Origin of the sequence: Oculatella sp. FACHB-28, from assembly GCF_014696015.1 — a bacterium.
Taxonomy (GTDB): Bacteria; Cyanobacteriota; Cyanobacteriia; order Elainellales; family Elainellaceae; genus JAAUTN01.
The window spans coordinates 173,015-216,068 of sequence record NZ_JACJPJ010000043.1 but is presented as its reverse complement, the minus strand read 5'-3'; the positions used below and the strand labels follow the sequence as shown (position 1 = coordinate 216,068).

Genomic DNA, 43,054 nt, shown 5'->3' with positions numbered 1-43,054 from the left:
GCACAAGGTCATTCGTTGGGTCTTCGGGGTCTTGCATTCGCAGAAGCCCTTTGACCCCAAACTGACATAACTCCTCAACCTGCTTGACTTCAACCTACATGCACAGTATCTACCGATACCGCCACCTCAGAGACGAATTTGATATTAGAGGCTCTGGGGATGAGGAAATTCGATAATAGGAACTGCGATCGCCCTACCCAATTGGAGCAATTTGAGGGGAAACAAAGTCAAACACTGAGCTATTCAAGTTCAGTCCTACGGCATTCTGCACAAACCCAACTAGATCCGAAGAGTTGCCATTGACGCGGCGAATTCCTGTCCCTTGTACGTTCCCACCCAATTCTGGGAGGAAGATGAACTGGTTTTGTACGACATAATCTGATGCTGTACCATTCAGCACGATGTTGTCTCCCGCCGACAAGTCGGTGATGACAGCAAAATCTGTGCCGCCTCCCGTCGCGTAATAGACGTTGAAGGTATTACCTAAGCTGAACCTATCATTGCCACCACCGCCTGTGAGGATATCGATTTCACCTGCACCAGGATTGCCACCTATGAGCGGAGAGGTTCGGACTCCGGTTAAGAGATCGTTACCCCCACCTCCGTTTAAGCGATCGCGACCTCTACCGCCAATCAGATTATCGTTACCCCCATTTCCTGATAGCCGATCATTTCCGTCCATTCCAGAGAGAATATTGTTGGCGTTATTGCCCGTAATCACGTTATTCAACACATTGCCAAAGCCAAAGATTGGAGCGGCTCCTGTCAGAATCAGGTTTTCTACGTTATCCGGCAAAGTGGTGTTGATAGCAGATCGAATCGTATCAGTTCCCTGGTTAGCCCCTTCGATGACGCGATCGCCAGCGGTCACATAATAGTTGTCATTGCCCAGTCCACCTAACATGGTGTCTGCGCCTAATCCACCATTGAGGGTATCGTTGCCCAACCCACCGAACATTCTGTCGTTACCATTACCACCGTCTAAGTAATCGTTGCCGCGATCGCCATACATGCGGTCGTTGCCGTTTCCGCCAAACATTCGATCGTTGCCATTGCCGCCAAAGAGCAGATCATTGCCTTGCTCGCCAAAAATAGTGTCGTTTCCGTCACCGCCAAAAATGGTGTCGTTTCCGGGAACACCGACATTTACACCTCTAGGACTGCGATCGCCATAGATTACGTCATTGCCTCTCAACCCTGATAAGCGATCGTTTCCTCCAAAACCATAGATTGCATCGTCGTTAAGTGTACCGATGCGAACGTCTGCATTTGCGGTTCCAATAATGACTGCCATGATAGTTTCTCCAAAGTGATGATTGCAGGAACAGTAAATTTTCTGTTCGACTATCACTCCGGGAAACGGTGGCAAAATTATGCAAAGGAATCAAATTTTAAGTTTTGAAACAAATGGCATAATCTGAAGCAATTAGTATGGAGTAAAGGTAAATAGCTTTGACTCGTCAAACGAAACAGCGTTTCATAATATTGGTGAAATAGGATTGAACGCTGAGCGAGACAGTCTGAGCAAGACAGTTTTAGCAGGGTTTCCATTATGGATGACCGACTTACACAACTGGTGCAGGAAGCCCAACTGCTGGTGAGTAAGGGTGAGCAATCGCCTGTGCAGCTACCGATATTGACATTGGTGGATGAAATTTTGCGATCGCGTCCTGTCGGTCGAGCGCTACCCGGACAACCGCTATCCGAGGTTTATCAGAAGTTTTTTGAGCATACTCGTAACCACTTATTAGATGTAATTGTGGAGGCGTTAAGTCATTACAATTCTGCACGAGAATCTGCGCGAGATTGGGCGATCGCCCTACAAACGGCTGCATTAAAACAGGTGTTAGATGATGTCCAGCTAAAACAATTAGCAATGGAGGCACAGCGTCATCCTCGCCAAACGGCTGAACGGCAACATGCACTCACGCAGTTGGTTACTGCTATTAAGCTTTCAGGGCGTTTGGCTCGTCCCCACCGCACCACTTTTACGCCATCTTTCTACGAATTGCTGTATGACGAGGCGGTGAACCGCACGTTGACGTATATCTGCTGCGCGATCGACAACTACGACCCGGAGCGGGGAGATAAGAAGTTTATGAACTGGGTTAACTTTCGGTTAGAGCGGGTGATGATTGATTGTCGCCACGAGTTTAGCGATCGCGAAACCACTGAATTACCCAACCTGAACGACTTGGAACATCTCGCCCAACCTGAGGAGTCCGATTCACCTGTTCAACTGTTGCGAGACTACATTGAGCAGGATGCTGAGCAGGTGTTTCAACAAACTCACATTCGCGATCGCCCCGATGCTAACTTTCGTAATATTGCCCTCGATCGGTTTGATGATAAAAGCTGGGAAGACATTTCCGTGCGTCTGGGTATCAAAATTCCCACTTTGAGCAGTTTCTTTCAACGGTGTTGTCAAAAATTTGCCCCCAAATTCCAGGAGCATCTGTTCAGTTAATCGCTATTCTTTCCGGGGGAACCTATGATTCATCTCGAACCACCTTTCACGGTTACGTTAGCACTGGCGGCACATCGACAGGCGGAGCGGTTGCGACAGCAGCACACCGCTTCGCCCAAAGCAAAGCAGGTTTACTTGAATGCACTGGCTGTTTACGCAGTGAGTTTCTATTTGGAATGTTTGGAATTTCAAACGGATTCCTCTAATTTTAATGACCACTGGCTAATGGACAGTGCAAGTTTAAAGGTGCAAACCTGTGGCACATTAGAGTGTCGTCCAGTGTTGCCCAATGAAACCGAGATACGAATTCCACCGGATGTGTGGAGCGATCGCATTGGTTATGTGGCGGTGCAGCTTGATGAATCATTACGAAAAGCCTCGATCCTTGGCTTTGTTCCGACGACAACAGCGGAACGGGTTGCCCTGAGCGAGTTGCGATCGCTCACCGAACTGTTGACCCATTTGCGCCAGCTTCAGCAAACGGCTTCTGCACCTGTAAATTTAGGTGAATGGTTGCGAAATGTAGCAGATGCCAGTTGGCAAGCGATTGGTGAGTTTTTTGACCCCATTCTCAATCCGGCTCAGCCTGCCTTTGATTTTCGGGGCGCTCTATCTGTTTATGCGGGGGAATCTAATACACCCATCATTCGACGGGGAAAAGTGTTAACCCTGAAAACCGAGTCCAGCACAATTCCCGTTTCGCTCTTGGTGGGGCTGCTGCCCGTATCAGATCAGGAGATAGAAATTTGGGTGCAGGTAAAAGCGGCAGAACATCCCCACCTGCCACCAGCGCTGAAACTGTTGGTGTTGGATGAAGCAGGAGCCGAAGTGATGTACGCTCAAGCAAGAAGTACAGAAGCGATGCAGCTTCAGTTCACGGCTGAAGCGGGTGAACAGTTTGAGGTGCAGCTTGTGTTAGATGATTGCTCGATTACAGAGACTTTTATTGTTAGTAGATGGGTGTAATGTGTGTACTACCACGCTGAGAAGGCGTTGGGTTTCGCGTTGCTTCACCCAACCTACTTGGATAATTATTAACTGGAAACGCTATGGCTCCGATCGCCAAATTAGTCACCTTTAAATTCGATGGCGATTTTCAACGTCAGGGATTTCGGGTGACTTTGGAGATCGGCACCGATGGCGATCTCCCTGACTTGGAACTGAGTGGCGCCCTTCCCCCAAGCCCAGAACTGGTGCAACAGTTACACCGCTGGCAGCAGCACTATCACAGCCTGGAAGGAGCTACCCGAATCAAACCAAAAGCGATTGTTTATCAAGGCTCAATTCATTTGGTAGAAGCCTGTCGGCAGGCAGGTGTAGAACTGGGCGATCGCCTGCAACAGTGGCTCACTGCCGACTCATTTCGAGTATTGGATCTGCGACTGCGGGAATCTTTAAATCGGGATGACTCAGTTCGGATTGTGATTCGCAGTGCTGACCCTCACATTCCTCATCTGCCCTGGCATTTGTGGGATTTGATAGAGCGCTATCCTCAGGCTGAGGTGACGTTAGGCGCACCCACGCTAGAGCGAATAGCGCAACCCTGCACATCCCCTTCAAAGCCTCCTATAGTTAGAATTCTGGCGATTCTAGGAGATAGCAACGGTATTGACGTAGAAGTCGATCGCCATTTACTGCAAGCTTTACCTGATGCAGAAGTAACCTTTTTGGTGGAACCACTCCGTTCCCTGATCAACGACCACCTCTGGGATCAACCCTGGCATATCCTATTCTTTGCTGGACATAGCCACACGCAAGCAGAACAGGGCTGTATTGCGATCAATCCTCATGACAGTTTGACATTGGCAGAGCTGAAATATGGATTGCGACGGGCGATCGCTCAGGGACTTCAGCTTGCTATCTTCAACTCGTGTGATGGCATGGGGTTAGCTCACGAGCTAGAGCCACTGCGCCTGCCGCAACTGATTCTAATGCGAGAACCTGTGCCCGACCGGATTGCTCAAGCATTTCTCACACAGTTTCTCAGAGCCTTCTCTCAGGGGGATTCCCTTTATCTTGCGGTGCGGCAGGCGCGAGAACGGTTACAGGGGTTAGAGCGAGAGTTTCCTTGTGCCAGTTGGCTGCCCTGCCTCTATCACATTTCCGCAGAACCTCCTCTGGATTGGCAAGCCTTGCGGCACAATTCTACGTTAGAATCCCCAGGCGTTGTTAGACACAAGGATGATTCACAGGTATCTAGCCCCCCTGTAGGGGCGTTTCGCGAAACGCCCCTACGCGATTCATGCCTCCAACCAGCAACACCTCAATCACCATCACAGTCTCCCTCATCCACTACATTTCCCCAACCGATCGCCCGTCAACTGCCGCTCTGGATGGCTCTTGTCACTAGTGTGGTAGTCGCAGCAGGAATGATGGGAGTGCGATCGCTAGGATTATTGCAGCGCTGGGAATTGGCTGCTTTTGACCAGTTGATGCGATCGCGCCCAACAGAAACTTTACCCAAACGTCTCCTGATCATTGAGGCAACGGAATCCGATGTAAATACCTACGGCTATCCCTTGCCAGATGAAGTGTTGAGTGAGGCGATCGCCCGGCTACAGTCCCAAAAACCCCGTGTGATTGGATTGGATATTTTTCGCAGTCAAGCGATTACATCCCTACATCAAACGTTACAGCAGCCAAATGTAGTGTCTCTGTGCAGTGTTCGGCGTAGCGACAATCCTGACCGACCGGGCATCAGTCCTCCACCCGACTTACCAGAAACGCAACTGGGCTTCAGTAATGTGGTGCCTGATCCCGACAGAGTGTTGCGACGACAGCTAATGTTTATGCAGCCTGACCCGGCTGACCCGTGTGCTACACGCTTTTCGCTCAACACGATAGTTGCACTTCACTATCTGGATCAGGACGGCATTAAGCCTCAAACGTTAGATAATCACCAGATGCAGTTAGGGAATGCCCGATTTACCCCCCTGGAAACGAAAGGGGGAGTTTATCACGGAATCGATCGCTGGGGATTTCAGGTATTGCTTAATTATGCAGAATTGGAGCAATTTGCCGATCGCCTAAGTTTATCCCAACTGCTGAACAATGCTCCATTACCGAATTTGAGCGATCGCGCCGTTCTGATTGGCATGACTGCTCCTGTAACGAATCCTACAGATTATTTTTTTACTCCTGATAGCGGCACCTGGGCAGCGAAACCTATTGCAGGCGTTCACATCCAGGCACAAATGGTGAATCATTTGCTGGCAGCCGCATTGGATGGACGGAGAATTCTTAACCCGCTACCAGAGTGGGGCGATCGCGCCTGGATTGCTCTGTGGTCAGCGATCGGCGCTGGGCTGGCCTGGAAAATTCGTCGCAACGAAATAATATTAGGAATTGCCCTGAGTACAGCGGTAGCTATGCTCTACGGCATCGCATGGGTTGCATTGATTGCAGGCTGGTGGTTGCCGTTGGTGCCCGCTGGACTGGCGCTAATAAGCAGCACTGCACCACTGCTGCTGGGTAGACGTTACATTGCCCAATCTACCCGACCGAACCCCGACTGAATTGAACTTCCACTCCGCCCCATCAGGAGGAATCATGCATCTCAATTGGATAAGCTTTACCACGCAACTGATCACAACAGGAATACTGGTTGCGCTAATCTCTCCCGCGTTAAATGCAGGAACTCACTTCGCTCAACCCAAAAACGTTACTTACAATCCACCCAATCGGGGTGCGCCCGGAGAAACTCAGGATGCAGGGAGTCGTCCGGCTTGCCCCACTTCTGAAATTCCCTTTACTGCACTTGCTCCTTCCACCAACTGGGGGGAAACGCTCGCCCCTCATCCGACTTTCTGGCTTTATTTACCCTACGCAGCAAGTGCGGTAGAACTGACGCTGTCTGATGAGGGACACCAGGAGGCGGTTTATCGCACTACATTTCAGACCGCAGCAGCGGGAATTGGGCAATTCTCGTTACCCGAAGAGGCCCCCGCGTTGGAACCCGATCGCCTTTATCGCTGGCAGTTTACTTTTGTATGTGATGCTGAAACCCAGTCCCATTTTCAGGTGACGGGTGTGATCGTGAGGCGATCGCCCACCGTTCAACTCACTCAACAGTTACAAACTGCTTCTCCCAAAGAGCAGGTCTCTTTGCTTGCGGCTCATGGCTTTTGGTATGACGCACTGGATCAGTTAAACCAACTGCGACGGCTCAACCCCACTGATGAAGCCCTTGAGTCGGATTGGGAAAGCCTGTTGCAGCATCCCGTAGTCGGTCTGGAAGATTTATTGCCCGTTCCACTGACTGAGTGTTGTTCTTAATGTTTGCAGTTCACAACGTCACTTCTGATTTCTAATTCTCAATTTGCCCCATCTAGTTGAGAGGTTAACCTCACTATGCTAGCGATCGCCCTTTCCCCCGAAATTCCTGTACCTCCTATTCTGCCGGCTTCAGAAACAATCGATTCCTCTAGCCTCACTACTGCTGTAGGTTCGGTGAGTTCGACTGAATCGATCACCCATTCACCAGAATCCTTTGCGGTGGAGTTCTCAAATTCTGCGAATGGTGCGATCGCACCTTCCGAATGGCTCGTCGCGCAAAATGTGCGTCCGGCAGGGGATGGAGTGGGGACAACGGTGGGTCAAGTGGGTGATCAGTTTAATATTCAAGACGGTCGGCGATCGGGTAATAACCTGTTTCACAGCTTTGAAGCATTTGGGCTGGATGCCGATCAAACTGCCAATTTTATCTCTGAAGTAGGCATCGAGAATATCCTAGGACGAGTCACAGGAGGCGATCCTTCTGTGATTAATGGCATAATTCGAGTGTCTGAGGGTAACTCAAATTTGTATTTGATTAATCCAGCCGGAATCCTCTTCGGAGCGGATGCTAGCTTGAATCTAGCAGGTTCTTTTACTGCTACGACTGCCAACGGCATTGGCTTTGATGAAGGTTGGTTTAGCGCTACCGGAGAAAACAATTTTGCCAGCTTAATTGGAGAACCAGAGCGGTTTGCCTTCACCACCAGTGAACCGGGGGCGATCGTCAATTCAGGCAATTTAAGCGTCCTTGCTGGTAACTCACTGTCACTCATTGGCGGCACAGTCATTAGCACCGGAACATTGACCGCTCCGGGAGGAGACACGGCCGCTATCGAACCGAGAGGAGTCACGATCGCTACCGTCCCAGGGGAAAATTTAGTACGAATCAGCCAGGAAGGTTCGCTCCTGAGCCTGGATGTACAACCTTTGGGAAGCGATCGCCCAAACGCGCTACCTTTTACCCCTGCATCACTTCCAGAACTCTTAACCGGAGGCGAAATCGATCACGCAACCGATTTAATCGCTAATCCTGACGGCTCTGTGCAACTGACGACGGGAAGAACAGTGGAGACAGGAGATATTATCGCAAGTCGAATCAGCACCGCAACAGATGTTTCTGTGAATCTAGGCAACGTGGTCGCAGAGAGTGGTGATGTGTTACTTCAATCTACGAATGCGATTGCCGCAGGAACGATTGATACCTCTGCTGAAGCTACCGCTTTACTCGATACCAGCAATGCCACTGCGACAGCAGGAGAGATCCGGCTACTCGCAAACGCTGGTATCACCGTAGGAGCCTTTGACACATCTGCTCTTGCTCAGGTCAGCGGGTCGGTTACAGTTGCCACTGCAATAGGTGGGGATATTTGGTTAGAGAGCAGTGTGAATGGCAGTAACATTAGATTCACTCGAATTGACACCACTGCACAAGCAAACTCAAGGTTTCGTGCAACTGGAATAGGCGGAAATGTAGAAATTTTCGCCAACGGAACGGTACGTGGAACGGGTACTGGAACCACTATCAACACTCAAGGCACAATCACTGAGGGACGCGTCACCAACATAGCCGATGGGGGCAGCGTCACCGTTCAACATGACGGAGGACCTAATAATGTTCCGTTTATTGTCGGTGATGCTAGCGAAAATGGTACAGCCGGAGCAATCAATACAGGTGAAGTAACCCTCACCAATGAAACCTTTGCAACCGTCGGAACAGAAACTCGCGGAGCAAGAAACGAAGTTTCTGTCACCTTTGCAAACACGGCTCCTACACTCCCGCAGGCATCGCAAATTCCTCAGATTGAACTTGGTCAGCCTATTTCATTTACATTGGCAGAGCTAAATCTGATTGCGAGTGACGCGAATGCAGACAATACAGCAATACAGATTGTGGCAATCGCCTCCGGCAGACTCACTCGCAATGGAGTTGTGCTGCGTCCAGGAGATACCGTTAGCTCCAATGACGTTTTAGTTTACACCCCGCCTGCTGAAACCTTGGGAGACTTAGATGCGTTTAGTGTGAGGGCAAGCGATCGCCTTTCTTTCTCAACGCCAGTAGTCGTTAACTTCAATGTGGTTGAGTCAGTTCATCTTCCTCCAATCGTTGAACCATCTTCCCCTAGAACCGATCTGCCTGCTCCTCCAGACGCATTCCCACTAGAACAACTTCCGCTCAACTTACAGGTTGCTACAGATCGGTTAGTGGGCGAACCCTTAGCGCAATCCCCACAGCTAACGCCACTCATCATTCTGGATGTGGTTCTGCCTGAGCCGCCACTCCTCTTTCTACCACCCAGATCATTCTTGCAAGGCATCCTCTTGAATGGAACTTCAGGAAGTGGCAGTAGCGCAGGAGTACATTCAGGGATATCAAATAACTTTACCTCTGAAGTTCCTCCTCCTTCCTTTGTAACGTCAGGTGGACCAGATCCAACCAATCCTGCACAGCCGATTGAACCTAGAATACCTAACACTCCGAATCTGGCTAATCCTGAAGAATCAGTTGATCTTGATACATCTAATCCTGATCTTTCACCCGACTTTGAGCCATCAGTAGATGAGTCTATTGCTGTTGCTCCTACTGGTGGGGAGCCGTCCACATCTACACTATCTGCTAATGGAGATTCGATTAGCTCATTGTCTAATCCAAACTCTAATCAAAGTCCTGATCAAGTTGTTACATCATCCGATCGCTCAATTGAGCAACGGATGCAGAATTGTCAATCGCAAGCAGAACGAATCCAAGCAACGGGTGCAGCCGATCGCACAGAAGGACTGTACGAACTCTTGATTGACTGCTACGAGCAAAATTTAGCGATCGCCCAAGCTGCTGAGAACTTTGAGTGGCAAGCCTACTCGCTGAACAATCTAGCCATTTCTCACTTTGTGATTGGCAATTATCAGCAGGCAATTGACTACCACCAACAGCAGTTACAGCTTGCTCAGGAGGCAGGCGATCAAACTCAAGTTGGCATTGCCCTATCTGGTATTGGTGCAGCTTATGGAGCATTAGGGGACTACCCAACTGCGATTGATTACTACACGCAAGGACTGGAAAAAATCTCGGTTACAGTTGCACCCCAATGGCGATCGCTCACTTTGCGAAACCTGGGAAATGCTTACCTCATGCAAAAGGACTATGAACAGGCGATCGAGTATCAGAACGCGAGTTTAACCCTCTCTCAGTCGGTTGGCGATCGCTATGGTGAGATGCAAACATTAGGAAATTTGGGCAATGCTTACACCGGCACAAGGGAATTTGATCGGGCCATTACCTACCACCAACAGAGCATTGCTTTAGCGCGAGAATTAACCAATCGCTTGCAGGAAGCCCAAGCCTTATTGAATTTGGGAACGACTCACTCCTATCGCCACGACTACATCCAGGCAGTCACTCACCATGAACAAAGCCTAATCATCATGCGCGAACTGAGAGCACGACTGGGAGAAGGTATTGCCCTGACTAACTTGGGGGATGCTTTGTTTAATCTCGATCGCTTACCTGAAGCAGAACAAGCCCTATTTGCAGGGATAGAAGTGTGGGAGTCGTTGCGGGCAGGGTTAGGCAACAATGATGCATTGAAAGTGTCAATCTTTGAGACGCAATCAGCAACCTACCGCAACCTCCAGGAAGTGTTAGCCGATCAGGATAAAGCTGCGATCGCCCTGGAAGTCTCAGAACGAGGACGGGCAAGGGCATTTGTGGAACTCATTGCTAGAGATGCAGCAGGTGTTGATCAGGAGCAATTCGCTGTAGAACCTCCTAACTTAAGCCAGTTGCGTCAAACCGCAATCGACCAAAACGCCACGCTAGTCGAATACAGCATTATCCGAGAACAGGCAGTAGATACCCCTCATGGCGCATCTGAGCAATCCCTGAACGAACCCCAGGAGTCGGAGTTATTCATCTGGGTAATTGCGCCAACGGGAGAGGTGACGTTTCGACGGGTTGATTTGCGATCGCTACCCAGTTTATCCAATGCTTCTCTCGCAGAATTGGCAAACGTGGCCCGACAAGGCATTCGAGGTGAAGGAGTCGCCCGTGATTCCAGCACCCATGAATCTAGAACAGGAGACAATGCTGCGCTCACCCCCGGAGACTTGGTGCGACGGTTGGGCGAACCGTCTAGTTGGCAACCTTATCAAGTTACAGCAGTTGACTTAGATGCAGGTACCGTCACCCTCAGCCATCCTGAAATCACCTTGCCTGCCCCCGTTGCTCTGGCAGAAGTGTATCCCGTCGAATCGCAGCGTCCTCAGGTTCGTCGCTCTCAATATCGTCGCTTACAGCAGCTTCATCAAATTCTGATTGAGCCAATTGCTGACTTGTTGCCTAACGACCCCAACGAACGAGTGATTTTTGTGCCACAAGAGTACCTGTTTTTGGTTCCCTTCGCCGCACTACAAGCCCCAGATGGACAATATTTGATTGAACAACACACCTTGCTTACGACATCAGCCGTTCAGGTACTAGAGTTGAGTCAACAGCGTCCTGCCAGTGCAGCCCAAACAGCCGTTGTGGTTGGCAATCCTGCTCCCATGCCCGGTTCCCTGGCCCCTTTGCCCTATGCTGAAGCTGAAGCTGAGGCGATCGCCCACTTACTAAACACCACTGCAATCACGGGCACCGATGCAACTGAAACTGCAATCAGACAACGCTTATCAGATGCTCAAATCATTCACTTTGCTACTCACGGATTGTTCAACGAAACTCATCCTTTGCAGGGGGCGATCGCCCTTGCTCCCTCCACCGCTGACGAAGACGGATTTCTCACCGCTGGCGAAATTCTAGATCTGTCGCTGAATGCAGAATTGGTCGTTCTAAGTGCTTGTGATACAGGAAGAGGAAAGATTACCGGAGATGGAGTTGTTGGACTGTCGCGATCGCTGATTGCCGCAGGTGCCCCCAGCGTCATGGTTTCCCTGTGGCAAGTCCCCGATGATACCACATCGCAACTGATGGTTGATTTCTACCGCTATCGACAACAGTTCGATGATGCCCAAGCATTACGACAATCCATGCTCAGCGCAATGCAGACCTATCCTAATCCCCGCGATTGGGCTGCGTTTACTCTGGTTGGTTCTACACCCCAACGCTAGAAGAACCTGTCAGTTTAGACAGGGGGAAATGATGAAGAGGGCTAGCTTTGATCAAAAGAATTGTCTTCCCTGACCTTATGTTTAGACTTAAAACTTCCGTAGCTAGAGATACAAAACACCTCGTTTGTCAACCTCTACTCTGAATGTGTTATCTAAACCAGTAAGAAGCAAGCCAATGAACAATCACTACTCTGTCATCATTGTAGGAGGTGGTCAGGCAGGTTTATCCATGAGCTATTGCCTGAAAGAGAGAGGCATCGATCACATTGTTTTTGAGAAGAATCAGATTGGTTACTCATGGCGTTCAAAGCGCTGGGATTCTTTCTGTTTAGTGACTCCTAATTGGCAGTGCAAGCTACCTGGATATTCTTATCCTGGTGCAGATCTAAATGGTTTCATGAAGAAGGATGAGATCGTTCAATATATTGAGGAATATGCTGCATCATTTAATCCGCCCGTGAAAGAAGGCGTTGAGGTATTAAAAGTAAGAAAAGATACTCAAGGAAAATTTGAGGTAGTAACTTCGATTGGAGAATTTACAGCCGATCAAGTTGTGATTGCGTCCGGCAGCTATCATTCTCCCAAAATACCGCGAATTGCTGAACGGTTTCCCCGACACATTGTGCAGTTGCATTCATCTGAATATAAGAATCCTCAATCTCTGTTTGACAAAGCAGTGTTAGTTGTGGGAACAGGACAGTCGGGCTGCCAGATTGCAGAAGATCTACACCTTGCTGGGAAAAAGGTACATTTGTGTGTGGGCAGTGCGCCGCGATCGCCCCGTCGATATCGAGGAAAGGATGTGGTAGATTGGCTCGACCAGATGGGCTACTATGACCTGTCTATCAGCGAACATCCGCAAAAAGATAAAGTGAGAGCCAAAGCCAATCACTATGTCACCGGACGTGATGGTGGGCGAGAGATTGACTTGCGTCAATTTGCCGTTGAGGGAATGCAGCTTCATGGCAGACTGAAAGAGATCAGCGACAGTAAGCTCAAATTTGACTCTGATCTAAAGCAAAACCTGGATCAAGCGGATGCGGTTGCCGAGAGTATCAAGAAAACCATTGATAACTTTATCCAAAAGAATCACATTCAAGCGCCTACAGAGCCCGCTTACAAACCAGTTTGGGAGCCAGAAGAGGAAGCTGCAATTCTAGACTGTGAGCAAGCGGATATTGGTACGGTGATCTGGAGTACTGGATATCAGTCAGATTTTGGCTGGGTAGAGATTCCGGTATTTGACGGAAAGGGCTATCCGGGACACGATCGAGGTGTAACCGATGTGTGGGGTTTATACTTCCTGGGGCTTCCCTGGCTATACACTTGGGGGTCAGGAAGATTTTCGGGAATTGCACGAGATGCCGTTTACCTGGCTGATTACATCACAGCAAAGAAGAAAGTTTCCTACTCTAATGCCTGGAGTGTCGTCAATGAGTTTCTAATTGGTTCTTAGCTAGAGATTCTGCTTTACCCGCCAACGTGAATTGAGGGACGTAGCTCAGGATCTCTCTCCGCCTTACGCAGCACTTCGCGGGTCACAACCGCAATGTCACCCTCCCCAAACAGAATGAAGCGCAATAGGTATTGAATGGGGTTTCCCTCTACCCAGCCAAAATAGGCATGAGGAAGTTCGCCAGTTTGGTCACGGGTATAGAGTAAGATGGCAGCGATCGCATTCGGCACAGCAGCACTTTCAGCCCTCAGAATGCGGTAATTTCCGACGGTAGTGCCTTTCACTCGAACAATATCGGCAAACTCCGATGCATCAACAATTTGAACCTCTAGAAAGAGGACAGGATCTTCTAACGGAATATGATTATCCTCTCGGACTTCCTTTTCTTTCTGGTGGTATTCTTCGACATCTCCAACATTAAACCGATTCGCGATCAGCCGTATTGTCTGTTGGCTTGCGTCAGCGATAAAACGACGAGCCGTTTCATCCATCTCAACTTGTTCTACCCGTAGCTCAGTCGATCGCCATACCCGCGAAACCAGAGAGGTCAGCACGATCGCTCCAATGAAAAAGCCAGCAATTCTGATCCCTTCAGGTCTTTCAATAATATTGACAATAGTGGTGTAGATAAATACTAAAGTGATGGCACCAAAAGCGAATCTTGCTCGTTGGGTTCCGTGGCGACGAGAGGATAGCGTAACTGCGACTGCCGCAGAAGTCATTAACACCAACACGCCTGTAGCATAAGCTCCTCCCTGGGCTTCTACATTCGCTTTAAAGAGAATAGTTACAGCAAAGGCAATAATGGTATAGACCAGAACGAGCGGGCGAGTGACTCGCGTCCAGTTCGGTGCCATGCCATAGCGCGGTAAGTAGCGCGGCACGATGTTTAACAATCCTGCCATTGCAGATGCACCTGCAAACCACAAGATGGCGATCGTACTCAAATCATAGATCGTGCCAAAGCCATTGCCCAAATAACGGTGAGCAATGTAAGCCAGAGCGCGACCGCTAGCATCGCCTCCCGGTTCAAACTCTGCTGCTGGAATTAGCAGTGTCGTCACCAAGCTACTGCTCAGCAAGAAGAAACTCATAATTAATGCTGCTGTGGTCAGCAACTTCCGCGTATTGCGAATGCGCCCAATTGGATAGTCCTCCCTATCGCTGCTATTTCCCTTAACTAGAGGCATTACAACGACTCCCGTTTCAAACCCTGACAAACCCAGTGCCAGTTTTGGGAAAAGCAGAACTGCCACACCTAACATTGCTAAAGGATTGCTATGACTGGCAAACAAAGCTCGTTGCCAATCCCCAATGACCGTAGGTTGTTGAACAATTTGAGACACCCCAACCCCAATGGTGATCAGGTTTAAAAGCAGGTAAGCACCCACCAAAAAAACCGCCAGACCGATCGCCTCCTGAAATCCCCTGAGAAATACGCCTCCCAGTAGGGTAATAAGTACGAGGGTGATGGCGATCGCCTGCCCGTGCAAAAAGTGTGGGGCTAGAGGATTCTCAATAATATGAGCTGTAGCGTCCGCTGCTGAAAGCGTAATAGTAATAATGAAATCAGTTGCCACAAAACCCAGCAGGCAAAGCACAAAAAACTTACCCTGCCACCAGGGAAGCAGATGCTCTAGCATTGCAATTGAACCCTCGCCATGAGGACTTTTGGCCGCAATCCGTCGATAGATAGGTAAGGCTCCAAACAGCGTTAGCAGCACCAGGATTAAGGTTGCCAATGGGGAAAGAGCGCCTGCCGCTAAAGCCGCAATTCCAGGTTGGTAGCCTAGAGTTGAGAAGTAATCAACTCCCGTAAGGCACATGACCTGCCACCAAACATGTTTCTGATGGGTTTGCTCTTTGGGATAAGGGCCCTCTATAGTTTGCTTATCTTCCTCAAGCAACCAGCACATCATTCTGCGGTAGTACTTATTTGAGCTAACTGCGCGAACCATAACCCCTGCACCTCGCTGGATTAAACCTGTATTCAGAACAAGCTTTATCACTGTAAATGGTCTAATCCACGTTTTTACAACTCAGTTAGCAGCGGAACCTGATCTGCACAACTCGCGGACATTAGAACGGTTAGTAGCGCGTTAAGCTAGAAAGTTGGGTTCCGCTGCACTTCACCCAACCTACCCAACCTGCACAAATTGTGGATATTAGAACGGTAGGTTGGGTAGAGCAGAGCGGAACCCAAAGCTTCAGACTTGCCATATTACGAGTCCCACAATTAGAAAAAAGCCGCGACTTTCCTCCAATCGTTCCCAAATTTTGGCTTGAGCATCCAACATCAGACCTTGATCATGACGAAAAGGGGTTCTGTCGTGCCAAAAAGGGGTTCTGTCGTGCCAAAAAGAGGTTCTGTCATCCCCAAAAGAGGTTCTGTCGCACCGAAAAGAGGTTTTGTCGTGCTGGAGAAGAGTTTTGTCACCCTGGAAAAAGATTTCGTCGTGTTTTTTGAATTAAACCTTCTGTGCTAGGGCAATAACTCAACTGTTGACGTGAAGCCCTTCTATTTCCAGCCTGGATCTTTCTCTTTCACAAAGAGGCGGTTAGGGTTAATTGGCTGACACATCTTTTGATGTAGATGAGGTGGAATGACGTGAAGCTCAATGCTTATGTGGATTCTGTTGGGTTGCGCTTTGCTTCACCCAACCTACGGGGTGTTATTAGGTTTCAGAGTTTCATAAGACAAAGAGGTTAGGGATATCCCTAACCTCTTTGTTCCATAAATCAAGTTTTGAGCGGATGAGGTTCTAAACAGAACGCTGTTTCACCTCAGCGTTTTGAGAAGCTGTTTGATTTTGATTCCCTGTTGGCGATCGAGATTCTTAGGAAACCGTAACTCGATCACCGTGGGGCTAGTTGTAGAGGCTGCACTGTAAGGCGTATCTACCATCCGTCCTGGCAACTCAATCGTCTCAACTTGAGCAATCAGCCGTTTAGGGAGTGGGTCAGTGGAATATTGGCTGACTAACAGTCCTATTGCTGGCTTGTTGTGCCTCATCTCATCCAGGTTGTGAATTGTCTTTTCAGTCAACTCCAGACGCAGCGTGCGGGTATTGATCTCGGTTGCTGTGGCAGGGTGAAATTGCCCTTCCCAATAGATTTGCACAGCTGCGCTCACCTGTTTTCGCACCGTCACTCTGGGGTCTGGTTTGGGATCTTGGAATACCCGGAAGAGTCCCGTGATCAAAAACCTGAGCGAGCCCAACGGGTTGTCCAAGTTCTGGCGTTCTTGGGAGTACCACTGGTTAACGTCCGAGTAGAGAACCAACACCAGTGCGTCAAACTGGATTGGAGTCGGATTAACAAAGTCTACCGCTACGATGATCTGATTATCATTTTGCGGCGTTACCCGAATGATTTGCCCGTTTAGAAATGCTCGTGCGCCAAAGTCGCCCACCAGTTCTAGCTCAATCTGATCGGGCAGGTTGGGCCAATTTTCTAGCAGAATGCGGCAACCCGTCTCACTCGCATCCAGGGTTTTACCTGTCCAGGTCTGGTCTTGACTATAGATGATGGCTGTAAGCTGGCGATCGAGACGGTGAGCGCGGCGCAACTGAGGCTGCTCAAAGGCAACGAGAATTGCGGCAATCAACAGCAGCAGGTTAAACACACTCCAGGCGGCATTGATGATTACAGCTTCCTGGTTTTCGGGTCGCAAGATTAACCAGAAGGGCACCGTCATCAGGGAAACCAGCAGCAGAATGGAAACAATCACAGGCACCTGGGCAGAACTCCAGTCAAAGCTGCGTTTGTTGACCATCGTACCTTTGGCGGTCACGTTGAATTTGCCCAACTTGGGGTTGAGCAACGCCATGAAGGTAACCAGACCATCTTGAAATGCCATTGCATATTCAAAGATCTCGTTCCAGAAGGAAAAGCGTACAGTTTTGTAGGTGATGTAGTTGGCGTTCATCGCCAACACGATATGCGGCAGGGCGTAGGCTAGTGTTTCTGTACCTAAACCGCGAATCAGGTCAACGCCCAGCAGCAGGTAGAGGATGGGGGCGATCGCATACATCAACCGAGGAAACCCGAAGAAGAAGTGAGAAGTCGCCGAGAAGTAGCACAATCGCTGCGCCAAACTGAGTTTGAGTTTGGGGTTAAACAGCGGGTTTTCTAGCCGCAAAATCTGTGCCATGCCTCGCGCCCAGCGGACCTGCTGCCCCACGTAAGCAGAAAACCGCTCTGGAGCCAGACCTGCCACCATGATCTTGTCGTAGTAAACCGACTTGTAGCCTTTGGAGTGCAATCGCAGGGAAGTATGGCAGTCTTCAGTCACGGTCTCCACGGCAATGCCGCCAACTTCCTGCACATAATCTTTGCGGAAAACGGCTGCGGAACCGCAGAAAAAGGCAGCATTCCAGAAGTCATTTCCCTTTTGCAGGACTTTGTAGAACAGCTCATTGTTAACTGGGACTCTGCCCTGCGTCAGCAGGTTGCGCTCAAACGGGTCAGGATTATAAAACCAGTGAGGGGTTTGCACCAGCGCCACTTTGGCGTCATAAAAGAAGCCAACAGTGTGCAGCAAAAACTGACGAGTGGGAATGTGATCGCAATCCAGGATCAGAACTAGTTCACCCGTCGTGTGCTGCATTGCCGTGTTGATGTTTCCGGCTTTGGCGTGATCGTTGTTGTCACGTATCAGCATCATGCAGCCCAGTTCGTTGCAGATCTGACGAAGCTGTTCTCGCCGCTCAGGAAATTTGCGCCCGTCATCTAGCACATACACCCGCTTCTTTTCGGGTGGATAGTCGATCGCCATTGCTGCCAGGGCAGTTTTTCGCACAATTTCTACATCCTCGTTGTAAGTGGGAATGTAGATATCAACGCTAAACCACTGATCTTTAGGATAAGCAGAGAGGTCTACGGGCTGGCGGTCTTTGAGTTTGAGCGTTTGAAAGTAGGCGAGCAGGAGAGTGGCGATCGCATACAGTTCTGCCCCAAACAGCAGAATACTCAGCGTCCCATTCACCCAGCTATCCAGATTCAGCGTGTAGCTGGTGCGGTAATAGAGATAGCGAAAGGTGGTGACAATGCTCAGCCAGACCAAAAATAAGTGTAAGTATTCACTCGTCTGCTGCTGGGTTTGCCGCTGCTCTAGCCGCACCATAAACCAGCCAATCAGCATCAGCAAGATCGCCACGATGGTTTGTTGCCAGATCGTGAGTGGCGCAATAATCAGTGGCACCGACAGCACCAGCACCAAAAACACCAGCACCATCAGCAGAGAGCGACCCAACCCACCAAAGAGAACCCCAAGCCAATCTGGTAAGCAGCTGAGCAACCACAAGATTCCGGTCGGGCGCGGGTTGCCCTGATGCTCATGAGAAGAACTGGTCATCTTGCACCTCCACTGGCAATGCGGTTGATATAAAGTTGAGAAATGCCGTACAGCATCAGCGCAGCCACGACGATGCCAGTGGGCAGAAGAAACCAGTTGTCTTGCAAGAAGCGAGTAGCCCGACCCAGCAGGTTAGTTTGCTCGATTCGCCGCTGGTTGGTCTGCTGAAGAAACTCCAAGTTATAGCCTGTCGCATCGTAGGGAGAAGGATTTGGTTGATTAGCTGCCACTAGCACCGTGTCTCCCTGGAATTGGAAGAACAGCGGATCGTTAGCAAACATTTCCTGAACTCGATCCAAGCCTTGATTTGACTGGGCGGTGAGAGCCAATAAGATACGCTCGGCATTCCAGGGAGAAATCACGGACTTGATTACGCCTTCCTCATCAGATAAAGTTTGCAACTGGTTGTTGTTGCGCTGACGAGAAAAGAATTCACCTAACCTCAGCCCCCCAGAATTTGCCGCAAAGGCTTCGGGAATGGGGAAGCGATCGCGGATGCCAATTCCCACCAAGTTCTTTTGTTCTCGTACCTCTGCTGGAACGCTGTTTGCCTGATAAACGTTTAGCTTTACCGAGTCAGCGCGGCTGACTCGTCCCAGGCGTTCGCTCAGCTTCAGCAGCGTCATCACTTCGTAATCGTTGGGTGCGTCGGGCAGCACGACTGCCGTGCTGGAGAGATCTTGAGGTGCAGCGAGCGGAAAGCCCGTTTGCAACAGCCGCAGGTCGGGCAACTGCACCGCATTCTGCCGATTCAGGTCAAAGCTAGTATCACCATGAACGGTACCCCAAAGCTGCTGATCCTGACTTTGACCACATTCCTCTGTGACCCGTGGTCGCAGAACGAATAGCACCTCAATTTGAGAGTTGGGCTGAATCAGGCTCTCTGGCAAATTCACATTGAGCGATTCGCGCCCCCCTTCTTCTGAAGCGAGTCGCTTGCCGCCGACCGTCACGCCATCAATCCGAACTTCGATCGCTGAAGTGCGAGGATTGACCTGAGGACTGTAGCTGTAGCGCAGCGTCATCGTGTTGCCGCGCATAAACTGGTCATCAGGCAACGCCCAAAAGTTAAACCGAATCGGTGGCGCATTAGAGCCATGCACAGTCGTGTCTTTGAACGGTTCGCCATCCGTACCGCGCAAACTGCTAAGGGTAAAGGTGTCTTCGGTGGGCAGGTAGCGATCCCACTGACGCGGAGGGGGAGATGAAACTTCGTCGATATTAGTAACGATTAGCGCCTGACCTGAGCCTAGCGGCTGTCCGTCAGACTGCACAAGAAACTGCACGGCTTTGGCAACCCCGGCAGCATCGTTGCCTGTAGCCACTAAAGCTGGAACGCCGTTGTCTTCCAGCGTGGTCATCATCAGCACACCTACATCTCCCGGCAGGGTGCTGCGGTTGCCGTCTAAAAGCTGGTTGCCCTGAAATTGGAAGGGCAGCGATAGGTTTTTGAGCACAGGCTGTTCGGTGGGAGTGCCGATGAGAATCAGGCGATCGCCCCCCTGCACCTGATCCAAATCAGCCACCATGCGCGTGTCAACTGGGCGAAAGTCGGCATAGCGTCCAGCAGAAGCCTGAAACCGAGCGGCAGAGGTAAGCCAGGATTCACTTAATTCTTTAGGACGCAGGTAAACCAGGCGATCGCGATCGAGTCCTAAATCATCAATAAAAGGATAAGGGTAGCGGTTAAAGTCGAGGGCGACTGCCTGCGGTTCAAACTCAAACAGCAATTTCGAGTCGGGCAGCACCTCCGTCCACAGCATCGGGTCAGTTGGGTCGGTGCATTCCTCTGAATTCTGTTGCTGAGTGGCGATCGAAATCTCATTCCTGTCCTGCAACAGCGACGTGGGAATGTTAAACAAAACCTGTCCGACCTGAGAGTTGGGTCGATTCAGCGCAACACTGCCAATGCTCGTATCATTCACCCGCACCGTCATGCTCGACTGGGTGGGCAACAGCGCCGGGGAATGCTGAAACCGAATCAGTGCCTTAGCTGACTTCACCCCCCAACCCCTCGGACGAGTAAAGCCCAGCCGCGTTTCTGGATAAATTCCTTCTAGCCGCAAGCGATTTCCCACCACCGGGCTGCGGTTAAAGGACAGCATGTATTCATAGGTGGTTGCAGGCGTGGCTGGCTCCTCAGGGGATGTGGCTGGCTCCTCAGGAGATTCTGCTACAGGCGCAGCGGGTGCAGGCTGACGAGCAGCAGGCGCAGGGCGAGGGGAGGTGTTGGAGGGTTGCGATCGCCCTCCACTACTAGCAGGTGGCGCACTCGGCGGGGCAGGGCGAGGACGATAAACCGGAGCCTGACGCGGCGCTTCGGGCAAGACAAACTCCCGAATTACCTGCTCTTCCTGTTGCTGAATTGGGCGCTCGGTCTGAGCTTGAGCCAGAGTGGTTAGTCCCAACAGAGTACTCAAACAACTCAAACAGAAAAGCAAAATGAGGGAACGCCGCCACAGGCGAAATCGGCTAGAAACGCGGCGAAGTGGAAAGGAGGGAGGAGAGTGACGAGATGGACGCATAGGAAGTAGGGGTGGGGGTTAGGAGTTAGGAATTAGGGGTTAGAGAGTGTAGGAGGGTTAGAGAGTGGGGAGTGTAGGGAACTGAGGAGGGTTAGAATCTTTATCCCTAGCCCTTAGCCCCCAGCCACCTAGCCCCTAATACCGCTCCCAAGGGGGCTGAAATCCTCGCTGTTGGAGGAAGCCTTCCTCTAAAAGCTGCATTTGCTGATTCAGGTTTTCGTCTGTAATCCCTTGAGCAAGTTGTTGAACCTGAATTTGTTCGAGCCGCTGGAGCGCTTCCAGTCGTCTGCCCTGCACAGCGGTTAGGGCAATTAAGGAAGTTTGGGCGACCGGATCGTCAGGGCGGATGCTCAACACCTGGTTGTAAAGCTGGGCGGCGGAGTCGTACTGCCGCTGCTGGAACCGAATGCCTCCCAAGGCAGAAAGCGCATCGGTGTTGTTGGGTTCCTGGCTGAGAATGGTTTCGTAGGATTCGCTAGCCAGATCCAGATCGCCTAGCTGTTGCGCCAGTTCTCCCTGAACAAAGTAGGCGCTGAGGTTGGTGCGATCGCGGGCAATCAGTTCTGCGACTCTTGCCCGTGCCAGAACAGGGTCACGCTGAGCTATCACCTGCGCCAATCGGAGCTGAATTGGAATGTTATTGGGATCAGCCTCTAGCAGCGTCAGGTAAAGCGCCTCTCGCTGAGCGTTGGCGGGCAACACGCTGACCAGGTTATACAGTTCTGGTGGTGTGTCGGTAGCGGGACGCTCTTGCAGCCAGCGACTCAGCACCGCCTGTGCTTCCGCTTCAGAGATCAGCCGTCCCTGATAGGCAAGGCTGGCGCGTCCAAGTTGGAGGGTGAGATTTTGTGGATCGCGCGCGATCAGCTGGTCGTAGAAAGCGATCGCCTCATTCACTCGTCCCTGCGCTTGCCGAATGCCTGCCAGACCTTGCAGTGCGCCATTCAACACGCCCTCATCTGCCGGATTGCTGGCAACGATTGATTCATAGCGCTGTGCGGCCGAATCCAGGTTGCCTTCACGTCGATCGATTTCTGCTAAAAGCAGGTTCGGAGACTGGTCTGCGGAACCGACGGCTGCACTGTAAGCATTTAGCGCCGTTCTTGCCCCAGCGTAATCATTCCGCTGAATCAAGATTTGGGCGACGCGGAAGTTAAGCAGCGGTTCATTCACACCTGCCGACAGCAGCGATTGATAAATCGGCAACAGTTCAGGATCGGGGGAATCGATTCTCAGCAGCGATCGCGCAATCACTTGTTGCTGGAAGCGATCGCTGGGCAGGGGTTGCAATTCTGCCTGAAGTCGCTGCCGTAGATCGGCTCTAGAAATTTGCCCAAGCTGGCTCTGCAACACCAACTGCTGCGTCAGCAACCCCTTGTCATCAGGGAACTGCGGAGTCAACTGCTGGTAAAGCTGAAGCGCGTATGCCTGTTCACTCGACACGCCGCTCAGCACGTCTGCCGCCTCACGTACCAGAGCCGGAGAAGCACTGGTCGTGGTGAGAACCTGACGATATAGCGAGGCAGCTTCAGTGTGATAGGCAGTGTTGCCGCTGTACCGCCCCATCACACTGAGGGCACGAGCTAGCGTCAGGCGTGAATCACCCCGTCCGCGCAAGGGATCGATCGCTGCCTCTGCCTCGGTAAACTGCCGATTTGCTGCATACGCCGAAGCCAACGCTGCCCGAAGCTGGATCGTATCTCGGTTAATTTGGGGCGACTGCCGCAGTTGCGGTTCCAGTACTTGAATTGCCTCTGCTGGATTGCCTGTTTCCTGGAGAGCCAACGCATAGGCGATCGCCGAATTCCCAGAAATCGACTGCCCACTAGCTCGGTAGCGGTTAAATAGCTCCAGACCACGCCGATAGTCGCCTGTGTAGGTGTAAACCTGCGCTGCGCCCAGGACGGCATCCGGCGTGGGATTGTTTTGCAGCACAACTTCGTAGTCGGCGATCGCATCGGCAAATCTGCCCTGGTAGCTATACAGCAGCGCCCGCTGTGCTCTTGCCTGGTTATCGTTCGGGTCAACGGTCAGCAGCGTATTCAGCGCTTCAATGCCCTGGTTTTGCCACTCCGAACGATAGCCACCCAGCAAGCCAATGGTATTGAGTGCCAATCGATTATTGGGGTCGATGGTCAACACTTGCTCGTAGGCTTGAAATGCCTCTGCATCCCGTCCGGCTCGACGGTAGGCGATCGCCAAACCCAACTGCGCCTCGACCGATTGGGGATTTTGCCGCACCGCCTGCTGAAAAGCCGTAATCGCCTGATCGACCAACCCCTGGCTCAGCAGCGTGTAGGCTCTACGAATGGCAGAACTGACCGCCTGAGCTTGAGCATCGGAAGGGGCGATCGCCAGCGCTAACAGCGGGGTCGCACTCAGACATGCCAGCAGTAGCAGACTAACCAGCCGATGACAGGATTTAGATAAAGCAAACTTTTTCATGGCTACAAGCTGCCCCTGGGTGTAACGTCAAATTCAGTCCGAATGCGGAATCCGGCGATCGTTTCCGAAAAACCATCGATCTGCTGGAGAGTGAAACTCAGCCGCAGATTAGGCAGCACACTGAAGTCATAAAACAGCTCTGCCACATCAGGAATGTCGCGATCAGAACGGCTCCGCAGTGACTCGTTAGACAAACCGCGACCGTAGGCTAGCCCCAGGCGATCGTTTGGCATAAACAAGTCCAGAAATGTCACGCCACCGCTGTAGGTATCGCCACTCGCATCCAGGTCACGGTTCTCGTAACGTCCGTAACGAGCAAAAATTCCCATATTTAGCTCAGGGACAAAGATTTCAGCGTTGACTCCGTAAGACTCCTCGCGGTCAGACTCGCGCAGCCCAAACTCGCCATCGCCCCGGTCAACGTCAAAAATCTCGTTAAATCCGCTGTCATTCCCAGCATCGCTGCCTGTGGCATAGGTGCCTCGGATAATCGCATTTCCTAACCAGAAGGCAACTTCTCCAGCAAATCCGTCCAGGTCAAAGTCACCCATGTTGCGAGACGACGAAAACACAGCAGCTCTAGCTTCGATGTTGTCGGTCAGGCTCCAGTTGACGAGTGCCGCAGGGCGAGAACCAATGCCCGTCGCGGTCAACGCTGGGTTCGTTTGAAACACCGGGTTAAAGAACTGACTTGCCCCATCTTTGGCAAAACTGTTGCGATCAAAGTAGGAGGTCAGGTCGAGTTGTCCAATCACAAACCGCAGGTTGGGTACATCTTCCAGCGATGCCGCCAGATACAGTTCGTTGATACTCAGCCCGCCATCTGGCGAATCGGTCAGCGCATCCCCTTCCGTCAAGTCGAGCGTCGCGCCTGCCTGGAGGTTTGGCGTAATCGGATAAACTGCCCGCAGTCGCGCCCGCGCCGAAGATTCACTATCCTGAAAAATGTAAACACCTTGCAGGGTAATCGAGGGTGGTGTGAGTGCCGTACTGCGAAGTAAAGAACTTTCTCCTGAAGCCTGTGAGGTGAGCGATTCACCTGGAGGCGTTAGCTGAGCCGCTTGACTGGCAACGGGTGCAGTCGTTGGAAGCGTAGGGCTAGCAGCGACGCTGGGCAAAACTTGGTTGATTTGCGCTGCCTCAAAAGCAGAAATTGCAGCCGTATTGCTAGATTGGTCAGGCGTAAAGAGCCTACTTCCTACATCGGTTGTAGCAATGGCGGTTGAGGCAATGGTGGTTGGAGTAGCGGCAGTTGGAATAGCCGCAGTTGGGGGAACGGGAGCGATCGCCCCTGGCATAACTGATGTGGGCTCAACCCCCGTCTCTGCTGATACAGGTGGCACCATCCCAGGTGTGGGAACGGGAATGGCGATCGCCGATTCATTTCCCGTCGATTCAGTCGCAGTTTCAGTTGCAGTTTCATTCGCCGATTCAGGGGACGCTGTAGCACCCGTCATCTGCGCGATTAACTCATCTTCAGTTTGGTAGTCAGATTGAGGATCAGATTGGGAAGGTGTGGGAGATCTCCAGGCAGGCACCGTGACCGCAGCTATAGGAGCTGGAGCGGGTGGTGCAGTACCTGCTGAATTTGAGTCATTTTCGTCAGCAAATCGGTTTAGCGTCTCGTCTGTCGGCAGTGCCGCAATGTGAGAATCACTTTCTGCTGATTCGGCTACGCCTTTAGCCTCTGCAATGACCACTGTTGTTTCAGAATCAACCAATGAATCATGATCAGTTGCAGAATCAGAGCTTGACTCATCCAGAATTGCATCAGGGATGGGAGCGGCATTTGCTTTTCCTAAAGAAAAAGTTGAACCTGTAAGAAAACCGAATTCAAAGCAAACAAAATAGGCACCGGAAAACAATAAAAAGTTGAGGAGGACAGACTTAAAAAGTCCGACTTTCATTGGGGTCTTCACTCCTAAAGATCGTGTGAAAACAGACCCACTCAGAGGTAGGCTAGCTGTTTAATCTGCTGTGCAGGTTGATGGTTAAGGCTTAGTCTGTGGCTTACACAGGAAGGTCGAGGCTAGTGTGGAGATGCGTGGAGATGCTGCCAGTACCCTGTGTGATTTGGCAATTCTGTGCCAAACTTCTGTCTCTCTTGCCAAGGATTAATCTTCCATCAATACTTACGCAAATACCCTGTGTAATCCGGTTAATTTTGTGCCAAACTTCGGCTAGTTTGCTGAGGTTTTAATCAGCATTATTTGCTTGCACAAATCTAATCTGGCGATCGCTTATGTTCCTGAATCAAACTAATCCTACAATTTCCCACCAAATTCAAGCTGTTTTGAGGATTCAACAGCGAATTGTGTGTTTAACCGTAGTGCTGCTAGCAGTACTTCTAACGACTGGATGTGCTCAACCCATCAGTCGGTTTAGCCGATCATCTGAACCGGCTGCCCCACAGCTAGGGGTTGAGCGGATAGACCCATTTGGGCAACCGGGAGGATACAGGGTGACAGGCAGCACAAATCTACCTGACCAGACACAAATCACAATTTCTGCGATTCGCTATCTGCAAACCTCAGGTCAATTGATCGCTAATTCTGGCTCCTCTTACTCGGTGTTAGCCCGACAATTTGCGCCCGTTGAACAGGGAAGGTGGGAAGCCAACCTTACACTCTGGCAAGTCGCCCCAAACGGCAAGTTTCAAGAGGTTTGGCAGCTAGATCAGGGCAATCTAGGAGTGCAGGTTCAGCCCGACCCAAACGTGACTTTCTTAGTGACGCTTGATCCGGCAAATCAACCTGCAACATTACAAGACCAGTTAGAGAGCCAGGGTGAAGCTTTAACAGGGAGTTTAGTGCAATTCAATGCAGATGGAGAGCTATATCTTCAGGCAAGCAAGACCCTAATTGTTGCGTTGCCCACTGGTGGTACAACTCCTCCAGTCAGTCAGACAGATGGTGAAGCGAATTCAACGTCATCGAGCTTAGGAGCCACTAGTGCCAGTCCACCAGCACTTAGCCCAACTCAAACAGATGCTCCGATCTCATCCGACGCTTTTCTACGTTAACTCCATCACCACCACGCGGGCACCTTGCCCGCTAATTGTCATTTATCACTTGTTACTTGTTACTTGTTAGAAACCAGTAGCCGATGACCAATGACTAACAGGCGAAGCCTCTAAACAGTTGCTTCGCCCGACCATTATTAACACTAAGCAGCTCCAGATTTGTAAGACACCGTAACAGGTGAAAGTGAGTTAGCTGGAATTGCGCCAACCGTTTGCAGCTCTTCGATTTGAGCCATTACTTGCTTGAGGTGGTCAATCAACTCATTCACCTGTTTTGGCTCTGCAGCATGAGTAGACTGAGGCACAGAGGCAACCCCTTGCTTCATAGCGGGCGTGGGCTGATCATAGTGAGTAAAAGTGGGTGCAGCAGAATGAGATGCCGCTTTGGAGGCTTGAGCATTTGCGTCAAACCTGCCAGAAGCGATCGCCGTTTCTAAGGGCTCAGTCGGATCATCATCTTCCACCGTCCGAACTGGATGCCCTGAAGGAGCAGAAGCAACGGGTTGAGCATTACCCTCTTCTACTTCATCTTGCAGAAAATACTGTAGCCCAGCAGCGTTTAAGCGCTTTTCAGAAAACTGGAGAGCTTCGATTTGAGCCTCTTTTTCCTGCAAATCACGCTGTAGAGAGGAAACCTGATCTTCGACTTCAGAAGACTTGCGCGAAGACTGGCTCCAACCCAATGCCGAGATGGTAGCAACACCCATTCCAAGACTCATCACCGTTGCAATGCCCAGGTAAGGAGCAGCCAAATCTTTGACTTCACCGGAGAACACGGGTTCGTCCTCAAGGTGAATATCCACTGGTTCGGAACCTAGTACGACCAATGGCAAAGTAGCGGCGGCAAAAACTGCACCTGACAGCATTACGGCTGGTAGCACGAAGCGTTGGAGTGGTGTAGTCATAATCTAATTCCTACTAAACAGAGGGGGGAATCGTTTTTCAATTTGGCGGCAGCAATACTCGATTGAAGTATTACTGCGGAACAACAGAATTACTGAAGTTTTGTTGCCTTTCCATCCAAGTTAAACGTAATCTCCGTAAACAACCGTATAGACCTAGTAAAGTCCGAGGCAGTCCTGTAAAGTCAAAATGAACTTTCCTAACAATAAGATTGCGATCGTTGCAGACTATTTCTTAAACTTTTTTCTCTTCCAAAAAACTTTTCACATTCAGTTAAAGGAACAGTAAAATCAGCCTTCTAGCACCCATTTCAGAGTGTTTTAGTACGCTTAAGTACTTAGCCTTAAATACCTTTCAAAAGAGAAATATCCAGCTTCAGAGATTTAGCTATTTCGGTACAATTACTGTTAGATCAGTACCCATCTGTATCACCCTTCAAATGCAGCAACTCGGAATCTAGCAATCCTGCTTATATGTCTGAGATGTAGAGGTCTAAGATATAGAGGAAGTGGCACTTTTTGGGCGATCGCCCGTCTTGCTACATAAACTTGCAGAACCTACATTTGCCAAGTTCAACAAAACTCGCTTAATAAGATAGATAGCTTCATTCGCGCTTACTTTTGGGTGCAGCTCCAGATTGACCGACCCATTCCTAAAAGATAAGAGCAGCACTCGCCATGATTCCCCCAATTCATCGCTCAACCCCAAATCGTAGCCGAAGATGGACACCCTTAGCCCAACAAATCTGGCTAGGACTTCTATCAATGGTGCTGTGGATGGGGCTATCGCTGAACTTCCATGCTCCAATGACCGTTACCGGAGCCACTACTCCGATCCAGCTACCTCTATCCACTCGTGGCGCTGAAATTGTGGATACCAGAGGACAAGCCGTTCTACTGAGAGGGGTCAACTGGTTTGGCATCGAGACTGAGATGCAGGCTCCTCACGGGCTATGGCTGAGAGACTACAAAGAGATGCTGGCGCAGATCCGCAGCCTTGGTTATAACACCATTCGCTTACCCTACTCCGTCCAGTCACTTCGGGCAGACAGCATTGCTGGTGTAGATTTCAGCATCGGCAGCAACCGTGAGCTAGAAGGCAAAACACCTCTAGAAGTGATGGATCTGGTAATTCAAGAAGCTGAGCGTCAGGGGTTATTAATCTTGCTGGATAGCCATCGTCTCAACAATCAAAGAATTCCAGAACTGTGGTACGGCGACGGCTTCACAGAAGCTGATTGGATTGACACCTGGACAATGCTCGCTAGACGCTACCGGAATCAGCACAACGTGATTGGGGCTGACCTGAAAAATGAACCGTATGGTCGCGCCAGTTGGGGAACAGGCGATCGCGACACTGACTGGCGCTTAGCCGCCGAACGAGCCGGAAATGCCATTCTAGAAGTCAATCCCGATTGGCTAATCGTCGTCGAAGGCGTACAGAACAACGTCCCCGGACAACGACTTGCCGACCACTGGCAGGGCGGCAACCTGGAAGGCGTAAAAAATTATCCTGTCCGTCTGTCTGCCCCGCGCAAACTAGTCTACTCACCCCATGAATACGGTGCTGGTGTATTCAATCAGCCCTGGTTTTCAGAACCTAACTTTCCGGATAACCTCTACACTCGCTGGGAAACAGGCTTTCACTACATCGCCACCCAAGGTATTGCTCCTATCCTGGTAGGAGAATTTGGCGGTCGGCAAATAGACGCAGAATCTAAAGAGGGCATTTGGCAGCGGCAGTTCGTAGACTACCTCAATGACAATAGCCTCAGCTTTACCTACTGGAGTTGGAACCCAAACAGTACTGACACAGGCGGCATCCTACAAGATGACTGGCAAACAGTTGAGACTCCAAAACAGGAACTATTGAATCAGCTTTTGGAGACTGCGACCTCGACTTCTGGTCTAGAGCCTTCTCCTGATTTGCCTGCTGGCGATCGCCCCTCCTCCCCTCCATCCTCTTTTAACTCATCTTCTAGGTCCGCTTCTCCCCGAAGTTCCTCCAATCCTGCGTCCAGCCCTGCTATTGCCAGTGCATCGGGCAGCCTAACTGCCAACTCCCTCATTCAATCGGATTGGGAAACTGGTTTTTGTGTAAGTTTCCGAGCCACAAATCGAGGCAACACCAGCACCAACAACTGGCGATTATTGTTTGAAATGAAAGATGCCGCCATTACTCAAAGCTGGAATGGCTCTTTTAGTCCCACTGGTTCAGCCTACGAGGTCATTCCCCCGGATTGGGCAACGACGATTCAGCCTGACCAGTCTGTAGACTTGGGGTTTTGTGCTAACAAATTGGGCGATGACTACCTGCCACGGCAGACCAGAATTGTTGAGCGCACCAACCGATAAAGGACAAGCCCTACACCAATCCGAGATTTTGTAGGAACGAATACGTAATTTGGTTTGGTTCTTGTTCTAAGAATGCAACATCTTCCGTAAGAAGGATGGGGGAAGTCTTTTACACTTCTCCCACTTTTGTTTTAAAGCCCTGTAGCCTTTTATGACAACTCTATGACAACTTTATGACAATAGTTATAGAACAAACCTTCGCCCTATCCTTTACTCTGAGAACAATGCAAAAATTTCTGCCGAATTGAATGTACGCTACTTTACATAAGCGATTAGATCGTAGGCGATTAGATTATGAGATTAATAATGTGAAATCGCAGAGGGCAGATTGCTTTAATAGAAAACCTTCCGAAAGATAGATGAATTTAAAAATGAGAGGTGAAGTGTAAAAGGTAATGCTTTAATTATTTCTCAGCCGCTTTATATCGATTAATCAGAATCAGTTAATTAGACCTTCAAGTTCAGTTCACCCTAATAGTAGATTTAGTTGGAGCCTATTTATGCACGTAGCGGTTTGGCCAGGTGATGTCTATCCTCTGGGCGCATATTGGGATGAAAAAGGTACAAACTTCGCCCTCTTTTCAGAAAATGCAACGGGCGTTGAGCTATGCCTATTCGATAAAGATGGCGAAGAAACACGAGTCTCTCTTACCGAAGTGAGTAACTTCGTTTGGCACTGTTATTTACCTGGGATTGGCCCAGGTCAACGCTACGGATATCGAGTACATGGCCCTCACGCGCGTAGTGAAGGACATCGCTTTAACCCCAACAAACTGTTGATCGACCCTTATGCAAAAGCAATTGATGGTGAAGTAGGAAGTGGCCCAGAACTGTTCGGCTATGACTGGAACAGCCCTGACGAAGACTTATCATTCTCAGAACTAGACAGTGCCTCTCTGATGCCTAAGTCAGTAGTGGTGAATGAAATCTTTGACTGGGAAGGAGACAGGCTACTAAGAACCCCCTGGCACGAAACTATCATCTATGAAATGCATGTTAAGGGTTTCACAAAGTTACATGCTGATATTCCAGAAGAGTTGCGAGGCACCTACGCCGGACTAGCGCATCCGCTGGCGATCGAGCATCTTCAGCGGTTGGGAGTTACTGCAGTCGAGCTGATGCCGATTCATCACTTTCTCTCTCGTCCAGGTCACCTGGTTGATAAGGAACTGCGAAACTATTGGGGCTACGATTCGATTAACTATTTCGCCCCTTACTCCGGCTACAGTTCTAGCGGTGTGCTAGGAGAGCAGGTGATTGAGTTCAAGGAAATGGTTAAAGCGCTGCATCGAGCCGGAATTGAAGTGATTTTAGATGTGGTGTATAACCACACGGGAGAAGGCAACCATCTAGGTCCAACTCTATCTTTGCGAGGCGTTGATAACGTCAACTATTACCGTTTGGTTGAGGGTGATGCTCGCTACTATATGGACTTTACTGGGTGCGGCAACTCGCTTTATATGCGTCACCCGCAGGTGTTAAAGCTGATTATGGATAGCTTGCGCTACTGGGTTGCAGAGATGCATGTGGACGGCTTCCGGTTTGACCTGGCTTCTGCCTTGGCGCGTGAGTTGTACGAGGTCAACAGCCTGTCGGCCTTTTTTGACTTGATTCATCAAGACCCAGTTTTGGCAGGGGTAAAACTGATTGCAGAACCGTGGGATGTCGGAACAGGCGGCTATCAAGTTGGCAACTTTCCGGTGAACTGGTCAGAGTGGAATGGTAAGTATCGAGACACAGTCCGCGACTTTTGGCGAGGTGAAGACAGCACTCTGGGTGAGTTTGCTTATCGATTAACGGGTAGCCCTGATTTATATTTCCAGATGAATGGACGGCAGCCTAATGCCAGCATTAATTTTGTCACGGCTCACGATGGTTTTACGCTGAATGATTTAGTTAGCTATAACGACAAACATAATGAGGAAAACGGGGAAGAAAGCCGGGATGGTGAGAGCCACAATCGCTCTTGGAACTGTGGTGTAGAGGGCGAAACGGATGACCCAGAAGTGCTGGATCTGCGAGAACGCCAGCGACGAAATTTTCTCGTTACATTAATGCTGTCACAGGGCATTCCCATGTTGTTAAGTGGGGATGAATTGGGACGCACTCAACGAGGAAATAATAATGCTTACTGTCAGGATAATGAAATTTCCTGGCTGAACTGGGACCTACAGGAATCAAACGAAGATCTGCTGAACTTTTGCCGGGAGCTAGTTTATTTTCGGCGACAACACCCCGTTTTTCGTCGGCGCAAGTGGTTTCAAGGGCAAGCGATTCACGGGACGGGCGTAACAGATATTAGCTGGCATAACCCTGATGGGGGTGAGATGACGCAAGAGCAATGGGATATTGGCTATGCTAAGTCAGTTGCCGTTTTTCTCAATGGACACCGAATTCCTAGTCCTGGCCGTCACGGTCAAAAGGTTAGCGACGACAGTTTCTTGTTATTTTTTAATGCCCATTATGAAACACTTGAGTTTAGCTTGCCTGCCGATTTTCAGAATGATCAGTGGACGGTAGACATTGACACAAAAGAGCCTCGCTTTGTGCAAGAGCAGCGGATCTTTACAGGTGAACAAACGGTGCCTGTTGTGGCGCGATCGATTGCCGTATTACGACGCTTAGAATAAGCGATCGCAAACTAGCTAGTTGCTGCAAGATTCAGGAACCTATCCTGCTTCTATAGCAGTCCTAAATCAGTTGTAAGATGATCGGGTTGTGAGAAGCGTACTCCTGGGGGATGCATTTCTCACAACCTATTCTAGGGTGTCTATAGATCCAGGATTACTATGAAAGCAATCAAGATCTGTAACTAGCTATTACCAATCTGTCACTTACTTTATAAAGTAACTCTCTATGCGTCTTGTTCAATGTTTTTGTCTCTCCACAGCAGCACTATGGCTTTCTTTTGCTAACCCATTGCCATTAGAAAGCCCGTTTGCCATTTCCTTAGCTACAGCACAGACCACTTCCACCCCTGCAAGCCGGACCCAAGCCGATCGCCTCTTTGAACAAGGCACTCAGCAATATGAAGCGGGACAGTTTCAAGCTGCTATAACATCTCTAGAGCAAGCCGTTGCTGTTTATCAAAGCCTTGGCGATCGCGCTGAAGAAGGAGCGACCCTCAACACCATCGGGTTGATTTACGGCAACTTAGGGGAGTACACCCAAGCGCTGAACTACTACCAGCAGGCACTAAGCGCTGCCGAGGAAGTAGGAGGAGTGATTGAACAAAGCATTACCCTCAACAATCTTGGATTGGTCTCCAGTACCTTAGGAGAGCATACACAAGCACTGAACTATTACCAGCAGGCACTAAGCATTAGCAGGGAGGTGGGCGATCGCACCGGAGAAGGCATCACGCTCAACAATATTGGACTGGCGCACAGCAACCTGGAAGAATATGCACAAGCGCTGAACCATTATCAGCAGGCGTTAAGCATTACCAGGGAGGTGGGCGATCGCGCGGGTGAAAGCATCACCCTCAACAACATTGGACTGGCTCACGATCGATTAGGAGAGTATGCACAAGCATTAAATGATTACCAGCAGGCGTTAAGCATTACCAGGCAAGTAGGCGATCGCGTTAACGAAGGAACGATCCTCAACAACATTGGACTAACTTACCGCAACGCAGGACAGTATCAGAGCGCGCTGGACCATTATCAGCAGGCGTTAAGCATCATCAGAGAAGTAGGCGATCGCACGATGGAAGGAATGAACCTCGCTAGCATTGCTCGCCTATTTGTACTGCAAAATCAAGTGGAGCCAGCCATCGACCATTATCAGCAGTCCGTCACAGTTCGAGAAGCAATTCGAGCTGATTTACAAAATTTTCCCCCAGCACAGCAGCAAGCTTTTGTAGAACGGATTGCTAGAGACTACAGAGCCTTTGCCGACTTGCTCCACCAGGAAGGACGAGCGGCAGAAGCCCAGGAAGTTTTGCAACTACTAGAAGCACAATAGCAGTAGAGCAAATGACAGGAACGTAAAATGCTTTAGTATTGCTAACTTTGAATATAGACTTGAGTGGAAGTGCTGTGCTTCCACTCAAGTCTATGCTTAGATTAAGCAACGCTAAACATGGGTATTAAGGTTAGCGATATGGAAGCAAATTATGCCTGGCTGACGCAACCTCATTAAAAATCCACTCTAGCTCCAGATATTTTTCTAGTAGAGCTAGCAGTTTTTCCAGGCTAACAGGTTTGGTCAACAGGGCATCAGAGCCTCGCTTCAGGACAGTATTTTTGGTAATGGTAAAGTTGCTGGCTGTCACAATGATCACAGGAATATTCTGGGTTTCCAGATCCTCTCTTAGACTTTGAACCACTGTTATTCCAGTATGGACAGGCATATATAGATCCAGCAGCAGCAAGTCAGGCTTGGTATGGGAAATGATGGATAGTGCCTCAGCTCCATCTTTTGCTAAAAGTAACTCAAACCCAAGCGGTTTCAGCATATTTAGCAATACCAAGCGGTTTGTCTCATCATCGTCTGCGATCAAGAGCTTGCGACGGGTTCCTTTGTAGCCAATGATTTGATTGACATTATTTGGGAAATCACCTCTGGAGTTCTCTTGCGTTGGAGTGACCATATTTTGATCTACTTGGGAAACGGTGTTTATTGTTGCAACAGTGCCTTCGGTCGATGGTGGAGTTACTGGCATTGCAACTGTACGCATCAATGGAAGCTTTAGATTAAATTCAAACACCGAGCCTTGGCCCAGCTCACTTTGGACACGAAGATCTCCGCCCATTAGTTCGACGAGTTCCTTGCTAATTGACAGTCCTAATCCCGTTCCCGCCGTTCGCTGCCGAAGATCTCCGACCTGTTCAAATGGCTCGAAGATTCTTTCAAGGTGATCTGGACTGATTCCTACTCCTGTGTCAATGACTGCAAACTGAACAGTAGCAGTTTCAACATCGGTCGCGAGATTTTCTGGGTCGAGCCTGCTAACTCGCAGCTTTACAGAACCTTGATTTGTAAACTTGACGGCATTTCCCAATAGGTTGAGTAAAACTTGTTGCAGTCGTTTTTGATCGGCATAGACTTGAGTTGGTAAATTTCCGTGTTCTTCAAGATTAATCGGCAAATTCTTCTCAACTGCATTACCACGAATGATGTGAATGACATCTTGAAGAAAATTAGAAAAGTTAAACTCACTTGGCTCCAGTGTTAGAGTTTGAGATTCAATTTTGGAGAAACCGAGAATGTCATCAATTAATCCTAAAAGATGAAAACCACTATATGAAATAGCTTCTAAGCCTTGAATTTGACCTTCTCTCGCATCCGGATTAAAGCTACGTGATTGCTCTAAATCCCGCTTGATGATTTGTGCGTATCCTAAAATACCGTTTAACGGAGTACGAAGCTCATGACTCATTTTTGTCAGAAATAAGCTCTTGGCTTCATTTGCCACCTCAGCTTTATCTTTCGCTATTGCCAGTTGTTGATTTGACTCTGCAAGCTCAAGGGTACGGTCTTCTACCCGTTGTTCTAGCGTCTCAAATGCGAACTTGAGTTGGTTTGACATGCTGTCAAAGGATGTTGCCAATTCTCCAACTTCGTCTGAGCGTTCAATATCGACTGTTTGTTCCCAGTCTCCATTGGCAATATCTTTTGCGGCCCGGTTAAGACGCAAGATAGGTTGTGTGATTCCACGCGCTGTGATGTAGCTAACCAAGACAGCAACACCCAAGGCAAAAAAGCAGAGGAGAATCGTGAGTCTGGTGTTAGCGTTAATTTGTGCCATGAAATCAGCCTCAGGCACCGCTACAACGATTAACCAGTCTAGTCCGTATTGATCTTGCCAGGGTCTCACCATCACAAACTGGCGATCGCCTTCTACCTCGGCAATGAGTCGCTCACTTTCCTCAATCTGATTCAAATCACCGAAGTTTTCCAGCAGAGCCGTTCCGATCGATTGAATGCCCTGGTCAGGAGTCGTGTCCAGTTGCAACCGTTCCCCGGATTCATTTACCAGGGTATAAGGTTGCTCCAAATTAGAACTAGCGACCAGAGAGCCATCACGCTCCAGAATGAAAATTGATCCTGACTGTGTAATGTCAATCTCGTTCAGAAACTCGCTGATATCAGACAGCAGCAGATCTACTCCCAAAACACCTACCAGCTCACTACCTGAAGTGAAAACAGGAACACTCGCAGCAATGGAGATAAATTCAGGATAGTCTTCCCAAAGATAAATTTCGCTCCAAACTGAGGTACGGGCAGCAACAGGGTCTTGATACCAGGGATAATCGCGTGGATCGTATTCACCAGGAGGCAGAATTTCTTCGATTTCAGTGGGGTTACCCTCGTCATCGGTTTCATAAGTGTAAAGTGCCCCTTCGGTTGAGTCACTAATGACTTCGATGTTATATCCGTCTGTGTAAAGACCCGCCCCGATAAAGTTCCCTTCGACTCCACCAAAGTTGATGTAGCGGACGTTAAACACGTCTAGTTGCCGCCAAAACAACCGTCCTGTACCGATCGGGTCATCAAGGTTAATTTGCCCAACGGCGATCGCATCCAGGTTTGTTCCATTGATTTTGTGGGGAATGCTGAGGTATCCGTCCAGGTGAGTAGAAACGCGATCGCTAACCTCATCCTGTAACTGACCCACCAAGTTATTAACCGATGCTCGTCCATTAAGAAACGAAAGGTAACCTACTGCACTGACGGCTAGAAAAAGCTGTACGACAAAAGGAACAGTCAAAATGACTTGTAACGATGAGCGACTAGAACGCTTCAAATCAGCTTGATATGTCTTCTTTTTGGGGCTATGTCTCGCTATTTTCTGTAACATGAATCAACTCTGAAAAACTACAGGTGGATAACTATCGGAAGTCATCTCGCAAAACTAAACAGCACTCCTTTCCAAGCGCAACGAGTACCTTTTTCCAAAGTCTTTAAACGAGATAAGTTGGCTCTTGCACCACGATTTCAGTTCTGCTCATCAAGGGGGAATGATGATTTATCTATGACGATAATCTACCGATATAAAAGGTAGAAATGGATTGGTGATGCACTATTTTCGTTTCCCTCAAATATCGACTTTGCTGATGCTCAAATCGAGGGAATTTTTGCCTCACTAAAATTGAGAGAGTAGCGACAACACAAAGTTGCAGCGATCAACAAGCGATCGCTTGAAGGACTATTTTGCAACCCACTGACGTAAACTACGGCAGCTTTATTCACGTTCACAATTTGACAGGTAATGCAACCCTCGTTCAACGAGCTGGATGGCTCTCGGCAAATGCATACCGCAAAAGTGTTAAGTGAGATACAATCCTGTGATTGCTGTAAAGACTTTACGACCTTTGTTTAAAAATTCAAAGGTTTATCACTTTCAGCATAACTTAGTTGAACAATTAGGTTAAGGTCAAGGTAGTTTTTGAATTCTTCACGGTTATCTGCATTTTTCCACAGCAGATTTACTAATTTTCAAGCTGACTATGCTTTACTGAGTGGCTTCTCAAAACACTGTAAATCTTCAGGTAGTTTGCTGATTCATCGAGATTTAGCCTTAATCATAAAAACTCATGAGTTTCTAACTCAACACGAACTCTACCGTCCTGCACTTAAGATCTGTGCTGCGGTCAGGTGTAGTTCGGGAGAATGAGGAGAAACAATTCGATCACTGCCCTGGTAGATCTGTTCTTCATACAGCCCGTCTACCCATTCCAGTACAGTCACTATTGTTAACATCGACCAGTTTATAGCGGCGGTCAGTGTCATCGCTATAGTTCAGGTAATCTTCTATCGTCATACCCGATCGGACTACAACGATTGCGATCGCCTCCTTTCCTCAAGCTGTGAATCAGCAGAATCGATTCTCAGGTTAAGAAACTGAGCTTTGCACCTCTCCTTCGACGACATTCTATAGCAGCCCTAGATCATGGGAGACATAGGGAAGCCTCTCGAAATTTATTTCTCCATTCTTCGATTAGAGAAAAAGCTTTATTTATCAACTGTTTCAGCTTTTGGAAGAGGCAGCGCGATCGCGGCAACTGCTCCTTCCTCAAGAAAAAATAAAGATTTGTTAAATTTCGTAACGATTTCGTGATACTTTGTAACAAGCAGAGAAAGCTGCACAGCTCAAGAACTTCTCTGTTCTTTCCACTAATTGCAAATCCAGTAAGGTAGGTCTTTAAAGATGCCATTTACTATTGATTCAGCGCGCAGTATTTTCCCAAATACCTTGTCTGCTGACGCAGTACCCGCCACAATTGCTAGATTTAAGCAGCTTAGTGCCGAGGATCAACTGGCATGGACATGGTTTGCTTACCTCGAAATGGGCAAAACAATTACTGTTGCTGCTCCGGGTGCTGCCAGTATGCAATTTGCAGAAGCAACCCTGAATCAAATTCGGCAAATGACTTTTGAAGAACAAACGCAGGTCATGTGTGACCTAGCAAACCAGGCTGATACCCCAATTTGCCGTGCCTATGGCATGTGGTCTCCAAACATCAAGCTAGGGTTTTGGTATCAGCTTGGTGTATGGATGGATCAAGGAGTTGTGGCTCCAATTCCAGCGGGCTACCAGCTCTCTGCTAATGCTTCCGCAGTACTGCAAGCCGTGAGAGAACTCGATCAAGGTCAACAGATTACCGTCTTACGCAACGCTGTGATCGATATGGGATTTGACCCAAGCAAGCTAGACGATTACACCAGAGTATCTGAACCTGTTGTGGCTCCAAAGGAAAAGTCTGCCAGAACTCCAGTCAACATTGAAGGCGTGACCAATCCCATTGTGTTGAGCTACATGGATAATCTCAACGCTAATGACTTTAAAGCGCTGATTGAACTATTTGCTCCTGATGGCGCTCTGCAACCTCCTTTCCAAAGACCCATTGTCGGTAAAGATGCTGTTCTTCGATTCTTTAATGAGGAATGCCAGAACCTCAAGCTCATCCCCGAACGAGGTGTGGCTGAACCCGCAGAAGACGGTTATACCCAGATAAAAGTGACAGGCAAGGTGCAAACTCCCTGGTTTGGTGCGGCTGTAGGCATGAACATGGCTTGGCGGTTCTTGCTCAATCCCGATGGCAAAATTTTCTTTGTGGCGATCGACTTATTAGCATCTCCTAAAGAACTGTTGAATCTAGTCCGCTAGGTTAAAACCAAGAAGTTTCGGGTAGGGGCGAACGGTCATTCGCCCCTACCGATTGCATGGACTAAAGTATCAAATGTAGGTTGGGTGGAACAACGTGAAACCCAACGTTTGCCTAGATTCTGTTGGGTTCCGCTTTGCTTCACCCAACCCACGTTATATCAATGGTTTTTGGAGTTTTGTCAGGCAACCAGGCATCAGGATTTAAGGTAAGCGTAAAAAGGCTAGCTTCAATTTAGAAGTGAGTTTCCATAAACACATAAGAGTGCTTTTGCAAGCGGTACTCCATCATAAAATTTTGATTTTTTAGGGTTAATGATGCAAGTAAGTGATACCGAGTGGTCTAAGACTGAAAAGGAAGTTGCTCAGGTGGCTTTCAAAAGAGCCTACGAGCGAGAAATTGATGCTTTGATGAAGGGAGTCCGAGAAAAAGCGAGTGCGATCGAAACCCAGGATGACATCTGGCATCTCCATGATTTTTTGAGTGCCAAAAGACATGAGATAGATGGCAAATATGATTACAGATACTCTGTTTTAATTTTTGTCTTCGCTACTTTAGTGAGAGAAGGCTTGCTGCATCTAGACGAACTGGAGGGATTAGGAGCAGATAAACTCACCAAAATCGCAGCGCTTACTCGCATGGGCTAAACACCAACATCTGAAGGGCGATCGCCTACACTCGTATGCAGACGTGTAGGGTCAGCATAGCGGATGCAAAGGATTACTCAAACACTGATTAAGTGGGTTCCTTCAGGAATTGGGGCGGGGGCAACGCTACACTATGCCTTAAACCAGGAATGGACACAGGCGATCGCCCTCTCCTTTATCACTGCATGTCTGTCACTCTGGGCTAAATTCAGCGGCAAGTTTATGGAAACGCTCGAAGAAGCGGCAGCTCAGCGAGGAGCTGCCTCCGCCCAATGGGTGATTAGAACAGCAGATCAATTCGCTCTAACCTTACTGTCCAACTTCCAGAGCCGCTACTATCAAAGCCTGATTTACGCCCTACGTGACTTTCGGACTCAAGGACTGAAAACCAAAGGTCCATTTGCTCTAAATCTGGAGAAAGTGTTTGTACCCCTTCAACTTGCTCCAGAGACGACCGATAAGGTTTCTTCTGCCATGATTCCAATTCGTCATGCGACAGAAAGCCTGGAAATTTGGGATTTTCTTGCCAAACTAACCGAACAATCTACCTTCAAGCGAATTGTGGTCCTGGGTCCGCCTGGTTCTGGCAAAAGCACACTGCTAGAACATTTGACGCTCACCTATGCCCAAAAAGCGCAGACTCGCCAGCATCCCAAAGCTCCAGCGTTAATTCCCATTCTGCTTTATTTGCGAGACGTTCAAGAAGCCATCTTCCTGGACAAAACTGGTGCAGATTTGGTCGAAGTTCCACCCACACTGACAACACTGATTCAGCAGCAAAACACCGTCCAGAAACTCAACCCACCTGCTGATTGGTTTGAGTCGAGACTGCGACAGGGTAAGTGTTTGGTTTTACTCGATGGCTTGGACGAAGTCGCAGACAGCGCTCGGCGGCATCAGGTGAGCCGCTGGGTTGACGAGCAGATGCTCAGCTATCCCACCAATGCATTTATCGTTACTTCCCGTCCGTTTGGCTATCGCAGCGCTCCGCTTCGTCACATTGGGCTGGTGGCTGAAGTGCAGCCCTTTACGCTGAAGCAGGTTGAGCAATTTATCAACAACTGGTATTTGCAAAACGAGATCATGCGCCGTCTGGGAAAGGACGACCCCGGTGTACGGCAGGTGGCACAACAGCAAGCAAGCGATCTGTTTAGCCGCATCAAACACAATCCGTCTCTAGCAGCGATGGCGCTAAATCCGCTGCTGCTGACAATGATTGCAACGGTTCACTGCTATCAAGGCGCACTCCCAGGGCGACGGGTCGAACTCTATGCAGAAATTTGTGATGTGCTGCTGGGACGCAGACAAGATGCCAAAGGAATTGTTGAATCCTTGACCGCTGCCCAGAAAAAACTGGTGCTGCAAGTGCTGGCGCTAAAGCGAATGCAGAAGAAAACTCGCGAATTTAAGAAAGTAACCGGATGTTTACTGATTCGCGAAAAGCTGGTGACGGTTGCAGGCTACGACGCAGACCCGGAGGACTTTTTAGAGCAAATTGAAAATATCAGTGGTTTGCTGGTGCAGCGACAGCCTGACGTGTATGAGTTTGTCCACAAGAGTTTTCAGGAATATCTGGCTGCCGCTCAGATTAAGGAATCAAAGCAAGAGTTTTTGCTTACTCGCAACATTGATGATCCCTGGTGGGATGAAACTATTCGCCTCTATGCCGCGCAAGAGGATGCCAGCAACCTGATCTGGGCAGCGCTTGACCAGCCTAGTGTGGTTTCGTTAACGCTAGCTTATGACTGCCTGGAAGAAGGGTTAAGTGTGCAACCAGACGTGCGACGACAGCTAGAAGACACCTTAGAAAAAGGGCTGGAATCTGCGGACGCAGAAATCTTTAAGCTGGCAGCGGAGGTAAAACTATCGCGTCGGTTGAACAAGCTGCTGCGAATGGATGACCTGACTGAAATCGACACGAGCTACATCACCTGTGCGGAGTATCAGCTTTTTATTGATGAGAAGAGTCAGTCGGGAGAAAGCTGCCAGCCTGACCACTGGCAAACAGCAAAGTTTTTACCTGGCAGTGCAATGAGTCCGATTACGGGTATTCGAGCTAGCGATGCAGAAGAGTTTTGTGAGTGGCTGACGCAGCGCTCCAGCCCAATTGGGGATACATTTTTGGAGGGCAGTTCTTCTATATTTGTAGGGGAAGCTAGGTTTCGATTGCCTAAGCAAATTGAAGTGCAGGAGCATCCACTCCAAGCAAAACAAATTGGCTGCTGGTGTAACGCGGGCGATCGCCAACTCATCACCGGCATTGCCCCCATTCAGTGGCAACGCTGGTATAAGGCACTGGCAGAATTAGTGGAGAGCGATCGCTTCCTCATTGAAGAGTTGGATCGTGCCCTCGATCACCCTCCTGATAAAACGCTCTCTGCCTCTAGCTCACTCAACTTGCTATATCAAGCACTTGGCCTCACGACGCACAGCGGCTTCGACCTTAACCTTGACCTAGAATTTGCCCGTTCTCGCATCATTGACTTTGAGTCTGATTTTAGTTTCCAACCCACAATTCCACTAGAGCAGGATTTGCTGGATTTGATTAAGTTGGTGGGCGATCGCACCCGCAGCCTTAACTATGATTTCATAGCACAACGCGACTATGACTTAAGTCAATTTCGAGCTTATACCCTGCTCACTTCTGTGCTGTTTAAATTAATTTCAGAAGCTCACGACAAAGCAGCAAAAAGCCGAGGTTTGTTGCCTACTCAAAAACCCACTCGTCGCGAGTGTGAAGAATTGAGCCGTGAGTATCTAAGCAAAAGCAGCGAAGCATTTAATCTTTTCGCTTTCTTTGTGCTAATTGACCAACGCAGAGCCGGACAACTTCCTGCCTGGGAAAGCATTCGGATCGTAAAACAGAAAATTAATAGCTAAATCTTGCAAATGTTTCTTAACTCCGTACCGCAGATTTTACAGAACCGAGCATCCGTATCATGAGAGTCAAGCCCACATCCAGGGCAGAGAAACTCCATCTGTTTGGTCGTACTAAGCAGTTGTTTAATCAAATCACCTAACTGCCAGGGAATCAGAGCAATACCTGTCAAAATCATTAATACGGTAAGCAGTCGTCCTACTTCAGAAATGGGTGTGACATCACCAAAGCCAACTGTTGTCATCGTTGCGACTGAGAAATAAAATGCATCCAAAAAAGTGGCAAAGTCTTCTGGATTAACCGGATGCTCAACTTGATAGATGATGCCAGAGTAGACAAAGATGATGGCAAAAAGCGTGAATAAAATTCGGGTGACAATAATGCTATCTTCACCGCTGATGTAGCCAAATTTGGTTCTTCCTTCAACGAACCTAATTAATCGTAAGATTCGGAACCAGCGAAAAATTCGAATGAATTTGATATCCACTCCAGGGATAAAAAATGGCAAAATTG

23 protein-coding genes (1 of these 23 only partly in view) are annotated in these 43,054 nt (G+C 49.2%); 13 read left to right on the top strand and 10 right to left on the bottom strand.

Annotation, left to right across the window (positions count from 1 at the left end):
- Positions 1 to 193: 193 nt before the first annotated feature.
- Complete coding sequence (locus tag H6F88_RS07125; protein ID WP_190642039.1) at positions 194 to 1,294, bottom strand: calcium-binding protein; 1,101 nt, start codon at positions 1,292 to 1,294, stop codon at positions 194 to 196.
- 258 nt (positions 1,295 to 1,552) lie between these two features.
- Between H6F88_RS07125 and H6F88_RS07120 the strand changes: the two genes are divergently transcribed.
- The 6 genes from H6F88_RS07120 to H6F88_RS07095 all read left to right on the top strand — a co-directional run bounded on the left by H6F88_RS07120 (position 1,553) and on the right by H6F88_RS07095 (position 13,298).
- Positions 1,553 to 2,467, top strand: coding sequence for a hypothetical protein (locus H6F88_RS07120; RefSeq protein ID WP_190642038.1), 915 nt, complete (start codon positions 1,553 to 1,555; stop codon positions 2,465 to 2,467).
- A 24-nt stretch (positions 2,468 to 2,491) separates the two neighbouring features.
- The gene (locus H6F88_RS07115; RefSeq protein ID WP_190642037.1) at positions 2,492 to 3,433 is read left to right on the top strand and encodes a DUF1822 family protein; all 942 of its coding nucleotides are present in this window, start codon (positions 2,492 to 2,494) and stop codon (positions 3,431 to 3,433) included.
- Between the two features lie 83 nt (positions 3,434 to 3,516).
- Positions 3,517 to 5,982 carry a CHASE2 domain-containing protein gene (locus H6F88_RS07110; RefSeq protein ID WP_190642036.1) on the top strand — a complete coding sequence of 822 codons (2,466 nt, stop codon included), beginning with the start codon at positions 3,517 to 3,519 and terminating at the stop codon, positions 5,980 to 5,982.
- Between the two features lie 34 nt (positions 5,983 to 6,016).
- Positions 6,017 to 6,742, top strand: coding sequence for a DUF928 domain-containing protein (locus H6F88_RS07105; RefSeq protein ID WP_190642035.1), 726 nt, complete (start codon positions 6,017 to 6,019; stop codon positions 6,740 to 6,742).
- 75 nt (positions 6,743 to 6,817) lie between these two features.
- Positions 6,818 to 11,842, top strand: coding sequence for a CHAT domain-containing protein (locus tag H6F88_RS07100; protein WP_190642034.1), 5,025 nt, complete (start codon positions 6,818 to 6,820; stop codon positions 11,840 to 11,842).
- A 175-nt stretch (positions 11,843 to 12,017) separates the two neighbouring features.
- Positions 12,018 to 13,298 carry an MSMEG_0569 family flavin-dependent oxidoreductase gene (locus H6F88_RS07095; RefSeq protein ID WP_190642033.1) on the top strand — a complete coding sequence of 427 codons (1,281 nt, stop codon included), beginning with the start codon at positions 12,018 to 12,020 and terminating at the stop codon, positions 13,296 to 13,298.
- Between the two features lie 14 nt (positions 13,299 to 13,312).
- Here H6F88_RS07095 and H6F88_RS07090 read toward each other — a convergent pair whose 3' ends face one another.
- The 5 genes from H6F88_RS07090 to H6F88_RS07070 all read right to left on the bottom strand — a co-directional run bounded on the left by H6F88_RS07090 (position 13,313) and on the right by H6F88_RS07070 (position 25,531).
- On the bottom strand, positions 13,313 to 15,256 hold the full coding sequence (locus tag H6F88_RS07090; RefSeq protein WP_190642032.1) for an APC family permease: 1,944 nt from the start codon (positions 15,254 to 15,256) through the stop codon (positions 13,313 to 13,315).
- 821 nt (positions 15,257 to 16,077) lie between these two features.
- The gene (gene bcsA, locus H6F88_RS07085; protein WP_190642031.1) at positions 16,078 to 18,654 is read right to left on the bottom strand and encodes a UDP-forming cellulose synthase catalytic subunit; all 2,577 of its coding nucleotides are present in this window, start codon (positions 18,652 to 18,654) and stop codon (positions 16,078 to 16,080) included.
- Positions 18,651 to 21,179 carry a cellulose biosynthesis cyclic di-GMP-binding regulatory protein BcsB gene (locus H6F88_RS07080; RefSeq protein ID WP_190642030.1) on the bottom strand — a complete coding sequence of 843 codons (2,529 nt, stop codon included), beginning with the start codon at positions 21,177 to 21,179 and terminating at the stop codon, positions 18,651 to 18,653. Before H6F88_RS07080 ends, bcsA begins: the two co-directional genes overlap by 4 nt.
- Positions 21,180 to 21,314: 135 nt before the next feature.
- Positions 21,315 to 23,624 (bottom strand): tetratricopeptide repeat protein, encoded by a 2,310-nt coding sequence (locus H6F88_RS07075; RefSeq protein WP_190642029.1) that lies wholly within the window; start codon positions 23,622 to 23,624, stop codon positions 21,315 to 21,317.
- 2 nt (positions 23,625 to 23,626) lie between these two features.
- Positions 23,627 to 25,531 (bottom strand): carbohydrate porin, encoded by a 1,905-nt coding sequence (locus H6F88_RS07070; RefSeq protein WP_190642028.1) that lies wholly within the window; start codon positions 25,529 to 25,531, stop codon positions 23,627 to 23,629.
- A gap of 335 nt (positions 25,532 to 25,866) precedes the next feature.
- On the opposite strand from H6F88_RS07070, the gene H6F88_RS07065 reads away from it, so the two are divergent.
- Positions 25,867 to 26,646, top strand: a complete 780-nt coding sequence (locus H6F88_RS07065) for a hypothetical protein (RefSeq protein ID WP_190642027.1) — start codon at positions 25,867 to 25,869, stop codon at positions 26,644 to 26,646.
- Positions 26,647 to 26,789: 143 nt separating this feature from the next.
- Here the strand turns inward: H6F88_RS07065 and H6F88_RS07060 are convergent, their stop codons facing one another.
- On the bottom strand, positions 26,790 to 27,551 hold the full coding sequence (locus H6F88_RS07060) for a hypothetical protein (protein WP_190642026.1): 762 nt from the start codon (positions 27,549 to 27,551) through the stop codon (positions 26,790 to 26,792).
- Positions 27,552 to 28,325: 774 nt separating this feature from the next.
- On the opposite strand from H6F88_RS07060, the gene H6F88_RS07055 reads away from it, so the two are divergent.
- The 3 genes from H6F88_RS07055 (at position 28,326) to H6F88_RS07045 (ending at position 33,869) form a co-directional block, all read left to right on the top strand.
- Entirely contained in the window at positions 28,326 to 29,903 is a 1,578-nt protein-coding gene (locus H6F88_RS07055) for a cellulase family glycosylhydrolase (RefSeq protein ID WP_347277673.1), read from the top strand.
- Between the two features lie 500 nt (positions 29,904 to 30,403).
- Complete coding sequence (gene glgX / locus H6F88_RS07050) at positions 30,404 to 32,533, top strand: glycogen debranching protein GlgX (protein WP_190642024.1); 2,130 nt, start codon at positions 30,404 to 30,406, stop codon at positions 32,531 to 32,533.
- A gap of 226 nt (positions 32,534 to 32,759) precedes the next feature.
- Positions 32,760 to 33,869 (top strand): tetratricopeptide repeat protein, encoded by a 1,110-nt coding sequence (locus H6F88_RS07045; RefSeq protein WP_190642023.1) that lies wholly within the window; start codon positions 32,760 to 32,762, stop codon positions 33,867 to 33,869.
- 130 nt (positions 33,870 to 33,999) lie between these two features.
- Here H6F88_RS07045 and H6F88_RS07040 read toward each other — a convergent pair whose 3' ends face one another.
- Both H6F88_RS07040 and H6F88_RS07035 read right to left on the bottom strand, forming a co-directional pair.
- On the bottom strand, positions 34,000 to 36,708 hold the full coding sequence (locus H6F88_RS07040; protein WP_190642022.1) for a hybrid sensor histidine kinase/response regulator: 2,709 nt from the start codon (positions 36,706 to 36,708) through the stop codon (positions 34,000 to 34,002).
- A gap of 761 nt (positions 36,709 to 37,469) precedes the next feature.
- Positions 37,470 to 37,640, bottom strand: coding sequence for a hypothetical protein (locus tag H6F88_RS07035; protein WP_190642021.1), 171 nt, complete (start codon positions 37,638 to 37,640; stop codon positions 37,470 to 37,472).
- 418 nt (positions 37,641 to 38,058) lie between these two features.
- Here H6F88_RS07035 and H6F88_RS07030 point away from each other — a divergent pair, with 418 nt between their 5' ends.
- From H6F88_RS07030 to H6F88_RS07020, 3 genes are all read left to right on the top strand, one after another.
- The gene (locus tag H6F88_RS07030; RefSeq protein ID WP_190642020.1) at positions 38,059 to 39,018 is read left to right on the top strand and encodes an orange carotenoid-binding protein; all 960 of its coding nucleotides are present in this window, start codon (positions 38,059 to 38,061) and stop codon (positions 39,016 to 39,018) included.
- 312 nt (positions 39,019 to 39,330) lie between these two features.
- Positions 39,331 to 39,663, top strand: a complete 333-nt coding sequence (locus tag H6F88_RS07025; protein ID WP_190642019.1) for a hypothetical protein — start codon at positions 39,331 to 39,333, stop codon at positions 39,661 to 39,663.
- A gap of 63 nt (positions 39,664 to 39,726) precedes the next feature.
- Positions 39,727 to 42,543, top strand: coding sequence for an NACHT domain-containing protein (locus H6F88_RS07020; protein ID WP_190642018.1), 2,817 nt, complete (start codon positions 39,727 to 39,729; stop codon positions 42,541 to 42,543).
- Here the strand turns inward: H6F88_RS07020 and H6F88_RS07015 are convergent.
- On the bottom strand, positions 42,540 to 43,054 hold the 3' portion of the coding sequence (locus H6F88_RS07015; RefSeq protein ID WP_190642017.1) for an ion transporter. 274 nt of this gene lie beyond the right edge of the window; the window shows 515 of its 789 coding nt (coding positions 275-789); the start codon falls outside the window, past its right edge — the gene reads right to left on this strand; the stop codon is at positions 42,540 to 42,542. The genes H6F88_RS07020 and H6F88_RS07015 overlap by 4 nt on opposite strands.

Coding starts and splice junctions, on each gene's coding strand:
- H6F88_RS07045 (WP_190642023.1), top strand. CDS start 32,760: ATGCGTCTTGTTCAATGTTTTTGTCTCTCCACAGCAGCACTATGGCTT.
- H6F88_RS07030 (WP_190642020.1), top strand. CDS start 38,059: ATGCCATTTACTATTGATTCAGCGCGCAGTATTTTCCCAAATACCTTG.
- H6F88_RS07055 (WP_347277673.1), top strand. CDS start 28,326: ATGGGGCTATCGCTGAACTTCCATGCTCCAATGACCGTTACCGGAGCC.
- H6F88_RS07040 (WP_190642022.1), bottom strand. CDS start 36,708: ATGTTACAGAAAATAGCGAGACATAGCCCCAAAAAGAAGACATATCAA.
- H6F88_RS07075 (WP_190642029.1), bottom strand. CDS start 23,624: ATGAAAAAGTTTGCTTTATCTAAATCCTGTCATCGGCTGGTTAGTCTG.
- H6F88_RS07125 (WP_190642039.1), bottom strand. CDS start 1,294: ATGGCAGTCATTATTGGAACCGCAAATGCAGACGTTCGCATCGGTACA.
- H6F88_RS07060 (WP_190642026.1), bottom strand. CDS start 27,551: ATGACTACACCACTCCAACGCTTCGTGCTACCAGCCGTAATGCTGTCA.
- H6F88_RS07065 (WP_190642027.1), top strand. CDS start 25,867: ATGTTCCTGAATCAAACTAATCCTACAATTTCCCACCAAATTCAAGCT.
- H6F88_RS07100 (WP_190642034.1), top strand. CDS start 6,818: ATGCTAGCGATCGCCCTTTCCCCCGAAATTCCTGTACCTCCTATTCTG.
- H6F88_RS07020 (WP_190642018.1), top strand. CDS start 39,727: ATGCAAAGGATTACTCAAACACTGATTAAGTGGGTTCCTTCAGGAATT.
- H6F88_RS07105 (WP_190642035.1), top strand. CDS start 6,017: ATGCATCTCAATTGGATAAGCTTTACCACGCAACTGATCACAACAGGA.
- H6F88_RS07025 (WP_190642019.1), top strand. CDS start 39,331: ATGATGCAAGTAAGTGATACCGAGTGGTCTAAGACTGAAAAGGAAGTT.
- H6F88_RS07110 (WP_190642036.1), top strand. CDS start 3,517: ATGGCTCCGATCGCCAAATTAGTCACCTTTAAATTCGATGGCGATTTT.
- H6F88_RS07070 (WP_190642028.1), bottom strand. CDS start 25,531: ATGAAAGTCGGACTTTTTAAGTCTGTCCTCCTCAACTTTTTATTGTTT.
- bcsA (WP_190642031.1), bottom strand. CDS start 18,654: ATGACCAGTTCTTCTCATGAGCATCAGGGCAACCCGCGCCCGACCGGA.
- H6F88_RS07090 (WP_190642032.1), bottom strand. CDS start 15,256: ATGGTTCGCGCAGTTAGCTCAAATAAGTACTACCGCAGAATGATGTGC.
- H6F88_RS07115 (WP_190642037.1), top strand. CDS start 2,492: ATGATTCATCTCGAACCACCTTTCACGGTTACGTTAGCACTGGCGGCA.
- glgX (WP_190642024.1), top strand. CDS start 30,404: ATGCACGTAGCGGTTTGGCCAGGTGATGTCTATCCTCTGGGCGCATAT.
- H6F88_RS07080 (WP_190642030.1), bottom strand. CDS start 21,179: ATGCGTCCATCTCGTCACTCTCCTCCCTCCTTTCCACTTCGCCGCGTT.
- H6F88_RS07120 (WP_190642038.1), top strand. CDS start 1,553: ATGGATGACCGACTTACACAACTGGTGCAGGAAGCCCAACTGCTGGTG.
- H6F88_RS07035 (WP_190642021.1), bottom strand. CDS start 37,640: ATGACACTGACCGCCGCTATAAACTGGTCGATGTTAACAATAGTGACT.
- H6F88_RS07095 (WP_190642033.1), top strand. CDS start 12,018: ATGAACAATCACTACTCTGTCATCATTGTAGGAGGTGGTCAGGCAGGT.